Origin of the sequence: Burkholderia sp. NRF60-BP8, from assembly GCF_001522585.2 — a bacterium.
In the GTDB taxonomy this organism is placed as follows: Bacteria; Pseudomonadota; Gammaproteobacteria; order Burkholderiales; family Burkholderiaceae; genus Burkholderia.
Window position 1 is genome coordinate 2,001,332 of sequence record NZ_CP013372.1, and the last position, 57,671, is coordinate 2,059,002.

46 protein-coding genes and 1 pseudogene (1 of these 47 cut by a window edge) are annotated in these 57,671 nt (G+C 67.9%); 16 read left to right on the plus strand and 31 right to left on the minus strand.

All coding sequences use genetic code 11. The annotated features are described in order from the left end of the window. Positions 1–669, plus strand: partial view of a diaminopimelate decarboxylase gene (gene lysA / locus WS54_RS09320; RefSeq protein WP_059780647.1) — the 3' portion only. It extends 570 nt beyond the left edge of the window; only the last 669 of its 1,239 coding nucleotides appear in the window; the start codon falls outside the window, past its left edge; its stop codon occupies positions 667–669. A gap of 174 nt (positions 670–843) precedes the next feature. On the opposite strand, the gene WS54_RS09325 is transcribed toward lysA, so the two are convergent. Beyond that, entirely contained in the window at positions 844–1,731 is an 888-nt protein-coding gene (locus WS54_RS09325) for a DMT family transporter (RefSeq protein WP_059780670.1), read from the minus strand. A gap of 124 nt (positions 1,732–1,855) precedes the next feature. On the opposite strand from WS54_RS09325, the gene WS54_RS09330 reads away from it, so the two are divergent. Next, a complete protein-coding gene (locus tag WS54_RS09330; RefSeq protein ID WP_059780648.1) occupies positions 1,856–3,331 on the plus strand; it encodes an aminotransferase-like domain-containing protein in 1,476 nt (491 codons plus the stop codon). Between the two features lie 42 nt (positions 3,332–3,373). Here WS54_RS09330 and WS54_RS09335 read toward each other — a convergent pair whose 3' ends face one another. Next, the gene (locus tag WS54_RS09335; RefSeq protein WP_059780649.1) at positions 3,374–4,807 is read right to left on the minus strand and encodes a nicotinate phosphoribosyltransferase; all 1,434 of its coding nucleotides are present in this window, start codon (positions 4,805–4,807) and stop codon (positions 3,374–3,376) included. Positions 4,808–4,880: 73 nt separating this feature from the next. After that, positions 4,881–5,921 (minus strand): bifunctional nicotinamide-nucleotide adenylyltransferase/Nudix hydroxylase, encoded by a 1,041-nt coding sequence (locus WS54_RS09340; protein ID WP_034204405.1) that lies wholly within the window; start codon positions 5,919–5,921, stop codon positions 4,881–4,883. A 192-nt stretch (positions 5,922–6,113) separates the two neighbouring features. On the opposite strand from WS54_RS09340, the gene WS54_RS09345 reads away from it, so the two are divergent. From WS54_RS09345 to WS54_RS09360, 4 genes are all read left to right on the plus strand, one after another. After that, entirely contained in the window at positions 6,114–6,566 is a 453-nt protein-coding gene (locus tag WS54_RS09345) for a type II toxin-antitoxin system RatA family toxin (RefSeq protein WP_034204404.1), read from the plus strand. A 245-nt stretch (positions 6,567–6,811) separates the two neighbouring features. Continuing rightward, positions 6,812–7,576, plus strand: a complete 765-nt coding sequence (locus WS54_RS09350; protein WP_059780650.1) for an N-acetylmuramoyl-L-alanine amidase family protein — start codon at positions 6,812–6,814, stop codon at positions 7,574–7,576. Between the two features lie 54 nt (positions 7,577–7,630). Further along, entirely contained in the window at positions 7,631–8,017 is a 387-nt protein-coding gene (locus WS54_RS09355; RefSeq protein WP_059780651.1) for a lysozyme inhibitor LprI family protein, read from the plus strand. A 47-nt stretch (positions 8,018–8,064) separates the two neighbouring features. Further along, a complete protein-coding gene (locus WS54_RS09360) occupies positions 8,065–8,592 on the plus strand; it encodes a GNAT family N-acetyltransferase (protein WP_034204401.1) in 528 nt (175 codons plus the stop codon). 25 nt (positions 8,593–8,617) lie between these two features. Here WS54_RS09360 and WS54_RS09365 read toward each other — a convergent pair whose 3' ends face one another. The 11 genes from WS54_RS09365 to WS54_RS09415 form a co-directional block, all read right to left on the minus strand. Next, positions 8,618–9,964, minus strand: coding sequence for a glutamine synthetase family protein (locus WS54_RS09365; protein WP_059780652.1), 1,347 nt, complete (start codon positions 9,962–9,964; stop codon positions 8,618–8,620). 148 nt (positions 9,965–10,112) lie between these two features. Continuing rightward, positions 10,113–10,670 carry a helix-turn-helix domain-containing protein gene (locus tag WS54_RS09370; protein ID WP_034204399.1) on the minus strand — a complete coding sequence of 186 codons (558 nt, stop codon included), beginning with the start codon at positions 10,668–10,670 and terminating at the stop codon, positions 10,113–10,115. Positions 10,671–10,687: 17 nt separating this feature from the next. Further along, a complete protein-coding gene (locus WS54_RS09375; protein ID WP_059780653.1) occupies positions 10,688–11,977 on the minus strand; it encodes an NAD(P)/FAD-dependent oxidoreductase in 1,290 nt (429 codons plus the stop codon). Between the two features lie 234 nt (positions 11,978–12,211). Continuing rightward, positions 12,212–13,426 (minus strand): porin, encoded by a 1,215-nt coding sequence (locus WS54_RS09380; protein ID WP_059780654.1) that lies wholly within the window; start codon positions 13,424–13,426, stop codon positions 12,212–12,214. Positions 13,427–13,493: 67 nt separating this feature from the next. Further along, positions 13,494–15,275, minus strand: a complete 1,782-nt coding sequence (locus tag WS54_RS09385; protein ID WP_059780655.1) for a tannase/feruloyl esterase family alpha/beta hydrolase — start codon at positions 15,273–15,275, stop codon at positions 13,494–13,496. Between the two features lie 223 nt (positions 15,276–15,498). Continuing rightward, the gene (locus WS54_RS09390; RefSeq protein WP_059780671.1) at positions 15,499–16,206 is read right to left on the minus strand and encodes a substrate-binding domain-containing protein; all 708 of its coding nucleotides are present in this window, start codon (positions 16,204–16,206) and stop codon (positions 15,499–15,501) included. A 14-nt stretch (positions 16,207–16,220) separates the two neighbouring features. Further along, positions 16,221–16,904 carry a 4-carboxy-4-hydroxy-2-oxoadipate aldolase/oxaloacetate decarboxylase gene (gene ligK / locus WS54_RS09395; protein WP_059780656.1) on the minus strand — a complete coding sequence of 228 codons (684 nt, stop codon included), beginning with the start codon at positions 16,902–16,904 and terminating at the stop codon, positions 16,221–16,223. 2 nt (positions 16,905–16,906) lie between these two features. After that, positions 16,907–17,932 carry an amidohydrolase family protein gene (locus WS54_RS09400; RefSeq protein WP_059780657.1) on the minus strand — a complete coding sequence of 342 codons (1,026 nt, stop codon included), beginning with the start codon at positions 17,930–17,932 and terminating at the stop codon, positions 16,907–16,909. 73 nt (positions 17,933–18,005) lie between these two features. Then, positions 18,006–19,355 carry an MFS transporter gene (locus WS54_RS09405; RefSeq protein ID WP_059780672.1) on the minus strand — a complete coding sequence of 450 codons (1,350 nt, stop codon included), beginning with the start codon at positions 19,353–19,355 and terminating at the stop codon, positions 18,006–18,008. Between the two features lie 132 nt (positions 19,356–19,487). Continuing rightward, positions 19,488–20,792 (minus strand): gallate dioxygenase, encoded by a 1,305-nt coding sequence (locus WS54_RS09410; RefSeq protein ID WP_059780658.1) that lies wholly within the window; start codon positions 20,790–20,792, stop codon positions 19,488–19,490. Between the two features lie 78 nt (positions 20,793–20,870). Further along, positions 20,871–21,398 (minus strand): hypothetical protein, encoded by a 528-nt coding sequence (locus tag WS54_RS09415; RefSeq protein ID WP_059780659.1) that lies wholly within the window; start codon positions 21,396–21,398, stop codon positions 20,871–20,873. A 474-nt stretch (positions 21,399–21,872) separates the two neighbouring features. On the opposite strand from WS54_RS09415, the gene WS54_RS09420 reads away from it, so the two are divergent. Beyond that, positions 21,873–23,126 (plus strand): LysR family transcriptional regulator, encoded by a 1,254-nt coding sequence (locus tag WS54_RS09420; protein WP_034204391.1) that lies wholly within the window; start codon positions 21,873–21,875, stop codon positions 23,124–23,126. Positions 23,127–23,293: 167 nt separating this feature from the next. Beyond that, positions 23,294–24,232 carry an NAD(P)-dependent oxidoreductase gene (locus tag WS54_RS09425; RefSeq protein ID WP_059780660.1) on the plus strand — a complete coding sequence of 313 codons (939 nt, stop codon included), beginning with the start codon at positions 23,294–23,296 and terminating at the stop codon, positions 24,230–24,232. A 120-nt stretch (positions 24,233–24,352) separates the two neighbouring features. Here the strand turns inward: WS54_RS09425 and WS54_RS09430 are convergent, their stop codons facing one another. From WS54_RS09430 to WS54_RS09440, 3 genes are read right to left on the minus strand one after another with little or no spacing between them, the layout of a single operon-like run. Further along, a complete protein-coding gene (locus tag WS54_RS09430; protein WP_059780661.1) occupies positions 24,353–25,525 on the minus strand; it encodes an HlyD family efflux transporter periplasmic adaptor subunit in 1,173 nt (390 codons plus the stop codon). Then, on the minus strand, positions 25,522–27,723 hold the full coding sequence (locus WS54_RS09435; protein WP_059780662.1) for a type I secretion system permease/ATPase: 2,202 nt from the start codon (positions 27,721–27,723) through the stop codon (positions 25,522–25,524). Before WS54_RS09435 ends, WS54_RS09430 begins: the two co-directional genes overlap by 4 nt. Further along, positions 27,716–29,143: a TolC family protein gene (locus tag WS54_RS09440; RefSeq protein ID WP_236872767.1), complete on the minus strand. Its 1,428-nt coding sequence runs from the start codon at positions 29,141–29,143 to the stop codon at positions 27,716–27,718. Before WS54_RS09440 ends, WS54_RS09435 begins: the two co-directional genes overlap by 8 nt. On the opposite strand from WS54_RS09440, the gene WS54_RS34215 reads away from it, so the two are divergent. Next, positions 29,025–29,492: a hypothetical protein gene (locus tag WS54_RS34215; protein WP_236872769.1), complete on the plus strand. Its 468-nt coding sequence runs from the start codon at positions 29,025–29,027 to the stop codon at positions 29,490–29,492. The two genes, WS54_RS09440 and WS54_RS34215, sit on opposite strands and share 119 nt — an antisense overlap. Positions 29,493–29,660: 168 nt before the next feature. On the opposite strand, the gene adhA is transcribed toward WS54_RS34215, so the two are convergent. Further along, positions 29,661–37,763: a cable pilus-associated adhesin AdhA gene (gene adhA / locus WS54_RS09450; protein WP_108041820.1), complete on the minus strand. Its 8,103-nt coding sequence runs from the start codon at positions 37,761–37,763 to the stop codon at positions 29,661–29,663. A gap of 1,133 nt (positions 37,764–38,896) precedes the next feature. Between adhA and WS54_RS09455 the strand changes: the two genes are divergently transcribed. Both WS54_RS09455 and WS54_RS09465 read left to right on the plus strand, forming a co-directional pair. Beyond that, positions 38,897–39,634 (plus strand): sulfite exporter TauE/SafE family protein, encoded by a 738-nt coding sequence (locus tag WS54_RS09455; protein WP_059785994.1) that lies wholly within the window; start codon positions 38,897–38,899, stop codon positions 39,632–39,634. A gap of 289 nt (positions 39,635–39,923) precedes the next feature. Further along, positions 39,924–41,303 carry an amino acid permease gene (locus tag WS54_RS09465; protein WP_059785996.1) on the plus strand — a complete coding sequence of 460 codons (1,380 nt, stop codon included), beginning with the start codon at positions 39,924–39,926 and terminating at the stop codon, positions 41,301–41,303. A 33-nt stretch (positions 41,304–41,336) separates the two neighbouring features. Here the strand turns inward: WS54_RS09465 and WS54_RS09470 are convergent, their stop codons facing one another. The 6 genes and pseudogenes from WS54_RS09470 to ftrA all read right to left on the minus strand — a co-directional run bounded on the left by WS54_RS09470 (position 41,337) and on the right by ftrA (position 46,634). Continuing rightward, a complete protein-coding gene (locus WS54_RS09470) occupies positions 41,337–41,915 on the minus strand; it encodes an NnrU family protein (protein WP_059785999.1) in 579 nt (192 codons plus the stop codon). Positions 41,916–42,180: 265 nt separating this feature from the next. After that, positions 42,181–42,744 (minus strand): TfoX/Sxy family protein, encoded by a 564-nt coding sequence (locus tag WS54_RS09475; protein ID WP_059786206.1) that lies wholly within the window; start codon positions 42,742–42,744, stop codon positions 42,181–42,183. Continuing rightward, positions 42,741–43,850 carry a malate/lactate/ureidoglycolate dehydrogenase gene (locus WS54_RS09480; protein ID WP_059786001.1) on the minus strand — a complete coding sequence of 370 codons (1,110 nt, stop codon included), beginning with the start codon at positions 43,848–43,850 and terminating at the stop codon, positions 42,741–42,743. Before WS54_RS09480 ends, WS54_RS09475 begins: the two co-directional genes overlap by 4 nt. A 60-nt stretch (positions 43,851–43,910) precedes the next feature. Next, positions 43,911–45,365, minus strand: a complete 1,455-nt coding sequence (locus WS54_RS09485) for a M20 family metallopeptidase (RefSeq protein ID WP_034204382.1) — start codon at positions 45,363–45,365, stop codon at positions 43,911–43,913. Between the two features lie 113 nt (positions 45,366–45,478). Further along, positions 45,479–45,587 (minus strand): annotated as a pseudogene (locus WS54_RS34435) (2-nitropropane dioxygenase); the annotation flags it as partial. Positions 45,588–45,671: 84 nt separating this feature from the next. Beyond that, on the minus strand, positions 45,672–46,634 hold the full coding sequence (ftrA, locus tag WS54_RS09490; RefSeq protein ID WP_059786004.1) for a transcriptional regulator FtrA: 963 nt from the start codon (positions 46,632–46,634) through the stop codon (positions 45,672–45,674). Between the two features lie 114 nt (positions 46,635–46,748). On the opposite strand from ftrA, the gene WS54_RS09495 reads away from it, so the two are divergent. Beyond that, entirely contained in the window at positions 46,749–47,168 is a 420-nt protein-coding gene (locus WS54_RS09495; RefSeq protein WP_059786005.1) for a rhodanese-like domain-containing protein, read from the plus strand. 90 nt (positions 47,169–47,258) lie between these two features. Further along, entirely contained in the window at positions 47,259–47,585 is a 327-nt protein-coding gene (locus WS54_RS09500) for a superinfection immunity protein (RefSeq protein ID WP_034204379.1), read from the plus strand. 15 nt (positions 47,586–47,600) lie between these two features. On the opposite strand, the gene WS54_RS09505 is transcribed toward WS54_RS09500, so the two are convergent. From WS54_RS09505 to WS54_RS09535, 7 genes are all read right to left on the minus strand, one after another. Further along, positions 47,601–48,761: a cytochrome P450 gene (locus WS54_RS09505; protein WP_059786008.1), complete on the minus strand. Its 1,161-nt coding sequence runs from the start codon at positions 48,759–48,761 to the stop codon at positions 47,601–47,603. Between the two features lie 101 nt (positions 48,762–48,862). Continuing rightward, positions 48,863–49,129, minus strand: a complete 267-nt coding sequence (locus WS54_RS09510) for a YodC family protein (protein WP_034204377.1) — start codon at positions 49,127–49,129, stop codon at positions 48,863–48,865. Between the two features lie 344 nt (positions 49,130–49,473). After that, positions 49,474–50,334, minus strand: coding sequence for an isocitrate lyase/PEP mutase family protein (locus tag WS54_RS09515; protein ID WP_059786010.1), 861 nt, complete (start codon positions 50,332–50,334; stop codon positions 49,474–49,476). Between the two features lie 144 nt (positions 50,335–50,478). Continuing rightward, positions 50,479–52,146, minus strand: a complete 1,668-nt coding sequence (locus tag WS54_RS09520; RefSeq protein WP_059786013.1) for an ankyrin repeat domain-containing protein — start codon at positions 52,144–52,146, stop codon at positions 50,479–50,481. 183 nt (positions 52,147–52,329) lie between these two features. Beyond that, positions 52,330–52,755, minus strand: a complete 426-nt coding sequence (locus tag WS54_RS09525; protein ID WP_034204374.1) for a GNAT family N-acetyltransferase — start codon at positions 52,753–52,755, stop codon at positions 52,330–52,332. A gap of 54 nt (positions 52,756–52,809) precedes the next feature. Further along, entirely contained in the window at positions 52,810–53,670 is an 861-nt protein-coding gene (locus tag WS54_RS09530; protein WP_034204373.1) for a MurR/RpiR family transcriptional regulator, read from the minus strand. A gap of 54 nt (positions 53,671–53,724) precedes the next feature. After that, positions 53,725–54,078, minus strand: coding sequence for a YgiW/YdeI family stress tolerance OB fold protein (locus WS54_RS09535; protein ID WP_034204372.1), 354 nt, complete (start codon positions 54,076–54,078; stop codon positions 53,725–53,727). A gap of 234 nt (positions 54,079–54,312) precedes the next feature. Between WS54_RS09535 and WS54_RS09540 the strand changes: the two genes are divergently transcribed. From WS54_RS09540 to WS54_RS09555, 3 genes are all read left to right on the plus strand, one after another. Beyond that, positions 54,313–54,975, plus strand: a complete 663-nt coding sequence (locus WS54_RS09540) for a response regulator (RefSeq protein ID WP_034204371.1) — start codon at positions 54,313–54,315, stop codon at positions 54,973–54,975. Between the two features lie 5 nt (positions 54,976–54,980). Continuing rightward, positions 54,981–56,348 carry an ATP-binding protein gene (locus WS54_RS09545; protein ID WP_442861313.1) on the plus strand — a complete coding sequence of 456 codons (1,368 nt, stop codon included), beginning with the start codon at positions 54,981–54,983 and terminating at the stop codon, positions 56,346–56,348. A gap of 927 nt (positions 56,349–57,275) precedes the next feature. Continuing rightward, a complete protein-coding gene (locus WS54_RS09555; RefSeq protein ID WP_059502489.1) occupies positions 57,276–57,476 on the plus strand; it encodes a hypothetical protein in 201 nt (66 codons plus the stop codon). Positions 57,477–57,671 lie beyond the last annotated feature (195 nt).

The following is a 57,671-nucleotide window of genomic DNA, read 5'->3' on the forward strand; positions in this document are numbered from 1 at the left end:
CACCTGTCGCAGGTGTGCGACGCGATGGTCGATCTCGTCACGTCGCTCGGCCACGACATCGACGCGATCTCGGCCGGCGGCGGCCTGTCGATCCCGTATCGCGACGGCGAGCCGCGTGTCGACGTCGGTCACTACTTCAGCCAGTGGGACGCCGCGCGCAAGCGGATCGAACGGCATCTCGGCCATCCGGTGCGCATCGAGATCGAACCGGGCCGCTTTCTCGTCGCCGAAGCCGGCACGCTCGTCACCGAAGTACAGGCCGTCAACCGTCGGCCGAAACACGATTTCGTGCTGATCGACGCGGGCTTCAACGACCTGATGCGCCCGTCGATGTACGGCAGCTATCACGCGGTATCGGTGCACGCGCACGACGGCGCGCTGCCCGCCGGCCGGCCGCTCGTCGACCTCGCGATCGCCGGCCCGCTGTGCGAATCGGGCGACGTGTTCACGCAGGATGCCGGCGGTGTGGTCACGCACCGCAAGCTCGCGCAGCCGCAGATCGGCGACCTGCTGTTCCTGCACGACGCGGGCGCGTATGGCGCGTCGATGTCCTCGAACTACAACAGCCGGCCGCTCGCGCCGGAAGTGCTGGTCGATCGCGGCACGCCGCGACTGATCCGCCGCCGGCAGACGATCGGCGAATTGCTCGCGCTGGAGACGTTCGAGTAACACGCGTACGGCGTGACGAACGCCAACGGCCAGGCTTGCCGCTAGCGGCAGCCTGGCCGTTTTGCTTCGGGCCGAGTTCACGCTCGCGATCGTGCGCATCGGCAGCCATCGCGTTGCCGCCGGCCTCGCATCGGGTCACGTCGGCCCGATGCACGGCACGTCGCGGCGCCTGCCTCACCCTGCGCGCTGCACGGGCGCCATCTTCGAGAAGTACTTCGCGCCCGCCACGCAGCCGACCACCACGACCGTCACGACGACCATCGACGGCGGCACCGCCTCGTGCAGCAGCCCCGCCGCGAGCAGCAGGCCGAAGAACGGCTGCAGCAGCTGCAACTGGCCGACGCCCGCGATCCCGCCGAGCGCAAGCCCGCGATACCAGAACACGAAGCCGATCAACATGCTGAACAGCGACACGTACGCGAGCCCCCACAGCGCGGGGGCATCGACGCCGTCGAACGACGCGGGCCAGGTCAGCCACGCGAGCGGCAGCATCAGCGGCAGCGACAGCACGAGCGCCCACGAGATCACCTGCCAGCCGCCGAGCTGGCGCGACAGCCGCGCGCCTTCCGCGTAACCGAGCCCGCACGCGACGATCGCGGCCAGCATCAGCGCATCGCCGAGCACCGACGCCTGCCCGCCGTTGCGCAGCGCGAACGCGGCCACCGCGCCGCTGCCGACGATCGAGAAGATCCAGAACGGCAGCCGCGGCCGTTCGCCGCCGCGCCACACGCCGAACAGCGCGGTCGCAAGCGGCAGCAGTCCGACGAACACGATCGCATGCGCCGACGTCACGTGCTTCAGCGCAAGCGCCGTCAGCAACGGGAACCCGACCACGACACCGAGCGCGACGACGGCCAGCGACACGGCCTCGGCACGCGACGGCCGCTTCTGCTTCAGCGCGACGAGCAGCAGCAGGCCGAGCGCACCGGCGATCGTCGCGCGCGCGAACGTGAGGAACAGCGGGTCGAGCCCTTGCACCGCGACACGCGTCGCGGGCAGCGAGCCACTGAAGATGATGACGCCCAGCATGCCGCTGAGCCATCCGTCTGTCGTCTTTTGCACGGTCAACCCTGAATGGAAGATGGATGACCGATGATCCGCCGCCGGCCAAAACGGCGTAAGCTACAGCCCAATACAATTCAGACAAACTGTACTGAACAACCGGCCGTACAGTTCATTGTTCGCCATGAGCCATTCCGCCCCGATTCCCGCTCCGCCCGCGCCGTCGCGCACGCGTGTGGAAACCGTCATGGATACCCTGCGCGCGCGGATCGCGAGCCGCGCGCTGATGCCCGGTGCGCGCGTGCCGTCGATCCGGATGATGGCCGACGCGCTCGGCGTGTCGAAATCGACGGTCGTCGATGCGTACGAGCGGCTCGCGAGCGAAGGCGTGCTCGTCGCACGGCGCGGTTCGGGCTTCTACGTGTCGGGCCACGCCCCGCCGCTCGCGCTCGCCGAGTTGGGCCCGCGCCTCGATCGCGAGCTCGATCCGCTGTGGCTGTCGCGCCAGTCGCTCGAAGCGGCGCCGACGTCGGTGAAGCCCGGCTGCGGATGGTTGCCGTCGTCGTGGCTGCCCGACGAAAGCCTGCGTCGCGCGCTGCGCGCCGTGTCGCGCGACGAATCCGATGCGCTGACCGACTATGCGACGCCGCTCGGCCTGCCCGCGCTGCGCCAGCAGCTTGCATGGCGGCTCGCGCAGCACGGCGTGCACGCGGAACCCGCGCAGATCATGCTGACCGACGGCGGCACGCACGCGCTCGACCTCGTGTGCCGCCTGCTGCTGGAACCCGGCGATACCGTCGTGCTCGACGATCCGTGCTACTTCAACTTCCAGGCGCTGCTGCGCGCGCACCGCGCACGGATCGTCAGCGTGCCGTTCACGCCGAACGGCCCCGATCTCGTGCGCTTCGAGCAAGTACTCGCCGAGCACCGGCCGCGCCTGTACATCACCAACGCGGCACTGCACAACCCCACCGGCGCGACGCTCGCGCCGCCCGTCGCGCACCGGCTGCTGACGCTCGCGGCCGAGCACGGGTTGCTGATCGTCGAGGACGACATCTTCGCGGATTTCGAGAGCACGCCCGCGCCGCGCCTCGCGGCGTTCGACGGGCTGTCGCGCGTCGTGTCGATCGGCAGCTTCTCGAAGACGCTGTCGGCCGCGATCCGCTGCGGCTATGTCGCCGCGCGCCCGGAATGGATCGACGCGCTCGTCGACCTGAAGCTCGCGACGTCGTTCGGCAACGCGCAGATCGGCGCGAACGTCGTGCACCGGCTGCTGATCGACGGCACGTACCGGCGCCATCTCGACAGCCTGCGCGCGCGTCTCGCGGATGCGATGGGCGAAACGATCCGGCGCCTCGCGCGAGCCGGCCTCGCGATCTGGACGGAGCCGCGCGGCGGGTTGTTCGTGTGGGCGCAATTGCCGGACGGGCTCGACGCCGCGCGCGTCGCACGCCACGCGCTGGACCACGACGTGGTGCTCGCACCCGGCAACGTGTTCAGCGCGTCGCGCAGCGCGACGTCGTACATGCGCTTCAACGTGTCGCGCTGCAAGGGGCCCGTCGTGTTCGATGCGCTTGCGCGGGCAATGGACGCGGCGCGTGGGGTGGAACGCGACGGCGCGCCGGCGGATGCCGGCGGCCGGGTGCTGGCCGGCAAGTGACGCGAGGCGGCCGTGCCGCGGCGGGATACCCCGCCGCCTGCGTCACGCCTCCCCCGCGTGCGCCCTCGCCCGCACCTCGGCGAACGACGTATCGACGAGCAAACGCCCGGTGTCGAACACCGTCTCGAGCGCCTCGTCCCATTCGCCTTCCAGCGCACGATCGTCCCACGCGACCGGCAGCGTCACCGTCCGATACTCGCCGGTGCGGCGATTGCGCAGCAGCGTGAGCCGCCCCGGCTTCGAGCGCTTGCCCTGATCGGTGACCGGATCCTTGCGGACGTCGTGCCACACGCCGCCGCGCCGGACGGCCGAACACTTCATCGCAAAGCGCTGCGTATCGCGGTTCGCGCGCTGCAACAACGCGCCGCCCATGCCGAATACGACGTTGCCGGCCGCGTAGCCCGCCTCGTCGAGCGCGACGAGAATCGCTTCGATCGACCGCTCGTCGACGCCGTCGCCCTGGATCACGCGCACGCGGTTCAGCACGCGCCGCCCCTTGCCGTTCACGGTCGACCCGAACGACGCATCGAGCGCCCGCACCGTCTGCAGCACGATCGTCACCGGGTCGCCGGAATCGGGTCGCACGACGAGCGTCGCGCCCGAATCGATCACCGCCTGCCGAAGTTCGCCGCCCCACAGATCAAGTGCGGCGAACAGATCGTAGGAGTCCGACACGACCGATACGATCGCGCCCGGCAATCCGAAGCGGCCGATCATGTTGCGATACGCATCGACCTCGCCTGCGCGCCCCCACGACGTGATCGTGCTGTGCTCGGCCGCCGGCACCGAATAGGCGGCCATCGGCTCGCGATAGAAGCGGTTCGCGGCCAGCACGCCGAGCACCGTGTCCGAACCCATGAAGCTCACGAGGTGCGCGGCGCCGCCGATCGCGGCCGATTCCGCGCTCGACACGCCGCGCGCGCCGAAGTCGTGCAGCTTGAACGGCAGTTGCGCGAGATCGTCGTCGGTCCTTTCGAGGAAGCGGCGAATCGTTTGGCGCAAATGCCAGCTGCGGGTCGCCACCGTCACCGGATACCAGATGCGCAACAGCATCGTCTCGAGATACGACGCGAGCCAGAACACCTGCGGATCCTCGCACTCGACCGTCATCAGCACGTTGTGCACCGGCACGATCGAACCCTCCGGCACCGCGCGGATCTTTACCGGCAGGTAGCCGTCGTAGTGCTCGACGAGATGGCGCCATCCTGCTTCGTCGAACGGCTCGCCGTGCACGGCGAAGAAATCGCGCGCATCGTCGATCATCGCGTGCGTGACCGGCTTGCACAGATATTCCTTCAGCAGCATCTGGAGGCCGAAGAACAGCGTGCGGTCGTAGCGGCCGCCGCGCGATTCCACGTACGAGAACATCGCCGATGCGTCCGGCGGATATTGCAGGAAGTGGGAAGCCTTGTACGAATCCGTATTGAGAATCGGATTGGAGAGAACCGCGGCAAAGCCGCCGGGATCGTTTTGCATGGCTAGAGCTCCTCTAGGCCGTTGAAGTGCCGCCGCGTCTGTCGCGGCGGACCGAATGCGGGGAATCAGCGCGTCACAGCTTCCCCAGGAAGTGATACGCGATGTCGAAGTGATCCTCGAACATCACGTTGCGCATCTGCGCGAATTCGTTGAGCGGAACCCAGCGCGCCTTGTCGGCATCGTCGCTGCCTTTCACGCGCGGCAGCTCGCCGGTCGGAAAGTTGAACAGGCACGCATGCGTGATCGTGCGGCCACGCAGCGAGCGCGTCGGATGATCGAACACCTGGCGATCCTTGATCGAGCCGCGCAACACGGGCTCCGGCAGCTTGAGGCCGGTTTCCTCGCGCAGCTCGCGGATGCATGCTGCATCGAGCCGCTCGTCCTGGTTCACGAATCCGCCCGGCAACGCCCACAGGCCGCGGCCCGGTTCGCTGCGGCGGCGCACGAGCAGGATGTGCCCGGAGTGCACGACCACCGCGTCGACCGTCACGAACGTGACGGGATACGGCGCGGCGGCCCAGGCCTTGCGGTACGCGGCGATGAATTCCGCTTCCGACTTCAGTTGCGCGAATTCCGGCTGCGTACGGAAACGCTCGAGCCAGCCGAACACCGGCTCCGGCACGGCCCACTGCACGAAGCTGTTGGTTCGTTCGGCGAAATACTGGTCGCGGATTTCGGTGGCGGAAATGTCTTCCGTCGCGTCGACGTCGACGAGTTCCCATTGCGGGAACATCCGCAGGTAATACGACGTGGCGTCCTTCTCGTGGCCGATCAGCCCGACCTTGCGCTGCGCGATATCGCCGAGCGCGGACGCGACGGCCTCCTGCACCCAGCGCACCCAGTCGCCGTCGTTGTAGGTCGAATCCTGCAGCGGCGCGATCGTCACGCGGTCGCGCTCGGACGTATCGAGCAGCGAAGCCAGCATCTGGCGGCGCTCGTCGAACGAGAATGGATCCTTGATGGTGCGGGGCTTGTCGGTCGACCCGATCAGCACGCACACGCGCTCGGCCCGGCTCAGTGCCGACTTCAGCACGTTCAGGTGACCACGATGCGGAGGCTGGAAACGACCGATGAAAACGAGCGCGTCGAAGCGCCGGTTCTGTTGCGTACTCATGAGGCTCCCTCAAGAGATTGAAACGCTCCGGGTCTGTCCCGAAGGGTTGAAACGAATCCTAGGGTAATTCCCGAGATGCGTCAATCGAGCGTATTCGAGCACACGCTCGACTTGACGAAGTCTGACGAAACACGTGTTTTTGGCGCGGTACACTCGATCGCATCCCAATCCGCGCCGCCGGCGCCCGCCCTCATGAGGATCTCAGTCAGCCGGACCGTCGGGGTCGATCGCAGGCGCCTGTTCACGTGGTCGCAGGATTACGGACGGCGGCTCGTGTGGGACAACTTCCTCGTCGATGCGTATCTGCTCGACGGAACGACCGCCGATGTCGGCGTCGACGCGTTCTGCCGCAGCCAGTCGGGCGCGACGATGGTGTCGCGCTACATCTCGTACCGTCCGCCGCAGGTCGCCGCCGTCGAAATGGTCGAAGGGCCGAAGGTGCTCGAACGCTTCAGCGGCAGTTGGAACTTCACCGAGCACACGCCCGGATCGACCGAGGTGAAGTTCACGTACCACTTCCGTGCGCAGCCGTCCTGGCTGCGCTGGCTGCTCGAACCGCTGATCGGCGCGTTCTATCTCGTGCAGACGCGCCGGCGTCTCGATTCGTTCAAGCGCTGGGCCGAGGCTGAAGCGCTGCCGCACTGAGCGGCGCGCGCCGCCGGCCTCACGCTGCGCGCGAGCCATCCCGGCATGCGCGCGACGCCCTTGACGCCATGCCCGCAGCCCCGGCGCGGCTGGCTGAGCCTCCGCCTTCGGCCGGTGCGACAACGGCCGTTTCGTCATTGCAGCGCCACCGCCACCCGCTATAATCGCGCGACATTCCGACTGCATCGAGCAGGCCGACGGTGGCGCGCCGATCGACGCGCCGTACGCCCGCCTCGACAACAACAATGACGCATCGAACCCTCCGACGCCTTCGCCCACTCGTACGCGCCGCCGCGCGCGTGCTCGCGTGCGCCCCGCTGCTCGGCGCACCGCCGGCGCTGCACGCGGCCGACACCGCCGGCACGCCCGTGACCGAGCCCGCGACCGGACGCTATATCGTCGTCGACACCGGCCATACGCCGGCGCATCCGGGCTCCACCGGCGCAAGCGGCCGCGTCGAATACCTGTACAACCTCGACCTGTCCGGCGCGGTCGCCGACAAACTCGCCGCGCATGGCGACCGCGTGCTGCGCACGTCGGCGGACGGCCGCGAGATCGCGCTCGATCAGCGCTCGACGCAGGCGCCCGATGCGAACCTGTTCGTGTCGATCCATCACGACTCGATGCAGCAGCAGTTCATCGACGCGGGCCGGCAACGCGAATTCCGCGGCTTCTCGGTGTTCGTGTCGGCGCGCAATCCGCACTATGCGCAGAGCCTGCGTTGCGCGAAGGCGATCGCCGAGCGGCTGGTCGCGGCCGGCGAACGGCCTTCGCTCTATCACGCACAGCCGATCCGCGGCGAGAACCGCCCGCTGATCGATCCGTCGCTCGGCATCCATCGCTTCGACGATCTCGTCGTGCTGCGTACCGCGCCGATTCCGGCCGTGCTCGTCGAAGCCGGCGTGATCGTCAATCCGGACGAAGAAGCGCGGCTCGCGCGGCGCGAGACGATCCAGCGCCTGTCCGCCGCGATCGCCGGCGGCATCGACGCATGTACGACACCCGAATAAACGACATCATCGCCCGTCGGATTCGACGGTTTTCACCCAGCCAGGAGCATCACCATGAAGAAGAATCTGCTCGCCTCCTCCGCATTGCTCGCACTCGCCGTTCCGTTCGCCGCGCACGCGGCCGGCTGCGGGAAACCGCGCAGCGCGTTCGACCAGGTGTATTGCACGAGCACGCAGTTCGCGCAGTCCGACCGCGATCTCAACGACGAATACGGCCGGCTGCGCAAGCAACTGAGCGGCGATCAACAGGCGACGCTGAAGGCCGGCCAGCTCGCGTGGCTGAAACAACGCGACGCGCAGTGCAGCGAGACGCGCGGCAGCAGCTACCTCGTCGATATCCAGTGCGCGAACGACATGACGCAGTCGCGGCTGTCGTTCCTGCGCGAGCGTGAGCGCGAATGCTCGAGCACCGGATGCGTGACGTCGAAGCTCGGCGAGTAAGGCCAGGCAGTCACACGGCATACCGCAACCGATCGCACGGGGCACGCATGACACCGAACACGACGACGATCGACATCCGCGCGGCCACATCCGCCGACGCGCCGACCATCGCCGACATCCACGTCGCGTCGTGGCAGGCCACCTACACGGGCATCATGCCGGCCCCGTTCCTCGCCGGTCTCTCGGTCGAAAAACGCACGACCTTGTGGCGCGGCGCGCTCGACGCCGGTCGCCCGCGTGTCGCGCTCGCGTTCACGGGCGACGACGCGGCAGGCTGGATCGCCTATGGTCCGACGCGCGACGCCGACAAGGATCGTGCGTGGGGTGAAATCGAAGCGATCTATCTGCATCCGTCGCATTGCGGGCGAGGCATCGGCGCGGCGCTGGTCGAGCACGCATGCCGATCGCTGCACGCCGCGGGCCACGCATGGGTATCGCTCTGGGTACTCGTCGAAAACCGTCGTGCAAGAGCATTCTATGAACGCGAGGGCTTCGTCTCCGAAGACGACATCAAGACCTTCGAGATCGACGGTACGCCGATCGAAGAAGTGCGCTACTGGCGCGCACTGCCTTGACCGGCTTCCTCGACACACGCCGCGTTCACAGGAACCACCGATACTCCCGCGCCCCGATCTCGTTGCGGAAATCCAGCTCCTCCTGCCGCTTGTTCTCGCAGTACACCATCACGAACTCGCTGCCGAGCCCGTCGCTCACGGCCGGATGATCCTGCATCGCGGCGACCGACGACAGCATCTCCTTCGGAAAATCGATGCCGCTGCCGCGATCCTCGTTGAGCGGTGCGATCGGCTCGAGCCGCGCATCGAGCCCGTACTCCATCCCACTGAGGATCGCCGCAAGCACCAGGTACGGGTTCGCATCCGCGCTCGCGAGCCGGTGCTCGATCCGCAGATTGCGTGCATCCGACTCTGGAACCCGGATGCACGCGTCGCGATCTTCGAAACCCCAGCTCGCGCGGCTCGCCGCGTTCACCATCGACCCGTAGCGCCGGAACGCATTGTGATTCGGCGCGAACACGGGCATGCAATGCGGCAGCAGCGCGAGGCAGCCGGCCACCGCATGCCGCAGCGGCCGCTGTCCGTCCGCCGCCAGCAGGTTGCGCCCCGCCTCGTCGTACAGGCTCACGTGCACGTGCATCCCGCTGCCCGGCGCGTGCAGGTACGGCTTGCCCATGAAGCTCGCGCGATAGCCATGCCGCAACGCGACGCCGCGCGTGCTGCGGCAGAACAGCGCCGACCAGTCGGCCGCGCGCAGCGCGTCGTCGGTATGCCCGAAATTGATCTCGAACTGACCGGGACCGAGCTCCGCGGTGATCACCGTCGCATCGACGCCCTGCTCGCGCGCGGCGTCGACCATCTCGTGCAGCACGTCGGAGAAGCGCGACAGGCGTTCGATATGCATGTTCGGCTGATCGTCGCGGTCGTCGCTCAGGCGGTCGCGCGGATACTGCGGCATGCCGTGCTCGAGCTGCGCGGCGAACAGGTAGAACTCGAGCTCGAATGCGACGACCGGCCGGATGCCGCGCGTCGCGAACCGCCGCAGCACGCGCGCGAGCACCTCGCGCGGCTCGAATTCGATCGGGGAATCGGTGCCGTCGGAGCTGATCAGCATCTGTGCGAGCGGCTGCCGCTCCCAGCGCACCGGCTTCAGCGTGCCGGGTATCAGGCGGCGCGGCGCATCGGGATCGCCGTCGTTGAAGCAGTAGTCGCCGATCTTGTAGAGGCCGCCCTGCGTGCCGAGCAGCACGCAGTTCTGCGGCAGCTTCAGCAGCGCGCCCGATGCGATTTTCTCGAGCGCATCGATCGGATAGCGCTTGCCGTAGAAATGCCCGGGGAGATCGAGGCAAATCAGGTCGACATAACGGATCTCCGGGTGCGCCTGCCGGAATGCGCGGACTTCACCGACCAGCGCGGGAACGACGTCAGCCATGTCTCATCCTTTTCATGTCTCGTATGTCGGCGCCGCAGCGCGGCGAACCGGATTCATGCGGCGCGCGCAACGCACGCTGCATGTCGATCAGTACTCAAACAGGCGGCGTGGCGCAGCGGCCTCCGATACTGCCGGCCGCGCCGGCCACTCAGGTGAATACCCAGATCACGCGGGTCGGCGCGTCGGTCAGGTTCGCATACCGGAAGCGCTTGTGCGCGGGAAGCTGAAACGCATCGTTCGGGCCGAGCGTGACCGGCGTGTCGTCGCCGTCGATCCAGATCGTCAGCTCTCCTTCGAGTACGAAGCCGCCCTGCTCGTCGCTGTCGTCGACCGGCCGCTCGCCGCTGCTCGCGCCCGGCCCGAGATGACTTTCGAGGATCGAGAAGCGCGAACGCATGTTCGGCGACACGAGGATGTCGGTAATGCCGGCCGCGTAATACACGGTGCGGCGTTCGCCGGGCCGCGTGACCCACGGCACGCTGCGCGGCTTGCTCAGGCTGTAGAAATACGTGGTCGGCGCACCGAGCGCCTCGCCGATCGCGGTAAGATCCGCGACCGTCGGACGCGACAGCCCACGCTCGACCTGCGACAGAAAGCCGACCGAGCGGCCGATCCGTTCGGCGAGATCGCTCAGCGTGACCTTGCGATGCTTGCGCAGGTCGCGGATCAGGATCGCCAGACTTTCTATCTCTTCCTGTTCGTTCATGATGGATTCCGGTGCAATCAAACGGTATCGCGCAGACGGTACCAGGCCTTGCCGATCGCTTCGAGCGGTGCGGCCAGCCGGTCGCCGCCCGGAAAGCGCGGGTTGCGGATGCGCTGGTACTGCGCGAGCAGTTGGGCATCGCCGAGCACGGCATCGGCCACCGCGCGCGCACCGGCGAGCGTCGGCAGCACGCCGTGCCCCGAAAAACCCTGCAGCCAGAAGCGCTGCCCGTGGCGGCCGATGTCCGGCGTGCGGCGCATGCTGATGTCGATGTGACCGCCCCACGCGTAGTCGAGCGGCACGCCGGCGAGTTGCGGGAACACGCGTTCGAGGTGCGGGCGCGTCGCCGCCGCGATATCGGCCGGGATGCCGCCGAGATACGTGCAGCCGCCGCCGAACAGCAGCCGATTGTCGGGGCTCAGGCGGAAATAGTCGGGCACGAACTGGTTGTCGATCACGCAGCTGTTGCGCGGCAGCAGCGCACGCGCGACGTCGGGCGCGAGCGGCGCCGTCGCGACCTGGTACGTGCCGACCGGCAGCAGCCGGCGCGCGAGGTCGCGGTCGAGCCGGTCGACGTACGCATTGCAGGCGAGCACCAGCACGTCCGCGCGTACTTCGCCGCACGCCGTCCGGGCGACTTGGCCGCTCGCCGTCTCGCGACAGTCGAGCACGCGGCTCCGTTCGAAGATGCGGCCGCCCGCGCGCTCGATCGTCCGCGCGACGCCGAGCGCGAGCTTCAGCGGGTTCAGGTGGCCGGCCTCCGGATCGTGGAGCGCGGCGAGATAGCGCGTGCCGCCGATCCATTCAGGTATCTCGTCACGCCCGATCAGGCGCAGCCGGTCGTAGCCCCACCGCTCGGCCGCCTCGTCGCGCGCTTGCGCCAGCATCGCGACGCGCCGCGGCCGCACCGCGGCCCACAGGCTACCTGGCCTGTAGTCGATGTCGAAACCGTGCCGCGCCGACAGTTCGCGCACCTCGGCCGCCGCCCAGCGCATGCTGTCCCACAGCAGGCGCGCGCCGTCGCGGCCGAGCGCATCCTCGAGCGGCTGCATGTCGCACGACCAGCCGAGCAGCGCCTGCCCGCCGTTGCGGCCCGATGCGGCCCATGCGACGCGGCTCGCTTCGAGCATGACGACGCGTTTGCCGGCAAGCGCGAGCCGCAGCGCCGTATGCAGGCCGCTGAAGCCCGCGCCCACGACCAGCACGTCGGCGTCGATGCGTTCGTCCAGCGCCGGCCGATGCGGGATCGGCGCCGGATAGGTACCGGCGTAGTAGCTTGCGACGTGACGGTCGGACTGCACGAACATGCGGGCTCCCGTGAAAATTTCGCCTTGAAATTTCATGAAAAACTAGCATGACAATTTCATGCGGGCAAGCGGGGGACCGATGTTCGTGTCGTCAGGGAAATAGTCCGACGAACTACAGTTGCGCGCTGTTTATCCGGTTTCGGCGCGATTCGACAATTCGCGGGGCCAGGCGTGTGTCCACGCCGCGCGTACGTATCGCCGCCGTTGTCCAGCGCCGGAACGCGCGCGGCGCGGTTAAAACCGGTGAATGATGCCCGCACCGAACGCGAACTGGTTCCCGGTCGACGACGGCGCGGAGTTGAACCCGTCACCCAGCGTCGCGGTCGCGTCGACGATGCTGCCCGCGCCGCTCGTGCCGAGCGTCTTGCCCTTCGCGTGCTGATACGCTTCAAGCAGGTACAGCCCCGTGCGCTTCGACAGCGAGTAGTACTGCGACAGGTTGAACTGGTGATACTGCGCGCTGTCCGTGATGCCGTTCGCTTCGGTCGCACGCGTGTACGCATAACCTGCGCCGACATCCCATACAGCCGACGGCTTCCAGTGCAGCACCGCACCGGCCGTGTTGAAAATCGCGGTGTTGACGAACTTCGACGCCGTGCCCGGGATGTATTGGGTGTTGGTATACGTGGCCGTCGCATCCCACGCGTCGCTGAACCGGTAGCTCAGACCCACCGCGAACCGCTGCTGCGCCTTCGCGGTCTGGTAGCCGTTCGTGAGCGCCGACACGCCCACCTGCGCGCCGCCGTTCGACGTCGTCGAATTCGCCCCCCATGTGCCGCCGGCCGTATTCGAATTGTTCACGCGCTCGAACGCGACGCCGACACCGAGCGGGCCGGCCGCGTACTGGATGCCGGTTGCCCATGTCGAACCAGCATTGGTGCTGCCGGCCACGCCGCCGAACGAATACGAGCCGCTCAGCGTCAGCCCGTACCATTTCGGCGACGTGTATTCGAACGTGTTGTTCGCGCGGTAAATCGTGTCGAGCCCGTCGACGTCGCCCGGGTGCGCGCCGTAGTAGCCGGTGATCCACGTCGTCGGGCTGAACGCCGACATCGTCTGGTAGTACGACGCGTACTGCCGTCCCGCGCTCAGCGTACCGTAGGTCGCATGGGTCAGGCCGACCCACGCCTGCCGCCCGAACATCGCATCGGTGTACTGCGTCGCGCCGGTGCCCGAGTTGAAACCCGATTCGAGCGTGAAGATCGCCTTCGTGCCGCCGCCGAGATCCTCCGCACCCTTCAAGCCGAAACGGCTGCCGGCCCACACGCCCTGGTTCATCCTGACCACCGACTTCCCACCGCTCGTCGAGCCGAGCACCGTCGCGTTGCTCTGGTAGCCGATCCCGTTGTCGACGATCCCGTACAGCGTGACGCTGCTCTGCGCGAACGATGGTGCAGCCGCCGCCATCGCGATGGCGGTCAGCGCGACCCGTGATGCCTGCTTCTTCATCGATCCGTCTCCTTCCTTGCCTTGTTGAATGTATGAGTTGTCGTGATCGGCGTGTACCGCCGTCGGGTCACGGACGATACGCGTGCCAGCCGTTTCCGCCCTTGCAAACGAGTTGCGAACCCTGGGCCTGACATTGCGCTTCGTAACCCGGCGAGTACAGCCATTCGCCGGCCCAGTGCAGATCGACGAACGGGTCGGCCTTCGGCGTATCGGCGACGAAGTTCGCCGCGTCGTCGGTGCTGCCCGTGCCCGTGTAGCGCGCGGTAGCCGGATACGGGAACACCGGACGCGTGCGCGTCGTATTACCGTTTCCGTCGACGATCGATGCCACGATCCGGCCCGGCGTCGCGCCCGTCTCGGTCCACGCCATCAGCGGCGACAGGATGTCGAACACGTTCGGCCCCTGCCCGCCGCCGCAGTGTGCAACGCCCGGGAACAGGTAGAAGCGCGCGAAGCGGTCGACTCTTGCGTCGCCCATGTAGCGCTTCATTGCTTCGTAGTACTCGATGCTCGATCGCGGCGAGATATGCTGGTCTTCCAGACCGTGCCACATCAGCAGCTTGCCGCCGCGCCCGGCGAACCGGCTCAGGTCAGGATCGGTCGCGGCCAGGTAGTTCGACACCGGTACCGTCTTCGCGAATCCGTCGAGCGTGAACTTCAAATCGCCGATCGCGGCGGACGGATACGATGCGTTGTAGTAGTCGAGATAGCGCAGGAACGGCAGCACGAAGCCGATCGTGCCGCTCTGTGCGGTAGCAGTCGCCGGCACGAACAGCGTCCAGTTCAGCTCGGAGCCCCATTCGCGCGAGACGAGCGGCTCGAGCCGCGTACCGTCCGCGGTCGTCGCGCCGTCGTGAATCCGGCGGACGACGTCGGCTTCCTGCGGCGTCAGGCAGGTCGCGGTGGACTGGCCTTGCGCGCAGACGATCGTCGCGGGATCGAACCGACACGCGCGCGGGTTGTCGATCACGCCGTCGACCACGCCATCCAGCCCGTCGCATGCCTTCAACACGGCCGCGTGCAGCATCGGCAGCTTGCCGGCGAGCAGGATCGCGTTGCCCGTCTTCGGGTCGGTGTTGACCGCGTTCGGCCATGCATGGTGGAACGTGTTCTGCACGATCAGGTCGTTCGCCGGCGCACCGGCGGCGATGCCATCGAAATCGTCGGGGAAGCGCTGCGCCTCCATCAGCGCCTCGCGGCCACCGTCCGAGCAGCCGTCGAAGTACGCATAGCGCGCGGGCCGTGCATAGAACTTGCCGATGATTGCCTTCGCGACCTGAGCCGTTGCGTGTTCGGCGCGGTATGCGAAGTCGAGCTTCGCCTTCGGGTCGAGCGCCCAGGAGCCGTCGTTGCCGCCTTCGTGGCCCATGTCGGTCGCGGCCATCGCGATCGTCCCGTTCGTCACCGGCACGCACGTCGATGCCATCGGCGCGTTGACGGACAGGTTGCCGCACAGGCCGCCGCAACCGGTCTGCAGGTAACGCTGCGTCCAGCCCTGCGTCGGCAGCTGCAGTTCGAACAGCGACGCGCCCGGACCGATCGTGCCCTTCACGTCGCACACCGGCGCCGGCAACGTATTGTTGCCGACGACCGTGCCAGCCGGCAGCAGCACCGCCGACGTGATCGTGACGGTGCCGTCGGTCGCGCCGCTCAGGTCGAGCGCCGCGACCGACGGGCACGACATCGCGGGCATCACCGCGGGAAGATTCGCAAGTCCGGCGGCGCTTGCTGCATTCGCTGCACTCGGCCAGCCCGTCAACGCAGCACACAGCCATACGATGCCGATCGCCAGCGCCCTGGTCAGCGCATCGCACCTTACGCACGCCGCGCGACGCCATGCGCGCCCCATCCACCCTGCCCTGCATTTCGTCTGCATGCTTGTCTCCTGTCTTTTGCTGGATATGCCGCTCGCCCGGGCCGGGCGGCACGGCGAGCTGTATTGATTCTTCGATGGATCGCGCGATCCGGATCGTCACTCACCACTTCATCAGCATAACTAACTCATCGCGGGAACCCGTTGCGAAGAACGGCGAATCCCATCCGATTCGCTTATCGATCCGGTCGTATCGGCGTCATGCAGGCTCCATCCCGTATTCCCGCTTGATGTGTGCGGCTTGCGGCGACGCCAGATACGCGACGAACCGCGCCGCGGCCGCGCGATCGTGCGCGACGGCCAAGACTGCGGCGGCGAACACCGTCACCGCCTGCGCCGCGGCGGGCAGCGCGCCGACAACTTCGACACCCGGCACGTGCATCAGCTCGCTCATCTGCTGAAAGCCGATCTCGACGTCGCCGGATGCGATCAACGCGCCGACCGGCACGCCGGGCGAGACCTGTACGATGCGCGGCGCGATCGCGTCGGCGATGCCCCAGCGGGCGAACAGGCGTGTCAGGTGCGTACCGCTCGGCCCGGTCGAATAGCCGATCCGGCCGGCGCTCAGGATCGCATCGCGCAATGCAGTTTCGGTACCGATGTCCGGCCGCGGCGCGCCGCTCGCGACCGCGACCGCGATGCCCGATCGCGCGACGTCCACGCAGCTGCCCGGCTCGACGTGGCCATCCGCCGCGAGCCGCTCGATCGCATCGGACGCGAGCACGACGACATCGAACGGCTCGCCGTCGCGCACGCGCCGGGCGGCGTCGACGCCGCCCACCGACGTGATCGCGACGCGTGTGCCCGTGTCGCGCTCGTAAGCGGCGGCGAGCCGCGTGAGCACCGGCCGCGTCGCCATCGATGAAATGCCCGTGACGGCCACAGCCGCTTCCGGTGTCCGCATCATCGCGTCCGCCCGCATCAGTCGATGTAGCGCAGGCCGGCCTGCCGCAGCGGCTCGCGCATGTCGTACATGTCGAGGCCGAGCACGCCGGACGCGAGCTTCGCGCGCTTCGCCGCTTCGTTCGCTTCGCGGGCCACCGCCTTCTCGAGCACCTGCGCCGCACGCGCGGCCGGCACCACGGCCACGCCGTCGTCGTCGGCGACGATCACGTCGCCGGGGTGGACGAGCGCACCCGCACAAACGACGGGCACGTTCACCGAACCGAGCGTCGCCTTGATCGTGCCTTTCGCCGAAATCGCCTTGCTCCAGACCGGGAACTGCATCGCCTCGAGCACCGCGACGTCGCGCACGCCGGCATCGATGATCAGCGCGTGCGCGCCGCGTGCCTTGAAGCTCGTGGCGAGCAAGTCGCCGAAATAGCCGTCCGTGCAATCCTCGGTGATTGCCGCGACGACCACGTCGCCGGGCCGGATCTGTTCGGCTGCCACGTGCATCATCCAGTTGTCGCCCGGATGCAGCAGCACCGTGACGGCCGTACCGGACGCGTGCGCACGCGGATAGATCGGCCGCATGTAGGGCTTCAGCAGCCCCGTGCGGCCCATCGCCTCGTGCACCGTCGCCGAGCCGAGCGCGCCGAGCCGCGCCGCCACATCCTGGTCCGCACGCTGGATCGTGCGGTACACCACGCCGAGTTCAGTCATGATCAAAGCCCCTTCGCCTTCAGTTGCGCATCGAGACGCGGATACACGCGCCGCGCATTGCCTTCGTAGATCTTGTGACGCGCTTGCGCATCGAGCGACGACGCGTCGATGTAGCGCTTCGTGTCGTCGTAGTAGTGACCGGTTTCCGGATCGATGCCGCGCACCGCGCCGATCATCTCGCTCGCGAACAGGATGTTGTCGACCGGAATCACGCCGGTCAGCAGATCGATGCCGGGCTGGTGATACACGCACGTATCGAAGAACACGTTGTTCAGCAGATGGTCTTTCAGCAGCGGCTTCTTCAGTTCCTGCGCGAGCCCGCGAAACCGTCCCCAGTGATACGGCACCGCGCCGCCGCCATGCGGGATCACGAAGCGCAGCGTCGGGAAATCGCGGAACAGGTCGGAGGTCAGGCACTGCATGAACGCGGTGGTGTCGGCGTTCAGGTAGTGCGCGCCGGTCGTGTGGAAGCACGCGTTGCAGCTCGTGCTCACGTGGATCATCGCGGGAATGTCGTACTCGACCATCTTCTCGTAGATCGGGTACCAGTAGCGATCCGACAGCGGCGGGCTCGTCCAGTGGCCGCCGGACGGATCCGGATTCAGGTTGATCGCGACGTTGCCGTATTCCTCGACGCAGCGCACGAGCTCCGGAATGCAGGTCGCGATATCGACGCCCGGGCTTTGCGGCAGCATCGCGGCCGGCACGAAGTGATCGGGAAACAGGCGATGCACGCGATGGCACAGCTCGTTGCACACGGCCGCCCACGTGCTCGACACCGCGAAGTCGCCGATGTGATGCGCCATGAAGCTCGCGCGCGGGCTGAAGATCGTCAGGTCGAGGCCGCGCTCGCGCATCAGCCGCAGCTGGTTGTGCTCGATCGATTCGCGCAGTTCGTCGTCGCCGATGTTCAGCTCGGCCACCTTCGGTTGCTCCGACGGACTGCCGAGCGCCGCGATCTGGCGATTGCGCCACGCTTCCAGCGCCTTCGGCGCGGTGGTGTAGTGGCCGTGGATGTCGATGATCATTGATGCTCCTGCATTTGATGAGGTGTCCGGCACCCTGCCGACGACCGCGCCGGACGGCGGTGTGCGACGTGCGTCAGTGCGCCGGGTTTTCGAGTTCCTGCGGTTCGGGTGCGGCCGCACGCTGCGTCGTCATGATCGCGATGGCCGCCAGCACCGCCGGCACCGCGAGCATCGACAGGATCGCGTCGAACTTCCAGCCGAAACCGAGCAGCGCGCCGCCGATCGCCGAGCCGAAGATGCTGCCGAAGCGGCCCATTCCGAGCATCCAGCTCACGCCAGTTGCGCGTGCAACCGTCGGATAGCGACCGGGCGCATACGCGTTCAGCCCGGTCTGCGCACCGCTCATGCAGAAGCCGGCCGCGAACACGAGCAGCGCGAGCGACGACGACAACGCACCGGCCCATGCGAGCAAGACCACGCACAGCCCGCCACCGAGATACGCGATACCGATCACCGGCGCCGGCCGTACGCGATCCATCAGCCAGCCCACCCCGATCGCGCCGATCGTGCCGCCAATCTGGAACATCGCCGTCACGTTCGCGGCCGTGCTGACGGACAGGCCCGCGTCCTTGATCAGCGTCGGCAGCCAGCCGGTCAGCAGATAGATCACCAGCAGACCCATGAAATAGGTGATCCACAACGACAGCGTCACGCGGCCGTAGCCTTGCGAGAACAGCACGCCGATCGGCTTGCGCGTCGGCAGCGGCGGCTCGTTCGACACGAACGTCTCGTCGCCGCTGAATCGACCGCCGCACACGCGGTTCAGCAGCGCGCCGATGCGCTGCGACGGCGCGCCGTGCACGGCCAGCAGCCGCGCCGATTCGGGCAGCAGCCAAAGCTGGAGCGGAATCAGCAGCAGCGGCAGCGCGCCGCCGAACAGCAGCACGGCGCGCCAGCCGTGCAGCGGAATCAGCCAGCCGGCAACGAAACCGATCAGCGCCGAGCCGAGGTTGAAGCCGGTAAACATCACGGTGATCATCAGCGCGCGCATCCGCTGCGGGGCGTACTCCGACAACAGCGTCGTCGTGTTCGGCATCGCCGCGCCAAGACCGATGCCGGTCAGCAGCCGCAGCATCGCCATCTCGAACGGCGAGTGCGCGTGCGCGGTCAAGATCGTGAACACGCCGAACAGGAACACCGACGCGATCAGCACGCGCTTGCGCCCGAACCGGTCGGCGCTCGGACCGGCCAGCAGCGCGCCGATCACGAGTCCGATCGGCGCCGCGCTCATCACGAGGCCGAACTCCGGCCGCGAGATCGCCCAGTCGCGAATCACCGACGGCGCAACGAATCCCATGATCGCGACGTCCATCCCGTCGGCGATCACGACGAGGCAGCACAGCACGACCAGCAGCCACTGGTAACGCGACACCGGCCGCTCGTCGATGAACGACTTGATGTCGATTGTCTTTCCACTTGCCATCATGACTCTCCTGTCTCCTTGGCGACGATCGACCTATCGATTCGTCATCCTATTTATATGGTTTGGCACGCTTCCGGCGTGTCGGCCTCCCGGTCCCGCAGGCGCCGCGATCCCGGGCGCCTTCGTCCTGCGTTACGTGTTGCCCGGCGTGTCCGCGCCGTCCCAGCCGAGCGGCCCGGCGCTCTTGCCAGCCACCGAGTACAGCGCGCCCGGCGCGTTGCGCGTGCGCTGGAAATCCTCCAGCGATTCGCCGCGCATCGCCGCGTAGATATGCAGGTTCGATACGCCCGTCACCGCGCCGAGCTTTTCGAGCAGGAAGAAGATCACGCCGTAGCGCAGCAGGCCGAGCCAGTCGCGCCGGCGGATCAGGTCGCGCTCCTCCGTGCTGAGGTCCGCCGCGGCAAAGCTCGCTTCGGGGTCGCTCACGAACTGCGCGCGATGCGCGGGCTCGATCATCCGGTGCAGATAGTCGTTGATCCGGTACGCACGCACGGCCCGCTCGATCGTGAACGGATAGGTGCCGGGCAGTTGCTCGACGCCGGCGAGTTCGGCCGCGATCCGCTGCCGGTGGCGCTCGGCCGCTGTCTCGTCGACGTCGGTGTCCGCCGGCTCGTAGACGGCCGTCGCAATCCCCGTCATCGAGGGCAGGTAGTAGCCGCGGTGCCGGCACACGACGCCCGCCGGCAACGCGCCGCGCATCGTGAGCCACATCACGACCTCGGCGCCTTCGAAGCCGCCGAGCGCCGCGTATTCGCCGAGCGGCATGCCAGCCAGGCGCTCGGGGTCGCGCTCGAGCAGATCGAGGAAACGCGCGTCCCATTCGGGATTGTTGAAGCCCGAACGCTCGCCATGCACCTGATGCGACAGTCCTCCGGTCGCGACGATCGCGACGCGCAGGTCCTCCGGAAAGCTTTCGATCGCACGGCGCAGCGCCTGGCCGAGCCGGTAGAAGCGGCGCGCGGACGGCACCGGCAACTGCAGCACGCCCATCTGCAGCGGCACGAGTTGTACCGGCCAGTCGGGGCGGTGCGGACACAGCACCGACAGCGGCGAAAAGCAGCCATGGTCGAGCGGCTTGTTCTGGAAGAACGACATGTCGAACTCGTCGGCCATCAGCGACTGGCCGATATGCGCGGCGAGTGCAGGATGGCCGGCGACCGGCGGCAGGTCGCGCGCGCCGCCGCCTTCATCCGCCGGATGCCACTGCGGCCCGACGCCGAGCGAGAACGCCGAGTAGTGATCGAAGAAGAACGACGTCACGTGGTCGTTGTAGATGAACAGCAGCACGTCGGGACGCTTGTCGGCGAGCCACGCGGCCAGCGGCGCGAAGTTTTCGAAGATCGGCGCCCAGACCGGATCGTCGCGCTTGTTCTTGTCGAACGCGAACCCGATCGTGGGCGTGTGGGAGGCCGCGACGCCTCCGATAATCCGTGCCATGCCAATGCTCCTTCGTGATGCTCTGATGCGGTCCGGCCGTGCCGGCCGTTGCCGATTGAATGCGTGCGCGTTCGCTCGCTACGCGCGGCCGTCCGGCTGCAGCGCAAGGCTGCGCTTGACGACCAGCGCGAGCGGAACGGCGAATACGAAATGCGACATGAACCCGCCGATGATCACGTTCGGGTCGAAATAGTCCGGATGATTGCTCGACGCGATCATGATCAGCGCGTGCATCACGATCCATGCGACGATCGCGAAGAACAGCGCGACGAACGTCGCCTCGAAGCCGCGCCGGCGGAACCACGGCCAGATCGCCGCGAACACGATGCCCCACGACAGCGCGAACACGAAATGGATCGCCGTGCCGATGAAGTATGCGCCGATGCCGAGCGCGTCCTGTGCGGCCTTGCCGAACACGAGCCCCGTCGCATTGCGCGGGATGCCGGCGAGCGGCATCAGGTGCTGCGCGCCGACCCACACGAGCGCCTCGTAAACCCAGATCAGCACCGCGCCCGCGAAGCCGCCGCGAATGCCCGCGCGGATCGTGTCCGACAGCCGCGTGCTGCGCGCCGATGCGCCGGCTCCAATGATGTGCTGTCGTCCCATTACGCTGCCTCGCTCGTAGTTGCAGGTGCCGCGCCGCACGCCAGCCCCTTTTCGTGATCGGACGAACAATGAATCAGATGGCGGTCCGATGTGCCGGCAACCGCGTGCTTGCGGCGCCCGGGATTGAAATTACTCAGGCGCAGGCGATGCAACACAGTTAGGGTAAACCCTTATATTTTGGGGAGGCCGCCTATCCGGCAGGCTTTCAACCTGCATGCGAACCGCGCCTCCGATGGCTCGGAAGCCCGCCGGATATGGCGCGCGCGCGTCGGCGTTCGGCGGCGCATGCGCCGCAACCGGTCGCCCGGCGATTCGCAGCCGATAAATAAAACAGATGGATCGACAAGCACGACGCAAGCTGCGCGGCCACCGTTCCGGTAAAGTCGTTCAACCCGCTGCATCGCCTGCGCGGGCCGTACGGCGGCACGCATGTCGCGCGTGCCGCCGCCGGCGACGCACACTGCCCGAACGCCCATGGACAACACCGAACTTCCGAATCTTGCCTGCCTGTACGCGGTGCGGCGCGTTGCCGAGACGGGCAGCGTGAGCCGCGCCGCCGCGACGCTCTTTCGCGCGCAGTCGGCCGTCACGCGCGCGGTGCAGGAACTCGAAACGGCCGTCGGCGCGGCGTTGTTCGATCGCAAGCCGTCCGGCATGCTCGCAACGCCGGTCGGTCGTGCGGTGCTCAAGCGCGGCGAGCGCGTGATCGCCGAACTTGGCGCGCTCGCGAACTGGTGTGCGCTGCGCCAGTCGCGCCGCCGCGCGTCACCCGACAGCGGCCTGCCCGCGTACCTGCTCAACACGCGGCGGCTCCAGCTGTTCTCGACGCTCGCACGGCACCGGCACATGCCGAGCGCCGCGCGTGCGCTCGGCGTCACGCAGCCGGCCGTCAGCAGCGCGATCAGGATTCTCGAGAGCGGCGCGGGTTTCGCGCTGTTCCATCGACATCCGCGCGGCCTGCTGCTGACGGCCGACGGCGAGACGTTCCTGCTGCACGTGCGGCGCGCGCTGAACGAACTGCGGCACGTCGCGGACGACGTCGCCGCGCTGCACGGCAGCATCCAGGGCATCGTGACCGTCGGTGCGCTGCCGCTCGGCCGCACGCTGATACTGCCCGAAGCGGTCGCGCGCGTCGTCACGCGGTTTCCGAAGGTGCGCGTGATCACCGACGAAAGCGCCTACGAGGCGCTCGTTGCCGGCGTGCGCGCGGGCGACGTCGACTTCATCCTCGGTGCGTTGCGCACGAGCGATCCGGCGAGCGACCTCGAAAACGAGCGGCTGATGTCCGAGAACCTCGTCGTGCTCGCGCGGCACGATCATCCGCTCGCCGGCGTCCGGAACCTCGGGCTCGCGAGCCTCGCCGGCGCGCAATGGATCCTGCCGCGCAGCCACTCGCCCGCGCGCGGGCTGTTCGAATCGCTGTTCCGGCGCATGAAACTCAAGCCGCCGATGCCGACGGTCGAAAGTGCCGATCTCGCGGTGATTCGCGGCCTGCTGCTGCATAGCGACATGCTCGCGGTGCTGTCCGCGCAGCAACTGCGCTACGAATGCGACGCGGGGTTGCTGGCCGTGCTCGACGTGCCGATGCGCGAAACGGCCCGCGACATTGGCCTGATGACACGCACCGGCAGCCCACCGTCGCCGGCGGCACGCGCGTTGATCGATGCGATCCGTGTGGTCGCGACCGAAGTCGCGCGCACGCCGCACGCTACGGCCGCTGCGCGATAACGAAAGCGCATGGCTGCCGCGCCGGATTCGCATCGCACCCACCCCATGCGTTGCCGCACAATTCGGTCGATATACCCTGCGGCTGCCGGCCGAAGCGCGACGCTGCCATCACGCGTCGCGATACCGGACGGCCAGCCCGCGCATCACCTTCATCAGGAGCGACACGCATGATCGACCCGACGATAGCGTTCATCGGCTTCGGCGAAGCGGGCAGCCTGCTCGGAGGCGCACTCGCCGCGCGCAACGTCCGCGTGACGATGTACGACCGGCAGCTCGACGATGCAAGGACCGCGAGCGCGATGCGCGACAAGGCTACGCGCGTGCATGTCGAAGCCGCGTCGACGGTCGCCGCCGCGATCCGCGACGCGCAATGGATCGTGTCGGCCGTGACGGCATCGTCCGACGCGGAAGTCGCCGCCGCGGTCGCCGCGCACATCCGGGCGGACCAGACGTTCATCGACCTCAACTCGGTATCGCCGGCACTGAAGCAGCACGGCCAGCAGCTGATCGAAGCCGCCGGCGGCCATTACGTCGAAGCGGCGGTGATGGCGCCCGTGCCGCCGCACGGCCTCGCAGTGCCGATGCTGCTGGCCGGTCCGTCGGCCGACGCGATCGCACGCGAGCTGACCACGCTGGGCTTCACTGCACAGGCCGTGTCGACACGCGTCGGCACCGCGTCGGCCGCGAAAATGTGCCGCAGCGTGATGATCAAGGGGATCGAGGCGCTCACCGTCGAATGCCTGAGCGCGGCCCGCGCGTATGGTGCGGACGCGCTGGTGCTCGCGTCGCTGCGGCAGACCTTCGACACGTTCGCGACGCGGCCCGACCTGCCCGGCTATCTGATCGGCCGCGTCGCCGAGCATGGGCGCCGGCGCGCGGCCGAGATGCGCGAAGTGTGCGACACGCTGCGCGAAGGCGGCGTTGCGCCGGAGATGAGCGAAGCATGCGCTCGCGTGCAGGACGAATTCATCGACAGGATGGCCGCCGGCGGCCTCGACTACCACGCGCTGCTGCCGTTCGACTGGAAGGCGGTGCTCGACCGGCTGGGTAATCGGCCGGTGTCGGCGCCGACACCGCCCGGGTACGGCGCCGGTCGCGATGACTGACCGGCGGCAGCGTGGCATCGCTCGGGTTCAACGCGCTGGGGCAAGCCAACGGGACCCGGGTTACGCCCACCGCTGGCAGCGATTCGGCGCCGCCCGCATGATCCTGCCGCGCCCGGCGCACTAGCGTTCGCGCAACGCCTCGGCGGCCCGGTTCAGCGGCTTGACGAGGTAGTCGAACACGGTGCGGCGCCCGGTGCGGATCTCGGCGGTCGCGACCATGCCCGGCAGGATCGGATGCCGCTTGCCGTCGCGGGTTTCCAGATACGCATGCTGCGTGAGCACGTAGACGCGGTAGTAGTACACACGCCGGTCGACCTGGTCTTCGATCGTGTCGGGCGAAATCCGCTCGACCTTCGCCGGCAGCGAGCCGTAGATCGACGATTCGAACGCCGTGATCTTCACGGTCGCCTCCTGCCCCGGATGAACGAACGCGATGTCGCGAGGGCTGAGGCGCGCCTCGATCAGCAACTGGTCGTCGAGCGGCACGATTTCCATCAGCATGCCGCCCGGCGGAATCACGCCGCCGACCGTCGACACGCGGATGTCCTTCACGATGCCGCGCGCCGGCGCACGAATCACGGTTCGTCGCAATTGATCGGCACGGCCTTCGCGAACCTTGAGCAACGGTTCGAGATCGGCCATCGTCTTCGAGTAGTCGGCTTTCAGCGCGACGTAGTACTCGCTCTGCGCCGCCGCGAGCTTCGTCGAGAATTCGGCGGCCTTCTGACGCAGCCGGAGCACCTCCACCTCGTTGGTCGCGCCGGTTTTCAGCAGCGGCAACGCAATCCGGAGCTCGTCCTCGGCGAGGCGCAACTGTTCGCGCAGGTTGGCGACGTTTTCGCGAAACGCGCGCCGGTTCGCGACGAACAGCTGACGCTCGCGCGCGGTCACGGCCTTCTCGTTCGCGAGTTCCGCCGGGAAGTCGATGCCGGGCAGGTCGTTCATCTCCGCATACAGCCGCGCGGCGCGGCCCTGCAATGCGGTGATCCGCTCGAGCGTTTCCTCCATCGACGCGCGCGCGAGCACCGGATCGAGCGTCGCGAGCCGCTGGCCCGCGTCGACGACGTCGCCCTCGCGCACCGCCAGCTCCAGCAGGATGCCGCCTTCGAGACTCTGGATGACCTGCCCTTTCGATGCCGGCGTGACCTTGGCTTCGCCGACCGCGACTTCGTCGAGGTTCGCGAACACGGACCACACGAGGAAGATCGTCAGCGCGGCGACGATCAGCCACAGCATCCGCCGGGCGGGTGCCGCTTCGCGCACGCGGTGCGCCGACCACGGGAAATCGCTCATTGCGCCTCTCCCGCCATCTGCGCCGCCACCGGACGCGAGCCGCCGGCCGCCGGCGCCGGCGTGCCGGCGCCGCGCAACGCGGCCAGCACCTCGTCTTTCGGACCGTCGCGCACCACGCGTCCGCCATCGAGCACGATGATGCGATCGACGATCGACAGCACCGGATAACGATGCGTCGCCACGATCAACGTGCGATTGCCCAGCCATTGCTGCAGGCGCTCGACGATCGCCCGCTCGGTCGCCTCGTCGAGCGAGGCGGTCGGCTCGTCGAGCAGCAACACGTTCGGCGAGCGCAGAATCACGCGGGCCAGCATCAGCGCCTGCTTCTGGCCGCCGGACAGGCCAAGGCCGCTTTCGCGCAGCTTCATGTCGAGGCCGTGCGGCTGCCGCAGCAGCAACTGGTCCGCGCACGCGACCTTCATCGCGGCGAGCATCGCGTCGTCGCTGGCGAGCGGATTCGCGATCAGCAGGTTCTCTCGCAGCGTGCCGTAGAAGAGGCTCGATTCCTGCAGCAGCATCCCGACGTCGCGGCGGACATCGGCGACGTCGATCAGCGGCATCGGCGTGTCGTTGAACAGGATGCGCCCCTGCACCGGCGTCGCGAGCCCGCCGAACAGCCTCAGCAGCGTCGACTTTCCCGCGCCGACGCGGCCGAGAATCGCGACCCGCTCGCCGGGCTCGATCGACAGATTCGGAATACTGAGCACGGGTTTTTCCTGCGGATCGAAGCTGTATCCGACCTGCTCGAAGCGATATCGGCCGACGAGCGCCGGCTTGTGATACGCATCGACCGCCGGATCGTGGTCGACCGGCAGCGCGAGCAGGTTGTCGAGCCCCTTCTTGCCCGCCCGTACGTTCTGGATGCGCGACAGCACGGCAGGAATCTGCCCCAGCGGCGCGATCGTACGGCTCGTCAGGATCGAACAGGCGAGCACGGCGCCGAACGACAGGCTCGAGTCCAGGATGCCGTACACGCCGGCGACCAGCACGCCGGCGTAGGCGAGCTGCTGCACCGTCTGCGCGAGATTGACCAGCAGGCCCGCCAGCCGGCGCTGCTGCAAGCCGATATCGGCATTCACGCGATTCGTATGCGCCCACAGCTGCCGGAATCGCGGCTCCGCCTGCAACGCCTTGATGTCTTCGGCGCGATAGATCGCTTCCATCAGGATCGCGTTGCGCAGCGCCGATTCCTCGAGCCCTCGGTTCGACAGCTTCGCCAGCGGGATCTGTGCAAGCACGCCCGGCAGGATCAGCAGCGGGATCGCCGCGAGCGGCACGAACGCGAGCGGCCCGCCGAGCAGCCAGATGATGAACAGGAACGTGACGACGAACGGGATGTCGATCAGCACGCCCATCGTGCTCGACGTCAACAGCTCGCGCAGCTGTTCGAGGTCCCGAAGCTGGGCGACCAGCGTGCCCGGCGAGCGCGGCCGCGCGTCGTTGCGGATGTCGAGCACGCGCGCGAAGAACATCGCGGACAGCTTGAGGTCCGCCTGCTTGCCGAAATGATCGGCAATCGACACGCGCGCGGTACGCAGCAGCAGTTCCAGCGCGAGCGCGAGCACGACACCCGACGCCAGCACCCACAGCGTATGCGTCGCCCGCGCCGGGACCACGCGGTCCCACACCTGCATCGCGAACAGCGACGTCGCGATCGCGAGCAGATTGCCGAACAGCGAGCCGGCGCCGAGATCGAGCAACACCTTCCATTGCGCCGAGAACAGATCGTGCAGCCAGGTGTCGGGTTTGACGGACAGGTAGCCGTCGACGCGCTCGTCGCGCCGCGCGACCCGCTCGTGGACGATCAGCACGCGGGCCGGCCACGCGGGCGCCGGCGCGTCCAGCTCGATCGCGCGTTCGAGCGGCTTGCCGTCGAAGACGAACTGAACGACCGCCCGTCCCGCCGCGACCGACACGATCACACCGACATGCGCATCGTCGAACACGGCGAGCGCCGGCAGCATCGCCGGCGTGAGCCGCGCCGGCGGCAATGCGACGAACTGCGCGGCCAGGCCTGCGGACGCGGCGACTTCGACGACGGCCGCGTCCGGGTCCGCGACGCTCGCCCACGATGCCGCGCCGCGCACCTGTTCCGGCGACACGGCCAGGCCGAGATGCCGCGCCGCGAAAATCAGCGGGTCGGCCCAGCGTGCGACGTCGGCGCCGGCATCGCGGCCGGCGCGAAACGCATCATTCATGACGACTCCCCTCGTGTTCGCGCAGCAATTCGACGAACTTGCCGACTGCCACGTATGCCTTGATGCGCGCAATCGCGCCGTCGGCGAGTGCGTTGATCGACTCGACTTCCGATTCGAAGATGTCGCGCTCCGGATTCACGACATCGGTCAACGTACGCTTGTTCAGGATGTATTCCTGCCAGTACAGGTCGCGCGACGCCCGCGACAGCGCGGTCACCTTCTCGTAGCTGTTCAGGCGCGCCGCGGCGCCCGACGCTTCGATCTCCGCCGACTTGAGCGCGCTGCGCGTGACGAGCCGCCGGTTCTCGAGGCTTTCGCGGTTCGCGCGCAGTTCGGCTTCGGCGGCCGCGATCTGGTGTTTCGCCAGGCCGCCCAGCGAGTAATTGCCGCTCACCGCGAAACCGATCCACGTGTCGTTGGTGGCGTTCGGGCGGCCGCTCGATATCGAACGGCTCGCGCCGATACCGATCGACGGGAAGCGCTCCGACTGCGCGACCCGCACGCGCGCATCGGCCGCATCGACGGCCGCCGCCGCGGCAAGCACCGACGGCGTGCGCTCGATGTCGCCGCCGGCATAGCCGAGATCGCCGACGAAATCCACCGTGCCGCCGAGATTCGCCACGCGCCGCGGGCGCGCGCCGATCAGTTCGGTGAGCTTCGCGGCGGCGACGTCGAAACGCGTGTTGGCCTTCAGCACTTCCGCCTGCGCATGCAGGATCGCCAGTTCGACCAGGTTGCGGTCCGACGAAACCGATAGTCCGGCCCGCACGCGATCGAGGATCTTCGTGCGCGTGTCGCTCAGCGCGACGACCTGGCGCCGCGCGGCGGCGACGACGTCCTGGCTGGCGGCCAGTTCGACGAACGTCGACGCCGTCTGGTACGCGACCGTCTCGATCGTGTCGGCCAGCTGATACTGCTTCTGGCTGCGCGTCGCGTCCGCCGCGGAAATCCGGCCCGACGTGCGGCCGAAGTCGTACAGCAACTGCGACACGCCGATCGATGCGCGCGTGCCGGTACGGTTGCCGTTGCTGCCGAAGCTGCCGCCATAGCCGGGACGCACGCCGTAGTCGATCTTCGGGTACCAGGCCGCCTTCGCGACCTCGACCTCCGATACGCTTTGCGCCACTTCCGCATGCGCGCGGCCGATGTCCGGATGGCGCGCGATCGCGACGCCGACCGCGTCGCGCAGCGTCAGACGATCGAGCGCGATGCGCAGCGTCTCGCCCGAGTCGCCGGCGGCATCCTCGGCATCCTCGACGCGGCCGGCAGCGGGGACATCGAGCGCGTCCGGTCTGTCCGGCGTGATCGTCGTCACCCCTGCCGTCATCCCGTCATGCAGCGGCGAAACCGGCGCTTGCGGATCGATCGGCGCCATCGCGCGGGACAGGTTCGCGAGGACGATGCGCCGCGCCGGGTCCACGGGCGGCAACGGCGGCGCCACGTGCCGGCGCGGTGCGGCAGCGGGCATGCCGGCCGGCAGCGGCACGAACGACGCCGTCGCCATCGCCGTCCGCACTGGCGCAGCGGCCGGCCTGGGCGGCGCGGGTGGCGCGGGTGGCGATGAATGCGCTGACGGCGCCGCGGCCGCATGGACCGTGTCGGCCGGTGCGCGCGCCGCGGTCTCGAACGAATCGGTCAACCGGCCGCTCGGCAGCGGCGACGACGACGCGAACGCCGCCGCTGCGGTGTCGAGCAACGCGATCGCGAACAACACATGGCCTGGATGGAAAACGGCACGCACCGCGCAAACGGCGCGACGCAAGGTGTAGCTGAAACGAGCGGTTGTCTTGAGCATCATCGGGACGCCGGCGGCGAGCCGTCCGGCAAAGCAGACCCCGCTTGCCGCGGGGATGGATATGCGTCGGGCAAGCCCGCGTCGCGATGCGACGGGGCTCGCCGTGTCGGAGAGGCAGGCCGGCCTCCCCGTTGCGCTGCGGTCAGACGATGATCTGCTGGTTCGCGAGCAGGGTCTCCAGGTTGGTCGTCACGTTGTTCAGCGTGACGAGGGTTTCGGAACCGAACGCCGTCCCGGCGCCGTCGCGGTCGATACTGATCACCGTATCGGCGCCGACGTTCGTCACCGACAGGAACTGCCCGATCGTGTCGCCCGCATCGATCGTGGGCACGCCGTCCACGTAGTGCGCGGGGCCGTCCGCATCGGCCGTGTAACCGACCAGCAGCTTCGACAGATCGATCTTGTCGCCGCTCGTATCGTTCGGGCCGCTGGCCAGCTGGAAGTCGGTGATGACGTCCTGGCCGTTGCCGCCGGTGTTGTCCGCGCCGACGACTTCCCACAGGAACACGTCGGTGCCGGCGCCGCCCGTCAGCGTGTCGTTACCGGCGCCGCCGATCAGGATGTCGTTGCCGTTGCCGCCGTTGAGCGTGTCGTTGCCGGCACCGCCGCGCAGCAGGTCGTTGCCGTCGCCGCCGTTCAGCACGTCGTCGCCGCCGTAGCCGTACAGGCGGTCGTTGCCGGACGTGCCGGTGACGGTGTCGCTGCCCGACGTACCCTCGATGATCGACGTCGACTGCGTCGAGCCGAGCAGGTTCGCATTCAGCAACTGACCGGCCGTGGCCGACGCCGACAGGCCCGTCTTGTCGGTCGCGGAGATCGTCACGCTGTCGAGCGCGCTGATACTGATCAGCCCGCCGTTCAGCGTGATCGAACCGAGAAACTCGTTGAGCTTCAGGTTGTCGATCGTGCCGCCGTCGGCCGCCGTGATCGTCAGGTCGGACGACGGCCCGATCAAGCCGAGGATCCCGGGGTTGTTGACGACGTTGAAGTGCAGCCCCAACTCGTTCGCCAGCGCCTGGTTCGCGTTGAACTGCAGCGCGCCGAGGCCGATCAATCCGCCGTAGTGCAGCGTCACGTGATCGAGGTTGTTGTTGTAGTCCGATGCGGAGAACGCCTGCTGCGTGCTGAAATCGATCAGGTTGAGCAGATTCGCGCCGATGATCCCGAGCAGGTTCCCCGACGACTGCGCCGATACGACCGGTGCGACGTTCGGATCGATCGTGAAGAGCTGCGAGGTCGTCGGGCCGAGGTTGCCCGCCGCATCGACGACGCGCACCGTCGCCGTGTAGTCGGCCGCGGACAACACGCCCTGCGTATACCAGGTCCAGTTCGTGCCGCTGACGGTCGCGTTGGTCCAGTGTGCGCCGCCGTCGAGGCTGACCTGGACGACCTCGCCCGCGCCGAGCGCCGCGTTCAGCGTGCCGCCCAACGTTGGGGTCGTGTCGCCGGTGATCCAGTCGTTGGGCACGCCGGTGTTGTCGGTCAGGGTCGTGAGCGTGGCCGTCGCGGTCGGGGCGGTCGTATCGACCGTGACCGCGAACGACGCGCTCGGCGCGCTGACGTTGCCTGCCGTGTCCGTTGCGGTGACGGTCAGGCTGTGTGCGCCTTCACCCAGGCCGGTGGTCGGCGTGAACGTCCAGTTTCCGGACGGGTCTGCCGTCGTCGTGCCCAGCAGCAGCGTGCCGTCATAGACGCTCACCGTGCTGCCTGCTTCTGCCGTGCCGGCAAGCGTCGGGGTCGTGTCGTCCGTCGTAGCACCAGTCGTCAGCAGGCCGGTGATCGAACCGATGTCGTCCGTGACGGTGGCGATGATCGGTGCGGCCGGCGCCGTCAGGTCTGCAACCGTTACCGATGCGGACGGGCCGGTGTTGCCTGCCGCGTCGGTGGCCGTCACACCGATCACCGTGCCAATCGGCAGCGGGGTCGATGGCGTGTACGTCCATGCACCGCTCGGATCGGCCGTCACGGTGGCGTCCGGCGTGCCGTCGCCGTTCGTGTCGATGTTGACCGTTGCGCCCGCCTCGGCAGTGCCCGACAGCGATGTACCGTCCGTCGCGTTCACCGTCGGAATCGCCGGCGCCGTCGTGTCCACCGTCAGGTTGAATGCCGTGCTCGGCGCGCTGACGTTGCCTGCGGTGTCCGTTGCGGTGACGGTCAGGCTGTGTGCACCTTCACCCAGTGCCGTGGTCGGCGTGAACGTCCAGTTTCCAGACGGATCCGCCGTCGTCGTGCCCAGCAGCGTCGTGCCGTCATAGACGCTCACCGTGCTGCCCGCTTCTGCCGTGCCAGCAAGAGTAGGCGTTGCGTCATCCGTACTGCCGCCGGAAACGATCGCGCCAACAACGGAACCCACATCGTCCGTGATGCTAACCACGACCGGTGCCGCAGGCGCCGTCGTGTCGCCCGTCACCGTCACCGATGCAGACGGACCCGTATTGCCTGCCGCGTCGGTGGCCGTCACGCCAATCACCGTGCCGACCGGCAGCGGGGTTGACGGGGTGTACGTCCACGCGCCGCTCGGGTCCGCCGTCACGGTGGCATCCGGCGTGCCGTCGCCGTTCGTATCGATATTGACCGTTGCGCCTGCTTCGGCCGTGCCCGACAGCGACGTTCCGTCCGTCGCGTTCACCGTCGGAATCGCCGGGGCTGTCGTATCGACTGTGATCGCGAACGATGCGCTCGGAGCACTCACGTTGCCTGCCGTATCCGTTGCAGTCACCGTGATCGCATGTGCACCCTCTCCCAAACCCGTGCTCGGCGTGAAGGTCCAGTTTCCGGAGGGGTCCGCTGTTGTGGTACCCAGCAGCGTCGTGCCGTCGTAGACACTCACCGTGCTGCCCGCTTCCGCCGTGCCAGCAAGCGTAGGCGTTGCGTCATCAGTACTGGCGCCGGATACGATCGCACCAAGAACGGAACCCACATCGTCCGTCACGGTGCCGATGATCGGTGCCGCAGGCGCCGTCGTGTCGCCCGTCACCGTTACCGATGCGGACGGACCCGTATTGCCCGCTGCATCGGTGACCGTCACGCCGATCACCGTGCCGACCGGCAGCGGGGTCGACGGCGTATATGTCCATGCGCCGCTCGGGTCGGCCGTCACGGTTGCATCCGGCGTGCCGTCGCCGTTCGTATCGATATTGACCGTTGCGCCTGCTTCGGCCGTGCCCGACAGCGACGTTCCGTCCGTCGCGTTCACCGTCGGAATCGCCGGGGCTGTCGTATCGACTGTGATCGCGAACGATGCGCTCGGAGCACTCACGTTGCCTGCCGTATCCGTTGCAGTCACCGTGATCGCATGTGCACCCTCTCCCAAACCCGTGCTCGGCGTGAAGGTCCAGTTTCCGGAGGGGTCCGCTGTTGTGGTACCCAGCAGCGTCGTGCCGTCGTAGACGCTCACCGTGCTGCCGGCTTCTGCCGTACCGCTCAATGTCGGCGTCGCATCATCAGTGGTACCACCAGAGACGATCGCACCAACAACGGAACCCACATCGTCCGTCACGGTGCCGATGATCGGTGCCGCAGGCGCCGTCGTGTCGCCCGTCACCGTCACCGATGCAGACGGACCCGTATTGCCTGCCGCGTCAGTGGCCGTCACGCCGATCACCGTGCCAACCGGCAACGGAGTCGATGGCGTGTACGTCCACGCGCCGCTCGGATCGGCCGTCACCGTCGCGTCCGGCGTGCCGTCGCCATTCGTGTCGATGTTGACCGTTGCGCCTGCCTCGGCCGTGCCCGACAGCGACGTACCATCTGTTGCGTTCACCGTCGGAATCGCCGGCGCCGTCGTGTCGACCGTCAGGTTGAATGCCGTGCTCGGCGCGCTGACGTTGCCTGCGGTGTCCGTTGCGGTGACGCTCAGGCTGTGCGCGCCTTCACCCAGCGCCGTGGTCGGCGTGAACGTCCAGTTTCCGGATGGGTCTGCCGTCGTGGTGCCCAGCAGCGTCGTGCCGTCATAGACGCTCACCGTGCTGCCGGCTTCTGCCGTACCGCTCAATGTCGGTGTCGCATCATCAGTAGCACCACCAGAAGTAATCGCACCAACAACGGAACCCACGTCGTCCGTGACACTAACGACGACCGGTGCCGCAGGCGCCGTCGTGTCGCCCGTCACCGTCACCGATGCAGACGGACCCGTATTGCCTGCTGCGTCGGTGACCGTCACACCAATCACCGTCCCAACCGGCAGCGGGGTCGACGGGGTGTACGTCCACGCGCCGCTCGGATCGGCCGTCACCGTCGCGTCCGGCGTGCCGTCGCCATTCGTGTCGATGTTGACCGTTGCGCCTGCCTCGGCCGTGCCCGACAGCGACGTACCATCTGTTGCGTTCACCGTCGGAGTCGCCGGCGCCGTCGTGTCGACCGTCAGGTTGAATGCCGTGCTCGGCGCGCTGACGTTGCCTGCGGTGTCCGTTGCGGTGACGCTCAGGCTGTGTGCACCTTCACCCAGTGCCGTGCTCGGCGTGAACGTCCAGTTTCCGGATGGGTCTGCCGTCGTGGTGCCCAGCAATGTCGTGCCGTCATAGACGCTCACCGTGCTGCCTGCTTCCGCCGTGCCAGCAAGAGTAGGCGTTGCGTCATCAGTACTGGCGCCGGATACGATCGCGCCAACAACGGAACCCACGTCGTCCGTGACGCTAACAACGACCGGTGCCGCAGGCGCCGTCGTGTCGCCCGTCACCGTCACCGATGCAGACGGACCCGTATTGCCTGCTGCGTCGGTGGCCGTCACGCCGATCACCGTGCCGACCGGCAGCGGGGTCGACGGCGTGTACGTCCACGCGCCGCTCGGATCGGCCGTCACCGTCGCGTCCGGCGTGCCGTCGCCATTCGTGTCGATGTTGACCGTTGCGCCTGCCTCGGCCGTGCCCGACAGCGACGTACCGTCCGTTGCGTTCACCGTCGGAATCGCCGGCGCCGTCGTGTCGACCGTCAGGTTGAATGCCGTGCTCGGCGCGCTGACGTTGCCTGCGGTGTCCGTTGCGGTGACGCTCAGGCTGTGTGCACCTTCACCCAGTGCCGTGCTCGGCGTGAACGTCCAGTTTCCAGACGGATCCGCCGTCGTCGTGCCCAGCAACGTCGCGCCGTCATAGACGCTCACCGTGCTGCCTGCTTCCGCCGTGCCAGCAAGAGTAGGCGTTGCGTCATCAGTACTGGCGCCGGATACGATCGCGCCAACAACGGAACCCACGTCGTCCGTGACGCTAACAACGACCGGTGCCGCAGGCGCCGTCGTGTCGCCCGTCACCGTCACCGATGCAGACGGACCCGTATTGCCTGCCGCGTCGGTGGCCGTCACGCCGATCACCGTGCCAACCGGCAACGGAGTCGATGGCGTGTACGTCCACGCGCCGCTCGGATCGGCCGTCACCGTCGCGTCCGGCGTGCCGTCGCCATTCGTGTCGATGTTGACCGTTGCGCCTGCCTCGGCCGTGCCCGACAGCGACGTACCGTCCGTTGCGTTCACCGTCGGAATCGCCGGCGCCGTCGTGTCGACCGTCAGGTTGAATGCCGTGCTCGGCGCGCTGACGTTGCCTGCGGTGTCCGTTGCGGTGACGCTCAGGCTGTGCGCGCCTTCGCCCAGCGCCGTGGTCGGCGTGAACGTCCAGTTTCCGGATGGGTCTGCCGTCGTGGTGCCCAGCAATGTCGTGCCGTCGTACACATTGATCGTGCTACCCGCTTCTGCCGTGCCAGCGAGTGTCGGCGTCGTGTCGTCCGTCGTTGCGCCAGTCGTCAGCAGGCCGGCAACCGAACCCACGTCGTCCGTGACGCTAACAACGACTGGTGCCGCAGGTGCCGTCACGTCACCCGTCACCGTTACCGATGCAGACGGACCCGTATTGCCTGCCGCGTCGGTGGCCGTCACCCCAATCACCGTGCCGACCGGCAGCGGGGTCGACGGCGTGTACGTCCATGCGCCGCTCGGATCGGCCGTCACCGTGGCATCCGGTGTACCGTCGCCGTTCGTGTCGATGTTGACCGTTGCGCCCGCCTCGGCAGTGCCCGACAGCGACGTACCGTCCGTCGCGTTCACTGTCGGAATCGCCGGCGCCGTCGTATCGATCGTCAAGTCAAAGGCCGCACTCGGCGCGCTCACGTTGCCCGCAGTGTCCGTTGCAGTCACCGTGATCGAGTGTGCGCCCTCTCCCAAACCCGAGCTCGGCGTGAACGTCCAGTTTCCCGACGGGTCTGCCGTCGTGGTACCTAGCAGTGTCGTGCCGTCATAGACGCTCACCGTGCTACCTGCTTCTGCCGTGCCAGCAAGAGTAGGCGTTGCGTCATCCGTACTACCGCCTGAAACGATCGCGCCAACAACGGAACCCACATCGTCCGTGATGCTAACCACGACCGGTGCCGCAGGCGCCGTCGTGTCGCCCGTCACCGTCACCGATGCAGACGGACCCGTATTGCCTGCTGCGTCGGTGACCGTCACACCAATCACCGTCCCAACCGGCAGCGGGGTCGACGGGGTGTACGTCCACGCACCGCTCGGATCGGCCGTCACGGTGGCATCCGGTGTGCCATCGCCGTTCGTGTCGATGTTGACCGTTGCGCCCGCTTCCGCCGTGCCCGACAGCGATGTACCGTCCGTTGCGTTCACCGTCGGAATCGCCGGGGCTGTCGTATCGACTGTGATCGCGAACGATGCGCTCGGAGCACTCACGTTGCCTGCCGTATCCGTTGCAGTCACCGTGATCGCATGTGCACCCTCTCCCAAACCCGTGCTCGGCGTGAAGGTCCAGTTTCCGGAGGGGTCCGCTGTTGTGGTACCCAGCAGCGTCGTGCCGTCGTAGACACTCACCGTGCTGCCCGCTTCCGCCGTGCCAGCAAGCGTAGGCGTTGCGTCATCAGTACTGGCGCCGGATACGATCGCACCAAGAACGGAACCCACATCGTCCGTCACGGTACCGATGACCGGTGCCGCAGGCGCGGTCGTGTCACCCGCCACCGTTACCGAAGCCGACGGCCCCGTGTTGCCTGCCGCATCTGTAACCGTCACCCCAATCACCGTGCCAACCGGCAGCGGGGTCGACGGCGTATACGTCCATGCACCGCTCGGATCGGCCGTCACAGTGGCGTCCGGCGTACCGTCGCCATTCGTGTCGATGTTGACCGTCGCGCCCGCTTCCGCCGTCCCCGACAGCGACGTACCGTCCGTCGCGTTCACCGTCGGCGCCGCCGGCGCTGTCGTATCGATCGTCAAGCCGAATGCCGCGCTCGGCGCGCTCACGTTGCCCGCCGTATCCGTTGCAGTCACCGTGATCGAGTGCGCGCCCTCTCCCAAACCCGTGCTCGGCGTGAACGTCCACTTCCCGGACGAATCCGCCGTCGTCGTCCCCAGCAGCGTCGTGCCGTCATAGACGCTCACCCTGCTACCCGCTTCCGCCGTACCGCTCAACGTCGGCGTCGTATCGTTCGTCGCACCGCCGATCGCAACCGGATGTTGCGCATCGTCGTTGACGGCCGTAATCGCAGGCGCTTCCGGCACGACCGTATCCACCACGATCCCGACCGTGCCCAGCTCGCTCGTATTGCCGCTACTGTCGGTCTGCGTCACGGTGATCTGATGGGCGCCGTCGGGCAACGTACCGGGCGTGTACGACCAGTGCCCGTTCGCGTCCGCGGTCACCGTACCGACCGTCTGACCATCGATCTGGATCGTCACCGTCGCGTTCGGCTGAGCACCCGAACCCGCGATCGTCGGCGACGCGCGCCCCGTGACGACATTGCCGTTGCCGCCAACCGACTGCCCATCGATCGAGTCGATCGTCGGTCGCGCCGGTCCGGTCGGCGTTCCGCCGCCGCTACCGCTACTGCCACCATCCCCGCCGCCGCCGCTGGCCGCGGCCGCCGCAATGCCGCCGGCCGCGGCGACGCCGCCGAGTATTCCGAGCAGGGCACCGGTCGACAACCCGTCGCCGATCGGCGCATAGACGAGCGCCGAATCGACGATTCCGTCGCCGGTCGCCTGCAATCCGGGGCCGAACTGCACGAGAAACCGCCCGTCGTCCTGGACGAAGACGAGATTGTGATAATCCGCGCCGTTTTCGAAGAACGCCTGCACGCGCACCGTTCGGCCGTCCTTGAATTCGACGATCAGGTCGTTCCCGGAACGCGCGTAGTTGGCCACGTCCTCCTTGTGAGCCGACAGCAGGAAATTGGCTGGACCACCGGGCGACGCGACGACCTGCGAACCATTGGCGACCGGAACATCGACGTGATTGCTCAATACCGACGAGGAAACCATTGCCCGACTCCTTGTAGATAGGGATGACAAACCTGGCCCGTCGCCGACGGGCAAACGTTCAACCAAACGGGCGCGACGGGGCACGACGCGATTTCGCGCCGCTGCGAATCGGGTATCCGGCTCGCGCGGGACGCAACGAGCCGCTAGCCCACCCGAGGCGGTCTATAACGGAAAAGGAAGAAAGGAGCCGGGGCTGCTATGGAATCAGGGGCGAGTCCAGACGGCCGGAACAGCCGTTCGCCCTACGTGCCAGGCAATGGCCCGACACGGCGCGCCACCCCGCCGGACGTAAGTGTCTGATGGCCCTCGTGCCGCGGATTTTCTCCGTACGGCGATTTTTTGTTTGATATTGGATCTGCATCTCTACCGCCCTCGCCATATTAGTTATTTCCTTTTATCGCGAATAACCAACGATTCGCTTGATCAGAGCGAATTGTCGCGGTGCACCATTACTCTCTTTTATGTTACCGCTCGTGCCTGCATTTAGATTACACCGGTCTTTCACGTACATCATTGCACTCCGTTGGAGCTTTTACAAATATTTTCAGTCTTTCGCGCATATATTTTTCTCTCATCATAAAAAGATGAACAATTTGCAGGATTGATTCGACGAATTCGTTGCCAAGACAATGATTCATCGCGACAGGGTTATCTCGAAAAGCCCGGCCCGCTTGGGCCCGTGCCCACTTCAGCGGAAGGAAAGCAAGAGCAGATTTCGGTATGCAACTGTATTGAGATCGCGCATCCTGATGCATCGCATCCACCTATAAACCTCGTCGGCAAAAAGGATTTTCCGGAAACCTAGAGACATCCCCGGCATCTCCGAACCCGACACCTATTTCTGCCGAGCACTGGCATCCAATTCAGCCTTCGCCGTAACGATATTCATTCACACCGAAAACCAGCCTCCCCAAACCGACCCAGCGAATCCGAAAAGGAAATAAATAACGAGGTTTTGGCGGAATTGAATCCTCGCTACAAATAATCGACGCGCATGCGGTCCGCGCACCGGCCATCGCCGGCATCGCGCCGACACGCGTGCGTGGACGGCGGTCCTGAATTACCATCGTGCATCCTCACGCGGCGGGCTTGGCCGTCGTCGGTTCAAGCCCGATATCCCGGATCAATCGATCGTGCTCGCTCTCGTCATCGTCGCCGGCCTGTGGGCCGGCCTCCAGAACGCCCTCGCGGGCGGCGGTTCGTTCGTCACGCTGCCCGCGTTGATCGTGTCGGGAATGTCGCCGCTCGCGGCCAACATCACGTCGACGGTCGCACTGTTCCCCGGCCAGGTCACCACGGGCTGGGCCAGCCGGAACATGGTGAGCGGCGTGGGCAAGCTGCCGTTTCGCGCACTGTTCACGATCAGCGTGGCCGGCGGCGCGCTCGGCGGCCTGCTGCTGCTGAAAACGCCGTCGTCGATCTTCTCGCAGTTGGTGCCGTGGCTCGTGCTGTTCGCGACGATCGTGTTCGCATGGGGCAGTTTCTTCCGCAAACCGGACACTGGCGCGCAACATCTCGGCCCCGTCGCGACCGGGGTCGCGCAGTTCCTGATCGCGGTCTACGGCGGCTACTTCGGCGGCGGCATCGGGTTCCTGATGATGGCCGCGCTGACGATGGCCGGCCTGCCGCCTCGCCGCGCGATGTCGACCAAGAACGCGCTGGCGGGCGTGATGAACGCGTCGGCGGTCGTGCTGTTCCTCACGTCGCCGCACCTGCACTGGCGCGCGGCGATCGCGCTCGGCGGCGGCGCGATCGTCGGCGGCCTGCTCGGCGCGTGGGCGCTGCATCGCGTGAACGAACGCGTGCTGCGGATCGCGATCGTCTGCATCGGCGCGCTGCTGACCGTCGGGTTGTTCGTCAAACCGATCTGAGCCCACGCTCGTCCCTGCCGCGATCGCGGCAATTGATGAGCAAACCGCAAGACGTCTTTCGCATATCTCGTTTGCCGTCGCGACGGTGCCCGACCACAATCCGGGTTGTCGCGATCGTCGCCCTCTCGCGGGCGCTGACCGGCACACCGCGGCCGTCATTTCGATTCACCGCCGGCGGTCCGGCACATCGCGTCACCCCACGCTCCCTCGACATCGGCGCCCGTGCGGCAGAACGCTTGCCGACGCGCCGTCCGATACGTTCCCGGCCAACAATAACTAGAGGTAGGAGATGCAGCACAACTCGTTGAGGCAAAGCCTCAAGCAACGGCACATCACGATGATCGCGCTCGGTGGCGTGATCGGCGCGGGCCTGTTCGTCGGCTCCGGCGCGATCATCGCAACGGCCGGCCCCGCGGCGATCCTGTCGTACCTGATCGGCGGCGTGATCGTCACGCTGGTCATGTTCATGCTCGGCGAAATGGCGTCCCGCAATCCCGACAGCGGCTCGTTCTCCACGTACGCGAGCAGCTATCTCGGCGAATGGGCCGGCTTCGCGGTCGGCTGGCTGTACTGGTTCAAATCGATGATGACGATCACCGTCGAAGCGATCCTGCTCGGCGCGATCCTCCACGATTTCCTGCCGTGGCTGCCTGTGTGGGGCGGCGCGCTGTTCATGCTCGTCACGCTGATCGCGAGCAACGCCTACTCGGTGCGCTCGTTCGGCGAAGCCGAATACTGGCTGTCGTTCGCGAAGGTCGCGACGATCGTCGTCTTCATGGCGCTCGGCGCATCGATCCTGCTCGGCTTCCAGCCGCGCATTCCCGCACCGGGGCTCGTGAACCTAACCGATCACGGCGGCTTCATGCCGAACGGCATCTCGCCCGTGCTCGCCGGCGTGATGGTGGTGATCTTCTCGCTCGGCGGCAGCGAGATCGCGGCCGTGGCCGCGGGCGAATCGGAAAACCCGCGCAGGAACGTGATCCGCGCGATCAAGAGCGTGATCGTGCGCGTGATGGTGTTCTACGTCGGCTCGGTGTCGATCCTGATCCTGTGCATGCCGTGGACCGACAAGGTCAACCTGAAATCGCCGTACGTGTCGCTGTTCGGCATGGCGGGCTTCACGGCGGCGGCCGTCGCGATGAAGATCGTGCTGTTCGTGTCGTTCATGTCCGTGATGAACTCGTTCCTGTTCTCGAACTCGCGCATGCTGTTCTCGCTGAGCCAGCGCGGCCACGCGCCGGCGATGTTCGGCCGCACCAACGCGAAGGGTGTGCCGATGAACGCGCTCGTGCTGTGCCTCGCCATCTGCGTGTCGATCCTCGGGATTCACTTCGTGAGCGGCGGCGATCTGTTCCTGATGCTCGCGAAGAGCAGCGGCGCGTTCGTGATGATCGTGTGGATCTTCATCGTCGTCGCGCACTTCGCGATGCGCCGGCAGACGCGGCACGAGCAACGCGACCCGACGGCGTTCCGCGCGTGGTTCTATCCGGTGTCGAACTGGGTCGCGCTGCTGGCGCTCGTCGCCGTGCTGGGGTCGCAGGCGTTCAATCCGGATTCGCGCTTCCAGTTCTGGTTCACGGTGCTGACGGCGCTCGCGATCGTCGCGGCGTACTTCTTGCGGCGCAAGCAGCCGTCATTCGGGCAGGCAGCCGGCGCGAAGAGCCGCTGACGAGCGGGACGCCGACCGGCGCGCGCGTTCCGTTCAGCCGAACGGCCGCACGCCGATCAGCGGGCCGTGCAGGAACAGCGCGAACACGGCCCAGGCGACGAGCCCGGCGGCAACAGCCGCGACGTCGCCGGCCAGTCGGCCGGCCGGATAGCGGACACCGTCGCGGCGATCCCGCGCACGCGACACGACAAAATCGACGATCGACCACACGAAGAACGCACCGAACAGCACGACCGCGTGCACGGTGCCGTTCACGAGCAGGTGCGCCACCGCCCAGACCATCACGCCGGCCAGCATCGGATGCCCGACGAGCGTCTTGATCCGGTTGCGCGGCACATACGACGCGGCGATCAGCACGAACGCGACCGCGGTCAGCATGCCCGTCAGGTGGCGCACGCCGAGCGGCGACACCCACAGCAACGTCGCGCCCGTGCGGGCGATTCCGTACCCCCAGATGATCAACGCGAAGCCGACGATCGACGCGATCGCGTAACCGCCCTTCCAGCCCCGCTCGCCGATCCGCTCGATCATCGCGGACCGCCAGCCGTCGGCGAAGATCCGGATCGAATGCACACCGAGGAAGATCGCTAAACCGAGAATCAGGACGAGCATCGGCTGTCTCCGTCTGGAATGATGAGTGGGGAAGCGTTCCGCGCGGCGTCCGGTGCGCCGTTCGCGGGGCCGGCGGCGAGGCCGGCGCAGGTCGCGCGAGGCACGGGCGCAACCCGCGCCGATCATAAACGCCGGGGCCGTCGTTGTGAAGCCTGCACGATGTGCGGTGCGTCAAGCTCGGTGCGTGCGTGCGCCGGGTCGTGCGGGTATGCCCGAAAGAAAGGAAAACGAAAAATCGCGCGGCTGTCGCGCCGCGCGGTCGGTACTACGTCTGCTTGCGCTTCGCCGCAGGCTTCGCGGCCTGCGCCCGTGACGATTTCAAGGCCGGTTCCGCTTTCCGCGCCGACGCCGGCTTCGATGCGGATTTCGCCGCTGGACCGGACACCTTTTTCGACGCCGGTTTCGATGCGGGCTTCGCTGCAGCTTTCGGCGCGGCTTTCGCTCCTGCCGCGGATACCGTCTTCGACGCCCCCCTCGCCTTGCGCTTCGGCGGCCCGGCCAGCAGCGCCGCGCGATACGCGCTGCGGCACCAGTCGAACAGCGCGCCCGCATCCTCGAGCACGTCGGCCGGTGTCTCGTAATAGCCCTCGAGAGAGACGGTGCGCGTGGGCCGCGCATACGAGAACGGCCCCATCCCCGCCGCGACGAACGCCGGGCGGTTCACATCGTCGACGCGCAGGAACAGCGACCCGCGCGACATGAAGCCGAACATCACGCCGTCGAGCCGCAAGGCCACACCGCTGAAGAACCGTGCGACGGCGACCGTACCGAGCGGCGCAAGCTGATACGCGATTTCCTCGCCGTGTGCCTTCTCCGCCTGCCAGCTCATGCGGACGCCTCGCAGCGCTGCGTCCACGCATCGAGCTCGGCCGCGTCGAAACCGACGGCCGCCGCGCTCTCGCGAATCTGCCGCCACGTCGCGCGGTCGACCGGAATGCCGGCCGTGCCGCGTACGGCGCGGCTCGCCTCTTCCGGCTCGCCGGGCACCTGCACCGGTGCATCGCCGGCTCGCGGCGACGCCTTCGCCCATGCGACGAAGGCATCGGCTTCGCGTTCGGCGTCGGCCGCGTCGAACGCTTGCGGATCGATCAGCACCGACAGCATCCCGTTGACGATCGCGCTCGTCTTCTGCAGCGTATCGCCGTACGTCGTATGCCCGCCCACGAGTGCGCCGCCGAAGATCTCGCACATCGCCGCGAGCGCATACCCCTTGTGCAGCCCGAACGGGAGCAACGCGCCGAACGGCTGCTCGTGCATCACGGCCGGGTCGTCGGTCGGCTGGCCGCGATGGTCGATCAGCGCGCCGGCCGGCACGCGCTTACCCTGGTTGTAAGCGACGCGCGTCTTGCCGTACGCGATCGCGCTCGTCGCGAAATCGAGCAACAGCGGCGGCTTGCCCGCCCGCGGATACGCGGCGCAGAACGGGTTCGTGCCGAAACGCGGATCGGTGCCGTGCAGCGGCGCGACCAGCAGGTCGCCCGGCACGTTGACGAAATGGAACGACACGAGCCCCGAGCGCGCGCATTGCTCGGCCCAGTGCCCGATGCGGCCGAGGTGATGGACGTCGCGCAGTCCGATCGCGCAAATGCCCATGCGCCGTGCGCGCTCGATCCCTTCGACCATCGCCTCGAACGCGATCACCTGGCCGAAACCGCGGCCGCCGTCGATCGTCAGCACCGCGCCGCCGTCGCGGACGATCGACGCGTGCCCGTTCAGTTGCAACTGCCCTTCCCGCCACGACGCGACGTAGTTCGGGATCATCCCGACGCCGTGCGAATCGTGGCCCGCGAGATTCGCGCCGACCAGGTGATCGGCGACGAGCGTCGCCTCGCGCGGGTGGCTGCCGGCCCGTTCCCAGAGTGCCGCGACGAACGCATGCAGCGGTTCGGCGCGCATGCGCAGCGGTTCGGTATCGGGCGTCGGCAGTGCGGTCATCGGCAACACTCCATCAAGTCGGTTCGGGTCGGGCAATCGACACGTCGGATATCGCGACGATCAGCGCGCGGTCGCGATCACGTCGGCCACGGCCGCCGTGAGCTTCTTCGCGTACGGCACGTGCAGGAACTCGTTCGGGCCGTGCGCGTTCGACTTCGGGCCGAGCACGCCGCACACCATGAATTGCGCTGCGGGGAAGCCCTCCTGCAGCACGTTCATCAGCGGGATCGTGCCGCCCAGGCCCATGTACGCGCAGTCGGCGCCGAAGTGGCGGCGCGACGCGGCGTCGAGCGACGATGCGAGCCACGGCGCGAGATCCGGCGCGCTCCAGCCGGTCGCGGCGCCCGCGTCCGGCTTGAACGTGACCTTCGCGTTGTACGGCGGATCGAGTTCGAGCAATGCCTTCAGCTGCTGCACGGCCTGCGCGGCGTCGACGAGCGGCGGCAGCCGCAGCGACAGCTTGAACGCGGTGCGCGGGCGCAGCACGTTGCCCGCATCGGCGAGCGCCGGCATGCCGGCCGCCCCGGTCACCGACAGCGACGGGCGCCACGTCGAATTCAGCAGCGCCTCGCGCGGATCGGTCGTGGTCGGCAGCACGGGTTTGCCGTCCGCGCCGCACGCCCACGGCAGCCCCTTCCATACCGTATCGCCGAGAATCGCGGCGGCCGCTTCGGCTTCGCGCACGCGGCTCGACGGAATCTCGCAATGAAACGCGCCCGGCAGCAGGTTGCCGTTCTTCGCGTCTTCGAGACGTTCGAACAACTGGCGCATCACGCGGAAGCTCGACGGCGCGATGCCGCCGTAGACGCCCGAATGGACGCCTTCTTCCAGCACCTCGACCTGCAGGTCGCCGGACACGAGGCCGCGCAGCGACGTGGTCAGCCACATCTGGTCGTAGTTGCCGGCGCCCGAATCGAGGCACACGACGAGCGATACCTGGCCGAGCCGGTCGCGCAATGCGTCGACGTACGGCAGCAGGTCGTAGCTGCCCGACTCCTCGCAGGTCTCGATCAGACCGACGCAGCGCGGCCGCTCGATGCCCTGCTCGTCGAGCGCGCCGAGCGCCGCGAGGCTCGCGTAGATCGCATAGCCGTCGTCCGCGCCGCCGCGGCCGTACAGCTTGCCGTTCTCGAACTTCGGCGTCCACGGGCCGAGATCCGCGCGCCAGCCGTCGAATTCGGGCTGCTTGTCGAGGTGGCCGTACAGCAGGATCGTGTCGGTGCTGCCCGAACGCGTCGCGGGCGTCTCGAAGAAAATCACCGGCGTGCGGCCGGGCAAGCGCACGATCTCGAGCTTCAGGCCCTTCACGGGCTGCCGTTCGGCCCACTGCGCGGCGTCGGTGACGACGCGCTCGAGATAACCGCGCTTCGCCCAGTCGGGGTCGAATGCGGGGCTCTTCGCCGGAATCGCGATGTAGTCGGTCAGGGCGTGGAGGATTTCATCGTTCCACTTGCGCTCGATGAAGGTCACGAGCTTGTCATGGTCGAGGACGGGGGTGGTGTCGACGGAGGTCATGGTGGGGATGCCTGGATAGGGCTGACGAAAATCCAGATCATACGCCGATGCTCCCCTGCCGGCGCCCCCTTCCGCGCCGTTCAGACCGCCTTCGGAAACGCGTCGCGCAGGCCGGCCGCGCAGGCGAGCGAACCGAGCCCGCCGGCTTCGCACACGGCAATCGCGCGGGCTCGACGAGCCGGCCATCGGCGCCTGGATCGACGACGAACGGGAAGGCGGCATCGGCCTCTTTTATCGGAATGCGTATCCGTCGCCACCGGTTGCGCTTTTCATCGTCGCGCAGCAAGCGCTCCCGCCCGGCGCCTGCTACGTGCCGCCGCGGTCCATCCCGCGCCGGTACGCGGCCGGGCTCGTCGCCGCGACGCGCCGGAAATGCCGGCGCAGCGATTCCTCGGATCCGAACCCCGCGCGCGCCGCGACCTGCGCCAGCGGCAACGCGGGCTGCGCTTCGAGCATGTCCTTCGCGACGTTCACGCGTTCGCGGATCAGCCACGCGAGCGGCGACATCCCCGTCGCGTCCGCGAACCGACGCTGCAACGTGCGCGTGCTCATCGCGGCCTGCGCGGCGAGCGATGCCAGCGTGTGCGGCTCGGCCGCATGCGCGCGCATCCAGTCGATCAGCTTCGCGAGCCGGTCGGTGCCGCCCGGTGCGACCGGACGCGGCACGAACTGCGCCTGCCCGCCGTCGCGATGCGGCGGCAGCACGAGGCGCTGCGCGACGCGGTTCGCGATCGCGCCGCCATGATCGCGGCGCACGAGATGCAGCAGCATGTCGAGCCCCGCCGCCGAGCCCGCCGACGTGACGACCTGCCCTTCGTCGACGTACAGCGCATCCGGATTCACGCGCAGCGCCGGATAACGCGCCTGCAGGCGTTGCGCATACCGCCAATGCGTCGTCACGGTGAGGCCGTCGAGCACGCCGGCCGCCGCCAGCACGAATACGCCCGAACAGATCGAGCAGAGCCGGGCGCCGCGCCGGTGCGCGGCCCGCAGCTTCTTCAGCAACGGCTCGGGCGGCAGCTCGTCCGGATCGCGCCAGCCCGGAATCACGATCGTATCCGCGCGATCGAGCGTCGCGAGCCGGTAAGGCGCGGCAACGGTAATGCCGCCCGCCGCGCGCACGGGCCCCGGCTCGCTCGCGCATACCGCGAAGCGATACCAGTCGACGCCCAGCTCGGGGCGCTCGAGCGCGAACAGTTCGACCACGCAGCCGAATTCGAACGTGCAGAGGCGATCGTAGGCGAGTGCGACGACGAGATGATTGTGCATGGCGCGATGTTACCGGAACTTGTCGATCGCGCCACTGCCGCGACGTGCGCCGAACCGCGATACTGCCCTCCATTGCGGCGCGTTCCGTGCCCGTTCAACCAGGAGAGCCTCACCATGTCCTACGTCACCGACGTCCCCGCCGCCGACAGTCTCGCCGCCCTCGCACATTTCGAGGCATCGCTGCGCTTCGAGACCGATTGCTGGGACGTGCACGACGCACTGGCGTCCGGCGCACCCGATTTCGTGCTGCTCGACGTGCGCGGCCCCGAGCAGTTCGCCGCCGGCCACGTGCCCGGCGCGCGCAACCTGCCGCACCGCAAGATCGTCGAAAGCAAGCTCGCCGGTTACCCGACCGGCACGCTTTTCGTCGTCTATTGCGCGGGGCCGCACTGCAACGGCGCCGCACGTGCGGCGATCCGGCTCGCGCGCCTCGGCCGCCCGGTCAAGCTGATGATCGGCGGCGTGACGGGCTGGCTCGACGAAGGTTTCGCGCTGAGCAACGAAGTGCAGCCGGCGGACGCCGAAGCCGCCTGATCGTCACCGAAAGCGCAACAATCAATTGCCGGCACATAAACGGAAAAAGCGCGACAATCAGCCTCATTGCAGTTCGGACGGAGCAGCACCATGCATGATGCAGTCCTGATTCAAGTGGCCGGTTCAGTCGCAGCGATCGCGCTCTATTTCCTGCCGGCCGTCATTGCGGACCGGCGCGCCCGGCACGACAAGCTGACGATCGCGATGTTCAACGCACTGTTCGGGTGGACGGGCATCGGCTGGCTGATGACGCTGTACTGGGCGTGCCAGCCGAACCCGCGCACCGACGTCGCGCAGACGATCCTCGCGAAGCGCCGCGGCGTCAGCATGCGGACCTTCTCGACCGGCCTCGTCGAACGCGTGCAACGCCGCGTCGCCGCCCAGGAGCAATGGGCGGAAAAGCAAGGTTGCCGTTGAGCCCTTCTTTCCCCTTCACGTTATCGCGTCGAACTTCGGCATCCTGACGTTGGTCGACGCGCGGTAATCCCACTTCAGCGCATCGCGCGGCGGCCAGCCGCCCGCGCGCAAGCGCGCCGCGAACGCCCCCGCCGTCACCGCCCGTGCGATCCGCTCGCCCGGACACCCGTGCGGCCCCGTGCCGAAGCCGAAATTCGGCCCCGTCGTGCGGCCGGGCATCAGCCGGTGCGGATCGCGATGCACGGCTGGATCGCGGTTCGCCGCCGCCAGCACGACGAGGATCGCATCGCCGGCCTCGACGCTCACGCCTTCGATCGTCGTGCGCGCCGCGACGAAGCGGCGCGTGTTCTGCACCGGCGAATCGAAACGCCCGACCTCGGCGACGAATGCGTCGAGCGCGGCGGCGTCCGGCATCGCGCCTGCTTCGCCATTCCATGCCACGAGGGCATTGCCGAGCCATGCGGCGGTCGCCTCGCACGTCTGCGACAGCAATCCGACGAGATTCGCGACCCGCGCGCCGCTCGCCTGCCAGCCCGACGCCCGTGCCGCCTGCTGCACGGCGGCGACCAGCGTGCCGTCCTCCGCATGCGACTGCGCGACGCGTTCCGTCATCCGGTCGAGCAGTTGCCGCGCAGCGTCGCTCGCGCGCGCCAGCGCCGCAGCATCCGACAGCGGCGACAGCGCGGCGACGAACTCGACGACCCGCGCCGCGATGTCGTCGAGCTGCGTTTCGTCGAAGCCGAGCAGATCGGCGACCGCGCACACCGGCACCGTCATGCACCATGCGTTCAGCGCGTCGGCATCGCCCGGCGCCGGCAGTCGCCGCGCGGCAAGCGCCTCGGCGCGATCGCGCAGCGCATCCGTGTCGATCGGCGCGAACGCCGCGCGCAACGCCTGCTTCGGCACATCGTGTCGCGACGCGCCGTCGTTCATGCGCACCAGCTCGCCGAACAACGCGCCGGCCGTCGTGCCGCGCAATGCGGGCGGCACCGGCGCGTCCAGCGGGCGCACACGGCAGGCCGGATCGCCGAGCACGGCCGTCACGGCCGCCGCGCGGCTCGCGACCCACAGGCCGAGCGTGGCGTCGAACGCGAGCGGCGGCCCGTCGACGAGCGCTGCGTAATAGGGATAGGGATCGCGGTGCGTGACCGCTGCAATGGGATCGATCGGGTTCATGCGTCCAGTATCGGCGCAGCGCGCCGTCGCATGTTTCGGGGTGACGTGAAATGTCGTCGCACGGACGCCGCGCGCCGCGGCATCGCAGCGGCCGGCCGGCGTCAGGCCGCCGACCGGTCGCGGTGCGACTGCATGCGCAGTCGTACCCGCCCGGCCGAAATCGCGCGCGGCTCGGGCACCACCGTGTCGTGATGGAACATTTCCTGCCGGAACTCGCCGCTTTCGTCGAACCACTGGCAGATCAACCAGTCGCCGTCGTCGAACACGACCGGCCCGGCATACGTGACGGTCATGCGCGGCCCGCCCGTTTTCAGCGTCACGACGTCGCCCACGCGAAACCTGACGCGGTGATTTTCTCGGATCGTCATCGCTCTCTCAGCTTTTTATATATTGAATATATTGATATTCCCGGCGGCCCACTCACCGGTCATTGGAACGTGCCGCAGATTATCAATCAAATAATCATCCGGCAACTCCCGCGCACGGCAACGCGCTGAGCGGGAACCTGCAACAATGCGCGGGATCGTCGCGCATGACGACCCGCCGAGCGTCAGCGCCCGCGCGGCTTGCACGCCGATTGCGACCGATCGAACGGAATGCGGAGAATAGACGACGATTTTTGCGCCGTCACCGACGATTAATTCCGACGCGAAACCGGTTGATTATTGTCAATCAATGCCACGCCGTAAACGATTCCATTTTTTATTGGGGCTCATTCGTCGAACGAAATCGGCGAATTATCCGGTGCAGCAAACCAGCGGTTGATATCGCGCCCCGGTACGGCCGTCCGGGTAAAGGTGAACGTGCCGTCGCGCCTCATCTCCGTCGCCGCGCGCAGGAATGCGCCGAGCGCGGCCCGCGCCAGCGCGCCGCCGACGCTGACGCGCTTCACGCCGAGCGCCGCCAGCTCGTCGACGCTCAGCAACCCGCCCTGCAGACCCATGACGACATTGACGGGCGCGCCGACCGCCCGGGTCACCGCCGCGATCTCGTCGGCGTCGGTGATGCCGGGCGCATACAGCACGTCGGCGCCGGCGTCGCGATAGGCGACCAGCCGCGCGATCGTGTCGTCGAGGTCGCGCCGCCCGTGCAGGTAGTTTTCGCAGCGCGCGGTCAACGTGAACGGAAACGGCAGCGCACGCGCCGCGTCGACGGCCGCCGCGATCCGCTCCACCGACGCGTCGCGCGCGTAGATCGGCGTATCGGCGCGGCCGGTCGCGTCCTCGATCGAGCCGCCGACCGCGCCCGCCTCGGCCGCCAGCCGGATCGTTTCGGCCACCGTGTCGGGGGCGTCGCCGAAGCCGTTCTCGAGATCGGCGCTCACGGGCAGGCCGCCCGCGGCGACGAGATCGGCGATGTGAGCGAGCATCGCGTCGCGGTCGATCGCGTTGTCGGGTCGCCCTTTCGAAAACGCGTAGCCGGCGCTCGTCGTGGCGAGCGCCTCGAAACCGGCCATCGCGAGCAGGCGCGCGGTGCCGGCGTCCCACGGGTTCGGGATGATGAACGCGCCGGGGCGCGTGTGCAGCGCGCGGAAGGCTTCGGCGTGGCGGGCTTGCAGGTCGGAACGGGTCATCGCGAACTCCGGGGAAGGTGTTGACGAGTGAGCATACGCCGGTCGTGCACGCGACGTTTCAGCGTTCGCCGAAATGTCGTCGCGCAACAGGACAAACGCGCCGATGCCGAATGCAGGCCGCCACGCACGGCCGCCCGCGTCGGTTCACGTCGATGCGGACAGCCCGACGTCGACGCCGAGCAACACGTCGGTGACCGCCTCGGAGAACCGCATCGCGCGACCGTCGATCAGCACGCCATCCGGATTCGACGGATCGCGCACCGCCGGCGGCACGCCGTGCGCGACCAGCACGCGCGCGCACGCTTCCCAGTCGGGATCGCCGACGCCCTCCGGCTCGTTGACGGACGCCCAAGACAACGTACCGAGCGCATCGCTGCCGAAGCCGTGCAGGTCGCGCCAGCTTGCGCCGTGCGCGAGCAGGAACGCCAGCAGTTCGGCATCGCCGCGGAACACCGCGTGGTTCAGCGCACTCGCGTCCCAGTCGCCGCCGCGCGCGGCGATCGGCCAGCCCAGTTCGACCATCACCTTCACCGCATCGCGCGAACCCCACGCGGCGGCGTCCGGCAGCAGCCGCAGCCGGTCGTCGGACAGTGCGCCCGGCAGCTCGGGACGACGCGCCTGGATACGGCGCGCGTCGTCGGCATCGGCGCGCGCGCAGGCCGCCACGAACGCGTCGTGTGCGTCGAGCGCCTCCTCCGCGCCGGCCGCACGCAACAGCGCCGCGACGTCGGACAACCCGGTCTGCATCGCGAGCCGGTACGCGCTCACGCCCGCGGCGGTCCGCGCGCGGGGATCGGCGCCGGCCGCCAGCAGCGCGGCGACATGGCGCGCCGTGCAACGCACGGCGATCGCGCGCAGCAACGGCGCACCCCACATCTTCGTCGGCCCGTCGCCGGCCGGCTCGTTCGGGTCGCCGCCATGCGCGAGCAGGCACTCGAGCGCGGCAGCGTCCGGCACGTCGAGCGCCCGCCGCAACGCATTCGTCCCGCTCACCCGTGCGCCGTGCTCGAGCAGCAGGCGCGTGCATGCCGGGTTCTCCACCGAGTGATACAGCGATTCGCCGTCGTTCGGATCGGCGCCGGCTTCCAGCAGCATCGCGGTGAGCGCCGGATCGCGATTGACGCCGGCGGCGCCATACAGCGCCGACAGCGGCGCCGACTCGTCGGGCTCCGCAAGCGAGGCCGGCGGCGTCCGGTTGCCGATCCGCTGGTTCGGATCGGCGCCCGCGTCGAGCAGATAGCGCGCGCACGTACGCAGCCGGGCCGCGAATTCGGGAAGCTGGCCGAGCTGCGAATGCGTGACGGCGACGAGCGGCGGCAACTTCAGCGCACCGCCGGCGCGCGCGATCCAGCCGGGATCGGCGGCCAGCGCCGCCTTCACCGCGTCGAGATCGCCCGACGCGCACGCGACCGCCGGGTCCGCCGATACGAGATCGGGACGATCGCGCAGCAATTGCGCGGCGACGCGCGGCCGGGCCGCGTCGGAGCCGCCGGTCACGTCGGCGCCGTACGCGAGGTCGAGCCAGCGGCGAATCAACGACGACCGCGGTTGCCGCGCGAGCGCATGCGTTTCGACGAACACGCCGAGATCGGCCCATGAAGCAAAACCGTACTCGCGCGCGATGCAGGACTGCGCGTCGTGCAGGCGGAGCCCGAGCGCGAGCGTTTGGTCATGCGTGCGATTCGCGGCCGCCGGCAGGGACCGGACGAAGCGCGCGACGGCCTCGGCGTCGCCCTGCCGGTACAGGCGCAACAACGCCTTGGCCTGCTTTTTCAGATGATCGGGATGGGCGTTGGAAGGCAGCTTTTTCATGCGGATCCTCGTGCGTGGATGGCCGAAGGTCCGCAATACCGCCAGCACAAAGGATGGGGGAAGACTGGATTTGCAGCGACAGGTGGGTTGAACCCTTTCCGCGGACCCGGAAGCGACCTGCATCGCTGGCCGGTATCGTAGGCGACGGCCGCCGGCGTCGTCAATCGTGCGGCGCGGCGCCGCTCAGCCCGCGAGTTTCTTCGTCAGAAAGATGCGGGTGTGCCCGACCGGGTAATCGTGGAGTTCGCCGAAGCGGACATAGCCGCGCTTCTCGTAGAACGGCCGCGCCTGGAAGTCGAACGTGTCGAGCCACGCACCGTGGCAGCCGCGCGCGACGGCCTCCTGTTCGGCCAGATCCATGATGCGCGTGCCGGCGCCTTGGCCGCGCGCGGCCTCGGGCACCACGAGCAGGTCGACATGCAGCCAGCCGAACGCCGTGCCGCCCCACAGGCCGCCGACCACCGCGCCGGTCTCGTCGGTCACGATCACGGCCAGCGGCCGGGAGTCGACCGGGCCGGCCTGGCTTTCGTTGAAGCGGATGAGCGGCGCGACGATCTGCTTGCGCACCTCCGGGTCGCCCGCATCGGTCACGGCATAGGTCAACGTCATCGGTTGCGTGGGGTCGTGGATGAAAGTGGGCGGAAACCGTGCATGCCGCGCCCGTCAAACGACGTACGCGCCCTTCGCGTGCAGTTCCGCTTCGGTCCGCTCGAGCGCCGCGATCGCATCGCTGCCTTCGAGCGCCAGCAACTGCGCGACCAGCGCCTCGGCCATCGCATGCGCGGCCACCAGCGACGGAAAGAACGACGGGCTGTCGTGCGTGAAGATCAGTTGCGCGTCCGCGTGCAGCGCGATCGGCGACACCGCGCTGTCGGTAATCGCGACGATCCGGCTGCCCTGCGCCTTCGCGGCCTGCGCGACGCGCGTCGCTTCGGCCGAATACGGTGCGAAGCTGACGATCACGGTCACGTTCTGCTTCGCGATCGTGCGCAACTCCATTTCGAGGGAACCGGCGACGCCGTTGAGCAACGACACGGTCGGACGAAACAGCCGGTAGCCGTAGACGAAACCGAACGCGACCGGGTAGCACGAGCGAAAACCCGCCACGTGCACGTGCGACGCCTTGCGGATCAGCCTCGCCGCATCCGCGAGCGCGTGCTCGTTCTGCGCGGCGGTCGCCGACAGGTTGTGCTGCTGCGCGGCGAGCAGATCGTGCGCGAGCGACGCCTTCGCGTCGGGCCGCACGAGCGAGCGCGCACGCTGCGTGAGCGGTTCGGGACGCGTGCGCACGCGTGCGACGCACAGGTCGCGCAGCTCGTTCCAGCCGGGAAAGCCGAATTGCTGCGCGAGCCGCACGAGCGACGCAGGCTGCACCTGCGCGCGCTGCGCGACCTTGCGCATCGACGACGTGGCGACTTCGTCGGGATGATCGAGCAGGAAGGCGGCGCCCGCCTGGAATTGCGGGCTCAGCTCGGAAAATTGCGCCCGGATCCGGGACGCGAGTTCGTCGAAATTGGCGGCCATCTTGGTGGGAACGGAAACCGGTCGCCCATGGTATCACCGGCCCCGCGCCCACCGTCAGCGCAGCACTTCGACGTGATCGGCGTCGACCTTCACGCGGCCCGACCATTTGCGCTCGAATTCGCCGGTCAGCTTCACTTCGTTCTTGTCGCTGACGGGCTGGCCCGCGGCCCACAGCTTGGGGTCGATCTCGACGCGGATCGTGCCGGTCGCGTCGGCGAACTCGTAATCCTCGCCGCCGACGTGCTTGACGATGCGCCCCTGCAACTGCACGTGCTGGTCGTCTCGGCCGTTGGCGAGCAGCGCCTTCACGGTCGTCGTGGTCAGCGCGGACGGCCCCGTGTATTGCGCGTAGACGGCGGCAGGCAGCGCGACGAGCGCGACCGCCAGGATTCTGGCCAGGTGTTTCATGATCTCGGTCCTCTTCTTCGATGTGGCGCCGCGCTCCGTTGAACGCGACGGCGCCAGCTTACGGATCGTAAGGTTAAGCAAACCTGAAGGGCATGCCGGAGCGACACGGTGCCGCATTTGGACCAGTACGAACGCGGGCCGCGCACCGCGCGCATTTAAGCTCGGCCTAAGACGCGTGCGCTTATCATGAGAACCCCGGGCGCCGCGGCGCCCCCGTTGGAGAGACACGAATCCATGCGCGTACTGCTCGTCGAGGACGATCCGCTGATCGGCAGCGGGCTCGAACAGGGCCTCAAACAGGAAGGCTTCGCGGTCGACTGGGTGAAGGACGGCGACGCCGCGTCGCTCGCGCTGCGTGCGACCGGCTACGGGCTGCTGCTGCTCGATCTCGGGCTGCCGAACCGCGACGGCCTGTCGGTGCTCGCGGCGCTGCGCCGCCGCGACGAAAACCTGCCCGCGATCATCATCACCGCGCGCGACGGCGTGCCCGACCGCATCGCGGGCCTCGACAGCGGCGCGGACGACTATCTCGTCAAGCCGTTCGCGCTCGACGAGCTGCTCGCCCGCATTCGCGCGGTCAGCCGCCGCCATGCAGGCCGCGCGCAGACGACGCTCGCGATCGGCCCGCTGCGGCTCGATCCCGTCAAGCACCTCGTCTGGCTCGACGACGACGAAGTGCCGCTGTCGCCGAAGGAATTCGTGCTGCTGCACGAGCTGATGCGCGAACCGGGCGCGGTGATTTCGCGCGAACAGTTCGAGGAACGGCTGTACAGCTGGGGCGAGGAAATCGAGAGCAACGCGGTGCAGGTGCATATCCACAACCTGCGCAAGAAACTCGGTCACGACATGATCCGCACGGTGCGCGGCGTCGGCTACCGGATCGGTGACGGCACGTGACACGCATGCAACGCGCGGTCGCGCGCTGGCGCAACGCGTCGTTGCGGCGGCGCCTGCTGACGTGGCTGCTGCCGGCCGCGTGCGTGATCGGCCTGGTCGCGAGCGCCGGCACTTACTGGGGCGCGCTGCGCGAACTCGACGATCTGCTCGACGACCAGATGCGCAGCATGTCGAAACAGATCGTCGTCGGCCCGAACGGCGAGCTGTCGTTCAGCAACCACGCCAAGGGCAAGCACGGCTTCGAAGCGAGCGACCCCGATGCGGTGCTGTTGCAGGTATGGCGCAACGGCGCGCTCGTGTATTCGACCGACCGCGACTCGAAGCTGCCGCCGCCCGCGCAGCAAGGCATCGCGAGCGTCGACGTCGACGGCCAGCCGTGGCGCACCTATGTGACCGAGCGCGGCGGCACGACGATCCGGCTCGCGCAGGCGCGGCATGCGCGCTGGGAGGCGATCGCGGGCATCGCCGTCCACCTGCTGTGGCCCGTGTTCTCGATGCTGCCGCTGCTCGCGCTCGGCCTGTGGTTCGGCATCGGCGCGGGGTTGCGGCCGTTGCGGGCAATCGCGTCCGGCCTGAAACGCAGGAATGCGAACAACCTCGAGCCGGTCGACGTCGCATCGATGCCGAACGAGGTCCGCCCGCTTGCCGAGGCCATCAACGACCTGCTCGCCCGCCTCGACCGCTCGTTCACGTTGCAGCGGCACTTCATCGCCGATGCCGCGCACGAGCTGCGCACGCCGATCATGGGGCTGTCGATCCAGTCGCAATTGCTGCAACGTGCGGCGACTGCCAAGGAACGCGAGCACATCCTCGCGCAGATCCATGCGGGCACGACGCGCCTCGGCCACCTCGCCGAACAGTTGCTGACGCTCGCACGCCTCGAGCCCGATGCGCAGGCGGCCGCCGGCGCGTCGGCGCCGGTCGATCTCGCCGCGCTGTGCCGTTCGGTGGTATCGGACCGCGCGCGCGTCGCCGACGCGCACCGGATCGATCTCGGTGCGATCGTCGGTGCACCCGTGACGACGGCGGGCAATGCCGACACGTTGCGCGTGCTGCTGAACAATCTCGTCGACAACGCGATCCGCTATGCGGGCGAAGGCGCGCGCGTCGACGTGTCGGCGCGCATGGACGGCGCGACACCCGTACTCGAAGTCGCCGACGACGGCCCCGGCATCCCGGAGGCCGAACGCGCGGACGTGTGGGAACGCTTCTATCGCGGCGAAGGCGCGCAAGCCGCCACGTCGTCGGGCAGCGGGCTCGGGTTGTCGATCGTCAAGCGGATTGCCGAACAGCATCGCGCGACCGTCGCGCTCGGGACTACGCACGGCGGGCGCGGGCTGACCGTCACGGTGCGCTTCCCGCAGCCGAGCTGATACGCGGGCGGCTTGTCCACAGATTATGTTGGCAAGCGTGTGGACAACCTTTCAGCAACGGCAGCAAGCCCTTGATCGGTAAGGGTTTGTCGTGCGTGCGCGGCAAATGCGCCGGACCGGGGCAAGCGCGCGCCCGCGTTGGTTGTCGTCGCCGTCTGGCAAGCCGACGCGGAATTCATGAAGCGTCATCTCGACGCAGCTTCATCGCGCGCTCGGCAAAAGCCCGACCTACCTGAACTACGCGGTCCGGGATTCGACGCGAAGCCGTCGGTCTGTCCGTCGTTCGCCGTCGCCTGCCCGCGCCTGTTCCAGAAGGTCTGGCGTGGCCGGTATCTCCGCAGCGTGAGCCGGCGTGCGAAGCGTGGCAGCGCGTGGCATCGGCCGAATCGCGAATGCGGACTTCTCCACAGAAAATGTTGGCAAGCTTGTGGATATCCTGCGCACCGCGGCGCTAAACCCTTGATCCGATGGACTTTGGCACGCGTGATGCAGACAAGGCCCGGACAATGGCCATCGCCTTCACCGCTTCGCCGCACATCGCATCACGATGCCACGACGATGTCCGTCCCAATGTACGTCAGATGGGCGTCGACACCCCGCACGCATACCGGACCGGCGCTGCGCCACTTACCCACAAATTTTGTTGGCAAGCTTGTGGATATCCTGCGCAAGCCTGCGCTAACCCGTTGATCGGCCTGCGATTCGTGCCGCGCGTCACGGTTTCGGCAACGCGCGGCATCGGCATGCGCGAACAAGGACGATCGGGCGCCCGCGCAGCACCCTGCCGATGCCTTGACGCCCGTGCCCGCCGCGCATCAAGATCACGCAAGCCGCACGCGAGCCGCGCATCGTCGGCCATGCGCGTGGCCGCCCCGGGCCGGTCGTGCCGCCGGCACCGTATCGCGACACCTCACTCCGAGGAAGACCATGGAACACTTCACCGCGTGGCAATTGCTCGTCTCGCTCGTGCTCGTCGCCATCGTCGTCTATCCGTACGTCCGCATCGTGCGGCGCACCGGGCATTCGGGCTGGTGGATCCTGACGATGTTCGTCCCGGTGCTGAACTTCATCATGTTGTGGGTGTTCGCGTTCGCGCGCTGGCCCGCCGTCGACGATCGGCAGCCCTGAGCGTTGCGGTCGCGGCCGCGCGCGAGCTTGTCCACAGATTGTGTTGGCAAGCATGTGGATAGCCTGCGCATACCGCGATCAAGCACTTGATCCGAAAGACTTTGTCCGCGCCGCCTCGAAAACGGCACGACGACACCCGATCGCTCGTTGCAGGCCGCGCCGGCACGTGACGCGCCGGCTGCCGTGCTTGTCCAC

Excerpts from the sequence above, each read along its gene's own strand:
- WS54_RS09425 (WP_059780660.1), top strand. The coding sequence starts at position 23,294 with ATGATCGACCCGACGATAGCGTTCATCGGCTTCGGCGAAGCGGGCAGC.
- WS54_RS09435 (WP_059780662.1), bottom strand. The coding sequence starts at position 27,723 with ATGAATGATGCGTTTCGCGCCGGCCGCGATGCCGGCGCCGACGTCGCA.
- WS54_RS09360 (WP_034204401.1), top strand. The coding sequence starts at position 8,065 with ATGACACCGAACACGACGACGATCGACATCCGCGCGGCCACATCCGCC.
- WS54_RS09555 (WP_059502489.1), top strand. The coding sequence starts at position 57,276 with ATGGAACACTTCACCGCGTGGCAATTGCTCGTCTCGCTCGTGCTCGTC.
- WS54_RS09525 (WP_034204374.1), bottom strand. The coding sequence starts at position 52,755 with ATGACGTTGACCTATGCCGTGACCGATGCGGGCGACCCGGAGGTGCGC.
- WS54_RS09510 (WP_034204377.1), bottom strand. The coding sequence starts at position 49,129 with ATGACGATCCGAGAAAATCACCGCGTCAGGTTTCGCGTGGGCGACGTC.
- WS54_RS09505 (WP_059786008.1), bottom strand. The coding sequence starts at position 48,761 with ATGAACCCGATCGATCCCATTGCAGCGGTCACGCACCGCGATCCCTAT.
- WS54_RS09545 (WP_442861313.1), top strand. The coding sequence starts at position 54,981 with ATGCAACGCGCGGTCGCGCGCTGGCGCAACGCGTCGTTGCGGCGGCGC.
- WS54_RS09420 (WP_034204391.1), top strand. The coding sequence starts at position 21,873 with ATGGACAACACCGAACTTCCGAATCTTGCCTGCCTGTACGCGGTGCGG.
- WS54_RS09340 (WP_034204405.1), bottom strand. The coding sequence starts at position 5,921 with ATGAGTACGCAACAGAACCGGCGCTTCGACGCGCTCGTTTTCATCGGT.
- WS54_RS09520 (WP_059786013.1), bottom strand. The coding sequence starts at position 52,146 with ATGAAAAAGCTGCCTTCCAACGCCCATCCCGATCATCTGAAAAAGCAG.
- WS54_RS09495 (WP_059786005.1), top strand. The coding sequence starts at position 46,749 with ATGTCCTACGTCACCGACGTCCCCGCCGCCGACAGTCTCGCCGCCCTC.
- WS54_RS09370 (WP_034204399.1), bottom strand. The coding sequence starts at position 10,670 with ATGAACGAACAGGAAGAGATAGAAAGTCTGGCGATCCTGATCCGCGAC.
- WS54_RS09400 (WP_059780657.1), bottom strand. The coding sequence starts at position 17,932 with ATGATCATCGACATCCACGGCCACTACACCACCGCGCCGAAGGCGCTG.
- WS54_RS09530 (WP_034204373.1), bottom strand. The coding sequence starts at position 53,670 with ATGGCCGCCAATTTCGACGAACTCGCGTCCCGGATCCGGGCGCAATTT.
- WS54_RS09415 (WP_059780659.1), bottom strand. The coding sequence starts at position 21,398 with ATGGGACGACAGCACATCATTGGAGCCGGCGCATCGGCGCGCAGCACG.
- WS54_RS09350 (WP_059780650.1), top strand. The coding sequence starts at position 6,812 with ATGACGCATCGAACCCTCCGACGCCTTCGCCCACTCGTACGCGCCGCC.
- WS54_RS09355 (WP_059780651.1), top strand. The coding sequence starts at position 7,631 with ATGAAGAAGAATCTGCTCGCCTCCTCCGCATTGCTCGCACTCGCCGTT.
- WS54_RS09375 (WP_059780653.1), bottom strand. The coding sequence starts at position 11,977 with ATGTTCGTGCAGTCCGACCGTCACGTCGCAAGCTACTACGCCGGTACC.
- WS54_RS09345 (WP_034204404.1), top strand. The coding sequence starts at position 6,114 with ATGAGGATCTCAGTCAGCCGGACCGTCGGGGTCGATCGCAGGCGCCTG.
- WS54_RS09405 (WP_059780672.1), bottom strand. The coding sequence starts at position 19,355 with ATGGCAAGTGGAAAGACAATCGACATCAAGTCGTTCATCGACGAGCGG.
- ftrA (WP_059786004.1), bottom strand. The coding sequence starts at position 46,634 with ATGCACAATCATCTCGTCGTCGCACTCGCCTACGATCGCCTCTGCACG.
- WS54_RS09475 (WP_059786206.1), bottom strand. The coding sequence starts at position 42,744 with ATGAGCTGGCAGGCGGAGAAGGCACACGGCGAGGAAATCGCGTATCAG.
- WS54_RS09480 (WP_059786001.1), bottom strand. The coding sequence starts at position 43,850 with ATGACCGCACTGCCGACGCCCGATACCGAACCGCTGCGCATGCGCGCC.
- WS54_RS09465 (WP_059785996.1), top strand. The coding sequence starts at position 39,924 with ATGCAGCACAACTCGTTGAGGCAAAGCCTCAAGCAACGGCACATCACG.
- WS54_RS09470 (WP_059785999.1), bottom strand. The coding sequence starts at position 41,915 with ATGCTCGTCCTGATTCTCGGTTTAGCGATCTTCCTCGGTGTGCATTCG.
- WS54_RS09380 (WP_059780654.1), bottom strand. The coding sequence starts at position 13,426 with ATGAAGAAGCAGGCATCACGGGTCGCGCTGACCGCCATCGCGATGGCG.
- WS54_RS09540 (WP_034204371.1), top strand. The coding sequence starts at position 54,313 with ATGCGCGTACTGCTCGTCGAGGACGATCCGCTGATCGGCAGCGGGCTC.
- WS54_RS09500 (WP_034204379.1), top strand. The coding sequence starts at position 47,259 with ATGCATGATGCAGTCCTGATTCAAGTGGCCGGTTCAGTCGCAGCGATC.
- WS54_RS09485 (WP_034204382.1), bottom strand. The coding sequence starts at position 45,365 with ATGACCTCCGTCGACACCACCCCCGTCCTCGACCATGACAAGCTCGTG.
- WS54_RS09535 (WP_034204372.1), bottom strand. The coding sequence starts at position 54,078 with ATGAAACACCTGGCCAGAATCCTGGCGGTCGCGCTCGTCGCGCTGCCT.
- WS54_RS09385 (WP_059780655.1), bottom strand. The coding sequence starts at position 15,275 with ATGGGGCGCGCATGGCGTCGCGCGGCGTGCGTAAGGTGCGATGCGCTG.
- ligK (WP_059780656.1), bottom strand. The coding sequence starts at position 16,904 with ATGACTGAACTCGGCGTGGTGTACCGCACGATCCAGCGTGCGGACCAG.
- WS54_RS09515 (WP_059786010.1), bottom strand. The coding sequence starts at position 50,334 with ATGACCCGTTCCGACCTGCAAGCCCGCCACGCCGAAGCCTTCCGCGCG.
- WS54_RS09335 (WP_059780649.1), bottom strand. The coding sequence starts at position 4,807 with ATGCAAAACGATCCCGGCGGCTTTGCCGCGGTTCTCTCCAATCCGATT.
- WS54_RS09365 (WP_059780652.1), bottom strand. The coding sequence starts at position 9,964 with ATGGCTGACGTCGTTCCCGCGCTGGTCGGTGAAGTCCGCGCATTCCGG.
- WS54_RS09390 (WP_059780671.1), bottom strand. The coding sequence starts at position 16,206 with ATGATGCGGACACCGGAAGCGGCTGTGGCCGTCACGGGCATTTCATCG.
- WS54_RS09430 (WP_059780661.1), bottom strand. The coding sequence starts at position 25,525 with ATGAGCGATTTCCCGTGGTCGGCGCACCGCGTGCGCGAAGCGGCACCC.
- WS54_RS09330 (WP_059780648.1), top strand. The coding sequence starts at position 1,856 with ATGAGCCATTCCGCCCCGATTCCCGCTCCGCCCGCGCCGTCGCGCACG.
- WS54_RS09410 (WP_059780658.1), bottom strand. The coding sequence starts at position 20,792 with ATGGCACGGATTATCGGAGGCGTCGCGGCCTCCCACACGCCCACGATC.
- adhA (WP_108041820.1), bottom strand. The coding sequence starts at position 37,763 with ATGGTTTCCTCGTCGGTATTGAGCAATCACGTCGATGTTCCGGTCGCC.